Genomic DNA, 56,990 nt, shown 5'->3' on the forward strand with positions numbered 1-56,990 from the left:
CTTGCACCCGTTGCAAGTCATAGGAGAAGTCATAAACTTTCATTTATTTATTCTATCTTGCAAAACTTATCATATTCTCCCTCTCCATGTATTGTAAGGGATATAGCTCTTTTTTCCTATACTATAATATACTATTTATTTCACTTCTTTTCATATGCGATGTCAAATCTCTTTTCATCTCCCTATAAAATTTTTTATAGGGAGATGAAAAGAAAAATGGGACGTAATGTCCCATTTTTCATCCTTTCGTACCTCCAGCTGTTAAACCAGAAATAAAGTATTTTTGTAGTGATAGGAATAAAATTGAAATTGGGATTGCAATTAAAACTGAACCGGCTGCAAACGTTGTAAATTCATTACCAAATTTCTTCGCTACCATTTCATATAACCCAACTGCTAACGTATAATTTTCTGGTGTTCGCAAAATAATACTCGCTAAAATGAAATCTGTAAATGGACCGATGAAAGTGAATAACGCTACAACTGCTACAATCGGCTTTGCAAGTGGCATAATGATTTGCCAAAAAATACGGAAATGTCCTGCTCCATCCATACGAGCTGACTCATCCAATTCTTTCGGAATCGTATCAAAATACCCTTTCATAAGCCATGTATTCATTGGGATTGCCCCGCCTACATAAATTAAAATTAATGCAAGGTGCGTATCAATTAATCCTGTTAACTGCGCTAATACGTATAGAGCAATTAACGCTGCAAAGTTTGGAATCATTTGCAGAATTAAAAATGTTAATAAACCATTTTTTCTTCCAACAAAACGGTATCTCGAAAATGCATACGCAGTAAAACTAATTGCTAACACTGAGAAAATCATCGTTAAAACACTTACTTTTAATGTGTTTTTATACCATAGTAAATAATTACTATTCTCTAAATCTAATAACTTACGATAATGATCTAACGTTGCATTTTGCGGAATAATACTTGATCCAGATAAACTATCACCCGGATTAAACGATGAGCCAATAATCCATAATAATGGATAGAAAATGATGGCACACATTACGAAAATAACGAGATAACTTAATGAGAGACGTAACATCTTTTGTCTTTTAATATTCATTTACATCATATCCTCTTCTTGGAATGATTTTGTTCTCTTAAATTGCCATAACGCAACTGTAATAACGATTAACGATAAGATCATTGTAAGAGCTGCTGCTTTCCCGTACTGCGCCGAAGTCATCGTTAACTTATAGATCCATGAAATTAAAATATCTGTTCCACCTGCGTCTTGTCCAGCTACAGCAGGACCTCCGCCGTTAAATAGATAGATAATACTAAAGTTATTAAAGTTAAACGTATATTGCGTAATTAATATTGGTGCTGTTGCATATAAGACAAGTGGCAATGTAATTTTACGAAACTGTTGCCAAGCTGTAGCTCCATCTACTGTAGCAGCTTCATATAATTCTCCTGGAATCGATTGCAATATACCTGTAGTCATTGCAAAGACGAACGGGAATCCAAGCCACGTTTGAATCATAATTAAAGCAATCTTCGCCCAAAATGGATCTGTCATCCAAGCAATCTTTTCAATTCCGAATAAAGCTAATACTTGATTGTTAATCGCTCCAAATGTTTCATTAAACATACCAGAGAAAACAAGAATAGATACGAATGCTGGGACCGCCCACGGTAAAATGAAGATTGTTCGAATAATTGCCTTCCCTTTAATACCAGGCTGATTTACGATAATCGCTAAGAAAATACCAAGCGCAACCTGTAATGTCGTTGCAACGAATGTCCAAATAACAGTCCAAGAAAATACACTTAAAAACGTCTCTCTCCACATCGGTAATGTAAAGATATCAATAAAGTTTTTAAACCCTACCCAATCTACTAATTTAGCTGGAGGAGAATGATATAAATCATAGTTCGTAAATCCAATTAAAATTACGAAGATGATTGGAAATACAACTACAAAGATAAGTAATAGAAAACCTGGTGAAACCATTAAATATGGAAACCCTTGATCTAGTAAATTACGGTATTGTTCTTTTACAGAGTTTAACGGTGTTCCTATATCACGTTTTTTCCCGTTTTGATATGCATCATATAAATTAAATCCATATATTCCGAGTCCAAACCCGATGACGATGAGTGCCAAAATTCCTTCTACTAATAGAAAGACAGAATGGTCACGTGGAACTTCTGTACCAAGCGTTACAATTCCCCATAATCCCATATTTAATAAATCAGCAAAGGCTACAATAAATGAACCTGTTAATACTAGAAAAATAAGACCTTTTACAAATTGTTTATTATACATTTGGCCCACGCCTGGAATGATTGATAACATGGTTGCCATTTTCCTATGTTTTGAACCGTTTAAATCTTTCGCTGGCTCCATAGATGTTTGCATGTTCCTTCCCCCTTTTTTCTTCCTACTTGGAAGGGAGAGAATTCGTGCCTCTTATATTCGAGGCACGAATTTCACCTTATTTTTTATTGCTGTGGTTTGCCTCTATATTCCCTTTAATTTGCTTCACTGCATTATCAAGTGCTGCTTTTGGTGCTTCTTTATCTGTAACAACTAACTGAAGAGCGTCTCCAGCTGGTTTCCACACTTCTTGCATTTCCGGAATATTCGGCATTGGAACTCCATTTTCTGATTGAGTTGCAACTGCTTTTGCAGCTTCATTATCTTTAATAATTGGATCTTCCATTACTGATTTTACTGGAGGAATTTCTTTTGTTTTCTCAAATCGAATTTTCGCATTTTCTTCATTAGTTACCCACTCAGTGAATTTTGTAGCTAAATCATTTTGTTTAGAGAAGCTTGTTACATGCCATCCTTTTACCCCAACAAATGTTTTCATCGGTTGACCATTTGGTAATTTCGGCATTGGAGCAACACCATAATCAATTCCGTTCTTTTCCATCGCTTGGAACGCCCACGGTCCGTTCATAATAGACGCTGCTTTTCCTTCATTGAATAATCCGTCCGCAGCAGGGCCACCAGATTCACCAATAATACCTTTTGGGAATAACTTTTCTTTGTACCATTTTTGAAGATATTCAGCACCTTGTACTGCTCCACTATTATTTAATCCAACATCGCCTGCATTTGGCTTTCCGTCTTTCTCACCAAATACATATCCGCCCATACCTGCCATAAACGCGTTAGCAAAGTAGAAGTTATCTCCTAATGTTAAAAATCCGTACTTGCCATCCTTCGTAAAGTCTTTTGAGAAGTTAAACAGCTCATCCATCGTTTCTGGTGCTTTTTGCATTAATTTTTTATTGTAAATAAAAACTGGTGTTTCAATTGCTTTTGGTAAACCATATAATTTTCCGTTATATGTCTGTGCTTCTATTGATAAGTCAGTAAATTTACTCTTCACAGCATCATCTGCTTTTACTTCAGAAAGTAAGCCTTCTGTTACTGCATTTCCAATTTGATCGTGTGGCAATGTTACAACATCCGGCCCCGTCCCCGCAGGTCCATCAAGACGTAACTTCTTCACTTGATCCGTCATTTGCATTTCAACAACTTTAACTTTTACTTTATATTTTTCTTCAAAGCTTTTCACGGCTGGTTCTAAACCAACACCTTTTTTATCATCTTCCCAAACGAGAAGATCATAATCTTTCTTCTCTTTACTTGCTTCCTTTTTCCCTGAATCTTTCGGTCCACATGCAGATAACATACCGATGGACAATGCTGAAATTGTTAATAGTGATAATGCTTTCTTCATCCCAAAAAACCTCCCTAAATTCTCTATGTACCTCAGAAATTGAAAACGTTTGCATTGAATAGTTTAATAGAAGCGCAAACAATATCTCAATCTATGAAAACGTTTGCGCTATTTGTCTATCATTATACATTCTTTTATTCATTTTGCAAATATTAATTTTCAAAATAATCTCATCATACTCTTTATCCATTGACTTTACATAAAATGAATACTACTCTTATAAGCAATATTAAAGTTATGTGAAAGGAAATCGTTTGCAACATAATCTTTATTATTTCGTTTTAGGTAACAATATGTATAGAGATATTAAAGGGGGATTTTCTATATGCTTAAAGAAGCAATCTATCATAGGCCAAAAGATAATTATGCATACGCTTACGACGAAAAAACAATTCACATCCGAATACACACAAAAAGAGATGATGTTCACAGCGCCGCCCTCATCTACGGTGATCCATACGAATGGCAAGATGGGAAATGGATTACAGCGAGTACACCGATGAAAAAAACCGGATCTACTGAGTTATTTGATTATTGGTCGGTTTCAATCGAACCAAAATTTAAACGCTTACGATATGGATTCGAATTAAAAAACGACGTAGACACTCTTATTTATACAGAAAGAGGATTTTTTTCTAACATTCCAAATGACGATGTCGGTAACTTTTTCTGCTTTCCATTCATTCATGCAAAAGACGTTTTCAGGGCACCATCTTGGATTAAAGACACAGTATGGTATCAAATCTTCCCGGAACGATTCGCTAACGGGGATAGCGCATTAAATCCGGCAAACACCCTTCCTTGGGGAAGTGCAGAGCCAACTGCTACTAATTTTTTCGGGGGTGATTTCGCTGGCATTCTTCAAAATCTTGATTACCTTGTGAAGCTTGGAATCTCTGGGATTTATTTCACTCCTATTTTTAAAGCTCACTCGAATCATAAATACGACACAATTGATTACATGGAAATCGATCCACAATTTGGGACGAAAGAAACTTTTAAAGAACTCGTTGAAGCATGTCATAAACGTGGTATAAAAATAATGCTCGACGCTGTTTTTAATCATAGCGGATACTTCTTCGATAAATTTCAAGACGTGCTGAACCATGGTGAGAATTCCGCCTATAAGGATTGGTTCCATATTCATGAATTTCCAATTATAACTGAGCCGCTTCCTAATTATGATACTTTCGCATTTACACCATATATGCCTAAATTAAATACTGCTCATCCAGATGTAAAAGAGTATTTACTTGAAGTAGGTCGTTATTGGGTAAGAGAGTTCCATATAGACGGTTGGCGCCTTGATGTCGCAAATGAAGTCGATCACAGCTTTTGGAGAGCATTCCGTAGTGAAATAAAAGCATTAAATCCTGAAGTATATATTCTAGGAGAAATCTGGCATGATGCACTCCCGTGGCTACAAGGGGATCAATTTGATGCTGTAATGAGCTATCCTGTGACAAACGCCCTACTTTCTTACTTTGCTAACGAGTCCATTCATGCGAATGAATTCATGAAACAAATTACGGATTCTTTACATTCCTACTCTATGAATGTAAATGAAGCGGCATTTCATTTATTAGACAGTCATGACACACCTAGAATTTTAGCAACATGTAATGGGGATACAAATAAGTTAAAGTTACTCTATGTATTTCATCTTTCTTTCATCGGCTCTCCTTGTATTTATTACGGAGATGAAATTGGTATAGACGGCGGTATGGATCCAGCTTGTCGCAAATGTATGATTTGGGATACGAAAGAACAAGATCATCTATTATTTACACATGTACAAACATTAATTTCATTACGAAAGCAATATAAAGCATTTGGAGGACATGGTACTTTCCAATTCATCGAAGCAAATGATGAACATAATTATATTTCTTATACGAAAACATTTGAAGATGAAACTATCTTTTTCGTTTTAAATCCGACTGATAGTGAAGTTACTGCTTCACTCCCTCTCCATGTTACTGGAAAGAAAATCATTAACATTTATACAAACGAAGAATTTTCAGCGGAAGCAAGTGTATTACAAGTTACACTTCCACCGTACGGATTCTCTATTTTAAAATGGTAATAGAAAAAATCCTTATGCCAGGGTGGCATAAGGATTTTTCTTATTTCAATTTAAATACCATTGCTTCATATGGTCGTAATATAATATTTTCTATCGATACATTTTCTACGTCATAATTGTGTATTAATAACTCTAATTCGTTATAAATAATGTCCTCAGGTAATTCGAATACACATTCATCCGCAGTGAAGTTTGCAATCACCAGAAGCTTTTCTTCTCCATATGTTCTTACATAAGCAAAAATAGAAGGATTATTTTCTAGTATTAAATCGTATGATCCATACACAATAATCTCATTATTTTTACGTAACTCAATTAATTTTTTATAGTAATAAAAAATTGAGTTTTCATCTTGGATTGCATGCTCCACATTAATCTCTTTGTAATTAGGGTTTACCGCAATCCATGGCTCACCTGTTGTAAATCCAGCGTGATTCTTATCGTCCCACTGCATTGGCGTTCTAGCGTTATCTCGGCCTTTTATATAAATAGATTCCATTACTTTTTCTTTCTCTTCGCCACGGTCTACCACTTTTTCTTTATACATATTTAACGTTTCAATATCTCGATATTCATCAATTGATTGGAATCGAACGTTCGTCATTCCGATTTCTTCTCCTTGATAAATATACGGTGTTCCTTTCATCATATGAAGCACCGTCGCTAACATTTTCGCAGATTCAGTACGGTATATTCCATCATCACCAAAACGAGATACAACGCGAGGCTGATCATGGTTATTCCAATAAAGGCTATTCCATCCTGTATGCTCTAATGCTTTTTGCCACTTTGTTAAATTCTCTTTTAAAGTAAGAAGTGAACATGGTTTTACATCCCATTTCCCGCCTTCTCCTGAATCTAAATCCATATGTTCAAATTGGAATACCATTTGTAGTTCTTTTCTAGCTTCACCTGTATATAATTTAGCCTCTTCAGTCGTTACACCTGGCATTTCCCCAACCGTCATAATGTCATAATGAGACAATACTTCTTCATTCATTTCATGCAAATATTTGTGAATGTTCGGACCGTTCATAAAATGTTTATGCCCTGAAACATATCCTTCTTCATCCGTTTCAACAGCTGGTAAGCCTTCTTCTTTAGAAATAAAATTAATAACATCCATACGGAATCCATCAATTCCTTTTTCTAACCAAAACTTCATCATGCCATAAACATCTTGTCTTACCTTTGCATTATCCCAGTTTAAATCTGGTTGTTTTTTAGAAAACAGATGTAGATAATATTCGTCTGTCATTTCATCATATTGCCATGCAGAGCCACTAAACGCTGCTCCCCAGTTATTCGGCTCTTTCCCTTCATTTCCAGGACGCCACATATAATAGTCTCTATATTTATTATCTTTCGATTTACGTGATTCAATAAACCAATTATGTTCATCTGAAGTATGATTAACAACTAAGTCCATCATAAGTTTCATATTACGTTTATGCATTTCATGTAATAGTTCATCCCAGTCTTCCATTGTTCCGAACTCATTCATAATTTTACAATAATCACTTATATCATAACCATTATCATCATTTGGAGATTCATAGACTGGTGATAACCAAATTACATCAATACCCAATTCTTTTAAGTAATCTAGCTTTGAAAGAATGCCACGAAGATCCCCTATGCCATCACCGTTACTATCCATAAAACTACGAGGATAAATTTGATATACTACACTTTCTTTCCACCATTGTTTTTCCATTATGCTACCCCATTTCATCTATACTATAATTTTTTCTTTTTTAAGGCGCAAACGTTTTCATTAATGAATGATAACAGATTCTATCTTAATTTAAAATAGCGCTTACAATATTTATTCTTCTTTTTCTAAGAAAACTAGCGAAACTTACTATATTTTCTTGCGGAAATGAAAACGTTTTATTTTTTTCTAGTGTTTTTATTTCTTTTTTGAACCTATTCGTTTATAATGAACTCAAAGAAAACGTTTGCATAAATTTCTAGGGGGAAATATCATGGCAGAACTTAAATTAGAAAATATTTATAAAATATATGATAATAACGTAACAGCCGTAACAGATTTTAACTTACACATTCAAGATAAAGAATTTATCGTATTCGTCGGTCCTTCTGGATGTGGAAAATCTACCACATTACGAATGGTAGCTGGCCTTGAAGATATTTCAAAAGGAGAATTTTCAATTGATGGTAAGCTAATGAACGATGTTCCTCCAAAAGATCGAGATATCGCAATGGTCTTCCAAAACTATGCTCTTTATCCGCATATGAGTGTGTATGATAATATGGCATTCGGATTAAAACTTCGAAAAATACCGAAAGATGAAATCGATCGTCGCGTGAACGACGCAGCGAAAATTTTAGGGCTTGAACAATACTTAACTAGAAAACCAAAAGCGTTATCAGGTGGACAACGACAACGTGTTGCATTAGGAAGAGCAATTGTTCGAGACGCAAAAGTTTTCTTAATGGATGAACCATTGTCAAACTTAGATGCAAAACTACGTGTTGCAATGAGATCCGAAATTTCTAAATTACACCACCGCCTTGGCACAACGACAATTTATGTAACGCATGATCAAACCGAAGCAATGACAATGGCTTCACGTCTTGTTGTTATGAAAGATGGAAAAATCCAACAAATCGGAACTCCAAAAGAAGTATATGAAACACCTGAAAATATTTTCGTTGGTGGTTTTATCGGTTCACCCGCAATGAATTTCTTCCGCGGAAAATTAACTGAAACCGATTTCGTAATAGACAGTTCACTAAAGTTTAAAGTATCTGAAGGGAAAATGAAGTTATTACGCGAACAAGGCTATGTAAATAAAGAAATTGTTTTAGGTATTCGTCCAGAAGATATTCATGATGAACTATTATTTTTAGAAGCTTCACAATCTACTACTTTCACAACAAAAATTGAAGTTGCAGAGTTGTTAGGGGCTGAATCTATTTTATATATGAAACTTGGAAATCAAGATTTTGCGGCACGTGTTGATGCAAGACATACTTTTTCACCTGGAGATCAAATTAAACTTGCATTCGATTTAAATAAAGCGCATTTCTTTGACAGTCAAACAGAACAACGTATTCGTTAAAAAATAAAGTTCTATTATAGAACATACAAAAAAACCGTCCACATACATTGAGGGCGGTTTTCATTATTATACTAGGGCGTCTACTGTATGAAATGATTGTCCTTTCGTGCTAATAATACCGAAAATCGGTAAGTCACTAAGCACCACTTCTTCTTGCTGTTTCATAAAAGATGACGTTAATTGTTTTATCTCTATCCAAACGTCATTAATACAAAGTACATTGGAATCGTTCTCTTGTTGGCGAGAAAAAATAGAATCTATTTTATATAAACCAGCATTTTGAAAAAGCATATCAATGCGACTGAATGCATTCAAAGTAATACTGATAACGCGTTGCCAATCTCCTTGTTTTCCCATATCATAGGATACAAAAAGTGCCTCTCCGCCTAGATTCGTAATTTCTTCCACTGTTGCTTGTCCACTTTCTTGATCAATGTCCGTCACAATTACTTTTGCGCCTTGCTTAGCCAACAAAAGAGCTGTACTACGTCCAATACCGATGCCACCACCAGTTACAATGGCAACCTTTCCTGCAAGCTTCATTTTCATTACCCCTTCTATATGTCTTACCGTCATTCAGTATACTCCTTTATTAGATTAGTCCGCAAGCAGGAAAAGTTAACCTTACAAATTGTAAACGTTTACTTTTTTGTTTCTTTTTTCTTATTATTATATTGATCAAAGGTTAAACCGATAAAAATAAGAATCCCCCAAAATATTAAGCTACCTCCGGTCATTCCAAATCCCCCTTTGTTATATAACAATGTTATTTATATTCATTATACCATTAACTTAATTTTCAATCTATTAAAACGGAAAATAGGATGTTTGAATTAGCTATCGCTTCTTTAAACATCCTTCAATAACATGGCGAGTACTATATAGGAGATATCCAGCCCATATAAATTCCATTATATCAATTACATTTATCAAATTTCTAAAAAAAATAAGACTTTTTATATGCAAACAATAAAAAGTCTTATTTCACTATTATAACGTATAAATCTAAATGTTCCTTATACCAGACTCATCACTTTCGTCTTTGCAATTAAATCATGGAAACCACAATTATCTTTGCGGAATAACATCATATATACGTTACATATTAATGGAATTCCAAGTAACAATATGTTTGGTAATAACAATACAAAAAATCGTATTATTAATGTTTGTAACGTTAGTTTTTCACTTGTTAATGAAATTACTTTTGTTCTTGTTACCTTTTTACCTACTGTAGAACCGTTCCAAATAAATGGTAACAAAATAAAATATATAGCCATTAGCATGAAAGCTACCGTAAGGTCATATCTATAGTCACCAAAACTTATATTAAAACGATTGAAAATAGCACTATAGTTTCCAGTGATAACAGCTACTATCGCACCGTACATAACCGATATTAAAAACATGTCAATAAGGGAAGCACCTATGCGATTCATTACAAGCGCTGGACGATGCATCTTTAACTTCATTCTATGTCGACTCCTTCATATCCTTCTTTACCCGTTTCATCGTACCACTTCTAAAAAACATTGTAAACTAGCGTTTCTCTTACTTTTCTTGTACAATGTGTTACAACAGCACTATAAAGGAGGTTCCCATATTGAAAAGATGGATAATCCTATTTGCCGCACTCTTATTAACAGGTTGTACAGGCAATACAAACCATTTAACCTATACCATTAACGACGAATATGAACTCATACATACTTCTGGAGATGCATTTGAACTTTTCCCCTCGCAAGATGCTGTATATGCTACACAATACATCCCTGCAAAAATCACAGAAATTGCTTGGGACGATAAATACATTATCACAAAACAAATTGTGGAAAAATCAGATCCAAATAATCCCGATGCAGCAATTACAAATAAAAAAAATGAACATTATTGGATTATCGATGTAAAGCATAATAAACGATTCGGTCCTTATAATGAAAAACAATTTAACGAACAAAAAGATGCATTTAAAATTACAGTACCTTTTCAAAGTGTAGATTCATATGTGAAAGAGCTAAAAAAACAGTCAGCATAAATTTTTATGCTGACTGTTTTCGTTTACATACACACCTTACTTGGAAAGTGAGATATTGAAAGTTTGTGGCTCTTGAACAGCTTCATGAGTATCTCCTGCCGCTAAATCATCTGTTGTAAACTTAATATCCTTTACCTTCTCTTTTCCATCATCAAGTATTAAACCGATAATTCCGGCTCGTGTCTCACCAGGCTTATAATCTTCCCTTGATACACTCTTTGTCCCCACCAGTGTGTCTTCTTCATATAAAAAGTTTTGAGTCCCTACATTAAAGTGTTGTTTATCATTAATAATAACATCATTCATAGAGAAGAATTGCATGTTCTTATTTCCACTATTTTCTACCTTATATGTAATTTCGACATACCGAATCGTTTCGCTAATCTCTGTTCCACTTAACGATGCATATAATTCAGCATCTTCTTGACTCACTTTATCTCCCAATCTACGCTTTACTTCTTCAGGAGTTAATGCCGTATACACTTTCAATGTATTTTTTGCATCTTTGCTCATTTGTGATAATGAGATAACTTTAACGTCTTGTACATGAATTTTCATTGGGGCTACTTCAAATGTTTGATTCACAGAATGAATCTGTTCTAATTCAAATGTCCCCCATCCTTTTTCTTTCACTTTTTGCCCTACTTTTTTAAGCTCATGCCCACCATACTCTTTTGTTTCTGGAATAGATTCTTTCTTTTTAGGTTCTGCCTTCTTTTCTTCTTGATGGAAGCAACCACTTAACATAAGAAGAAAACTACATAAAACAAAAATACTTTTCCATGCTTTCATCATTTAATTTCTCCTAACACTATCATTCATTAATATAAAGTGAAACTTTAATCAGTGGGGGTTTTGTCCATCCCCACTGATTATCAGCCTTCACCAATCGGGCTTTTACGGGCAGTTGATCTCCCACCTAACTTCTTCGCTCCAACCGAATTTTGAGGTGGGAGTCTTACTTGCCCGGAAATAGCGGGGTAAATTAGTCCCTTGCTTTGTAAACTATAGAAACAATGAGAAGTCCACAAAACGAACTTGTCAGTCCAGATACTATTATACCCCCTATTTGGAAAATATGAAAATAGGGATCTATGAACGTATGAACGATAAATATAAGAGCTGTCACAATTATTGCCGAAACCCAATACTTCCTTTTTTCTGAAGCTATAATAATATCTTTCCCTGTTTCATCTTTATACTTCCATAGTACATATAATAGTAATAATAAACCGACACATGTACTCCCGTGTTGCATATATTTATACACTGGGATATTATATAATTCTTTTTGTAAAAATGGTATTTCCATAACGAAATAGCCTGTATTATGAGTAAAGGCATCCCAAACGACATGCGTGAGCATACCAAATAAAGCAGAATAGCAAAATACAAAGAAATTCTTCCATGTATGAAGCCCCCACCTCTCATCTACCGCATATGTATAGTAACCAGCAAATGGTTTAGGTAAATGTGTTATAAACGGCTTTTTTAAAATGTGATGATATATGTATGCGAGTAGAAATACAAGCGGTAAATTTAAATATAAGAACCCAAGCCATGTATGGCCAATGACACCATACGGTCTAAAGTGTAAAAAATATTCAAAATCAGGCGCCATACTCCCTAATATAAGAGCCGTTACTGAAATATATTGAGAACGCTTTTTCACAAAAGGAAGAACTGCTGCTGGATGCGCAAATGTAAACGGCATGTTTTGACTCCTTTTCATATTTTCAATAGAATACCATCTATCATAACGAGTGAATTGATCTTGATGCAATATTTATTTTCACATTGGAATATGATAGTTTACGTGTTATAATCCACATGAAATATTCAGAAAATAAGGAAGTATTCGCCTGTCATTAACACTTGTCTTTTTTCTTGTTCTGTTTATCTTTTGCTAAGTACATACATTAGCTTCTTTCTATGGAAGCACGACAAAATTATAAAATATATACCTGCTCTCGTTGGCTTTATGAGCGTTCTTTTCATTTTTATATGGAAAAGAATGTCTTTTGGCTGGGAAGGTCTCGGTTTTGGCGCACTTCAATATACAATTTTATTCGCAAGTTGTCTTACACTTGTATTTGCTGCTTTGTTAGAATTAAAATCCGTTATGAATTGAGGTTTATATATTGATTGACGTACCCTTTTTAAAAAATGTCACATTAAAAAAAGAAAATATCCCTAGTTTTTCCGCATACCCTTACTGTCTACCCGCTATTCGAACTTTACAATCACTAGCTTTCCACCCAAATGTAACATTCATTATTGGAGAAAACGGAACGGGTAAATCAACATTACTCGAAGCAATTGCAATTGCTTTAGGATTTAATGCAGAAGGTGGAACGAAAAATTTCCGCTTTAGCACAAACGATTCACATTCATCTTTACATGAATACCTTCGAATTTCCAAAAGTTTCAATACACCAAACGACGGTTTCTTTCTTCGCGCTGAATCATTTTATAACGTTGCTTCTTATATCGATGAAATGGATGCTGATCTAGAAGCACGCGGAAATCCAGTTATTGACTCATATGGTGGTATCTCACTACACAAACAATCCCATGGTGAATCATTCTTTTCATTATTTATGAATCGTTTTTCAGGACAAGGTTTATACATTTTAGATGAGCCTGAGGCCGCTCTATCACCAATGAGACAACTTTCCATGCTCATTCGAATGCACGAACTAGCGGAACAAGGTTCACAATTTGTTATTGCGACACACTCTCCTATTTTAATGGCTTACCCTGAATCCACTATATACTCTTTAACACAAGAAGGGATTCACGAATCTACATTAGAAGAAACCGAGCATTACCAAACGACGAAACTTTTCTTTGAAAATCGTGATCGATTATTTCATCATTTATTTGATTCTTAAAAAAAAGAAGCAGCGATTGCTGCTTCTTTTTTATAGTGCTTCTATAAATAATGCGACCCCAATACCGCCGCCGACGCATAGAGAGGCAATTCCTTTTTCTAATCCGCGTCTCTTCAATTCATGAATTAAACTTACTGTGATACGAGCTCCTGTACAACCGATTGGATGTCCAAGTCCTACACCACTACCGTTTACATTCACTTTCTCACGGTCTAATCCTAACTCTTTCTCTACAGCTAGGTATTGTGCAGCGAAAGCTTCATTAATTTCAAGTAAATCAGCATCTTCTAATGACCAATCTACTTTTTCTAATCCTTTACGAATTGCTGGTGCTGGTCCAATTCCCATAATTTTAGGATCTACTCCAGCTACTGAATATCCAACAATTCGAGCTAACGGCTGTAAGCCTTTTTCTTTCGCTTTTTCTTCACTCATTAATACTAGAACTGCACTTCCGTCATTAAGACCAGATGCATTCCCTGCAGTTACTGATCCATCTTTACGGAAAGCTGGTTTTAATCCAGCTAATTTTTCCGCTGTAATATCTGCACGTGGATGTTCATCCTTCGAAAATACAATTTCTTTTCTGCGTTCTTTTATCGTAATAGGAACAATTTGATCGTCAAAATATCCAGACTCGATTGCATTTAGCGCCAATGAATGACTACGAAGTGCAACTTCATCTTGTTCCTCTCTTGTAATTTCATATTGGTCAACTAAGTTTTCCGCTGTTTCCCCCATCATAATATGATGGATTGGATCTTCTAACACTTCCCACACCGTATCACGAATTTCTCCGTGCTGTAGACGTTGTCCCCAGCGGTGCTGTTTTAATGCATAAGGGCTTGAACTCATTGCTTCTACTCCACCTGCAATAACAACATCACTCACACCTAATTGAATTTGCATTGCAGCTGACATAATTGCTTGCATACCTGAAGAACATTGGCGTTGGATTGTATACCCCGTAACTGTGTCAGGAAATCCTGCCGCTAATGCAGCTGTTCTCGCCGTATTTGCTTCATCAGTTCTTTGAATACAATGACCTAAAATTACTTCATCAACTTCATGTGGTTCTACCCCGCCTCGTTTTACAGCTTCCTGAAGTACAGGAACAGCTAATTCTACTGGCGTTACATTTTTTAGCGCTCCCCCAAAAGTTCCAATTGGTGAACGAACTGCAGCTGTAATAACAACATTATGCATTTTGTACTTGCCCCTCTCTTATGTATCCTAGTCAGTTTTTAGGTGAAATTCCATAAGATGTATATCTATAACTATCATACTATAAACATACTAAAAAATCAAAATATTTAATATAATAAAATTAGAAGGAATTAACCTTCTATTCTGTTAATGCGTATAAGAATTTTTGCAATATCTTCTCTGTCGTTTCATTCAATTTCGGTAACTTATCTACCGGAAAATATTGAAGTTGTAACCCTTCATGATCGAGCTTTAATTCTCCACTCACATGATGTGCCTGATACAGATGAATTACATTAAAAACTTCATCTCCATTTGGATAACGAAAATAAACTTCTTTTCCTGAAAGAACACCAAGAAATTGCATTATTTTTGCACTTAGCCCCGTCTCCTCGAATAATTCTCTACGAGCAGTTTCTTCTGTCGTTTCTCCCAATTCCATTGCCCCGCCAGGCACACCCCAATCATATGTATCTGAACGATATTGAAGCAATACTTCTTGATTATCATTTAATATAATAATTGCTGACCCTACTAAAATAAGTGGTCTCGTACCAACTACTTCGCGTAACTCTTCAATATACCCCAATATGTAAACTCTCCTTTCCTCACCCTTCCTTATCATAACAAAATTCTCTTCCTTTTGTTGATGTAATTTTCAACAAAAAAGGAAGCTTTCGCTTCCTTTTTTTACCGTTATCCCGCTATTTGCGGGCGGTAAGAACCCTACCTCAAAATTCAGCGAAAGTAAAGAAGTTAGGTGGGGATCTGGCTGCCCATAAAAGCCCGATTGGTGAGGGCTGATAATCAGTGGGGGATGAAAAACCACCCCACTGATTAAAGTTTCACTTTATTTCTTAAAGCTTTCGTATTTTACAGCTTCAAAAGCTTCTTCAATTTCCTCATTGCTATAATGGACGTATGTAAAACGCCCTAATTCTACTAATCTAGCTATTTCTTGTAACGCTTTATGTTGATCATATGTTTCTTCAATTGTAATATGTACATAAAATTTCATTAATGGATGTTCATATAAAGGTTCTCCCACCTCTACATATACATCTTCAACCCCTTGCACAACTCTTACGTAACTCGCAAATTGATAAAGTGCTTCTCTGTCTGAAACGATTTTTAATGTATACATATATTCTCCCCCTTTCCTTTACTATATCAAAAAGATGACCACACTACGTTATAGAACTATGAAATTTTTTCGAATTGTAGTCTATATTTTCATGTAATAAACAAGGCGTTTATCCATACATAGCATCTTTTCCTCACATATATTATAGGAAGAATTTTTTCATTTGAGGTGTTCCTTATGGATCCATACGTTAATATATGTATTTGCATTACGCCAGGCGCTAATATTTCTGACGACCGCATCGCAAAAGATTTAGCAGTTGCAGAATCAATTTGGCATCCCATTACATTTCAAATTCAAGAAGTAATTGTGTTAAATGAGCTTTTCCGTTTTTCTGACCGTGAGATTAGTTATAAAAGTTCCATTCAGAGTCAGGAAAAATTAGCATCCTTTTTCCAAACGTGTGTAAATGAAGCTCCAGAATGTGATCTTTATATTTGTTATATTGGCAGTGATTATTTCAAAGAAACAGCAGTAATTGCCTGCGCTTATTCTTTAGCAAAACAACAGCAACTTACTGGTTACATCGTTTTAACAAACTCAGCTGCTCCAATGAAAAATATATACACCCTCGCTCACGAAATTGGTCATATTTTATTTACAAGACGGATTCACGGAAAACTTACTCATGCAGATCCTCATTCCCCAACTGGATCGGAGCACCATCCTTCTCCATCAAATCTTATGTACCCTATAGTTCCCCGCCCAGAAAACGTCCATATTCATTCCTTATTAACGAACGAACAAAAGGAACTCTCTTTACAAAGTTCTTTATTACAAAGAAAAAAACAGTAACGCCTTGTTACTGTTTAAAACAATCTATTCAAATCAATAAACCAGATTCCGGCTGCTAGAAATAAAAATAGGCAACTAAACATAAGCGTAATTCCTCTAAAAATCCTTATATAATATTTCTTTGGAAATAAATTTTTGCATATCCAAAGCAGCCCTTTTCCTATTAAACCGAAGAACAAAATATAACCCGATGTATCATCTAATAAAGTATCGAAATAGTCATCGTGTACCTTTTTCGAAAAGGTAGTATATAGCCCCAAAATCGTTAAACCTAAAAATATAATAGACAATATACCTAGAAATATACTTTGCATATTTGTTCCCCCCTTAATAAAAAATTCAGTTCGTTCACTATTAATATAAATCTAGCTTACAGTTTTTTTCTCCTCATTTTTTAAAGACCATCGCATTAATACATATAAACTTCCGTACAGAAGTAAAGGCTCTAGCATTCCCCAATATGAGTTTTGCTTCCCTAACTCTTTAAATACAAACATAATTAATAGCGGTACGATAACAGCTAATATTCCAATCCATCCAAGTATGTACGCTTCTCCAATTAATAGCACTAATAAGACAATTCCAGCTAGCATATAACTTTGCATTGTAGTTAATTGCAAGACAGGTGTCCCGTACCATTCATTCATAAACATTAATAGTACTAGTAATAAAATCGGTAGCAAAGCTGCTACATAAATAATGCTAAATTCTTTTATTTTGCTCTTAAATGATGACATCTTAAAAGCAAAAATAGTCCCCACAATAGTAATCATTAAAACAATTGGATACCCAATCAGCTGTACATTTGTTAATGTAAATTCATGATTCGGACTTCCAAATAAAATATTTGTCAGTAACCAATATCCACCAATACCAATAATCATCCCTAAAATGCTTTTTATACTCCCGCCTTTATCCTTCTCCATCTCTTTCGCTAACTCTTCCGCATACTCTTCCGCATACTCTTTTGGTGAATCACCAAATATATCATTTACTGTCTTTCCCTCTTGCTCTCCTTCTATTAAATGAAGTTCTGCATCTTCTAGAAAAGCATCCACATCCGCTTCTTTAATTCCTTTTGTTATTAAATACACTTTCGTATCAATTAAAAACTTTTCACCTTCTTTAGAAACCTTCATTATAACCCCTCCCTTATTTAAACGTTTCTTTTCTATTCGTCTTCATCATAATTTCAAGGAAAATTAAAATAAACAAACTTCCGTATAAACATATAATTTGAAATAACATTGGCACGAGATCTTCTGATGTAAATGTTTTAAACACTAACATAATAGAAAGCGGAATGATTAAATATAAGTTTTTAAACCATCCTTTAAAATACATATTTATCGCTACTGTAATAATAAAAATCCCACCACCTAATATATAACTTTGCACTTGAGTGAATGTAACCATCTTTGTAGGATATAACACATCTAATATCGTAACCGCTCCTAATAAAAACATTGGCGCTATCATGACTAAAAACCACATTAAAAACCATGTTTTTGTAAAGCTTGTTACAAAGGTCATTTTACGAAGTAAAAAATCAGGACCCATTACAGCTAAAATCAATGTAAAACTATAGCCAATGCACTGAATAAGTGAAATCTGTAAAACTCCATTATTCACTATTAAAATAGAAGCAATAACCCAAAATGCTACGATATTCATTACCGTAAAACCGATTTGCTTCCACGTTTCCTGTCTATCTCTTTCCATTACTTTTACAAGTTCATTGGCATATTCTTTCGGTGAGCTTCCGAAAATATCTTCTACACTTTTCCCATCACTCTCACCTTCTATTAAATGAAGTTCTGCATCTTCTATAAAGCTTTCAACGTCGCTTTCTTTCACACCCTTTGCTGTCAAAAACAACCTCATATCTAATAAAAAATTTCGCGCTTCACTTGATAACATTATTTTCTTCTTCCCTTCCCTTCAAGTAGACGTTCTACACTACTTTGCATCGCTTCCCAACGATCCATAAATTCATCCAGTGCTTCCTCGCCTTTTTCTGTTAATGTATAATATTTTCGCTTTGGACCAGATGGAGATTCCTTCATTACACTTGTTATTAATCCTTCCTTTTGCATTCGTATTAATAACGGATAAATACTTCCCTCACTCGCCATTGTGAAACCATACTTCGCTAGCTTTTCACTCATTTCATAACCGTATATTTCACCTTCAGAAATAATAGCAAGTAAGCAACCTTCTAAAATCCCTTTTAGCATTTGACTTGTCGACATAACTCAAATCCTCCCACTATCTTGTTTTACAAGATAGATAAGCGTAAGTATCTTGCTTTACAAAATAGTATAGCAGAGACTATTTTGCAAAACAAGATAGCTAAAGATTTTTTTCCAAATGTTTGCAGGAATTTCATTATCGCCTCTCTAAATAGAGCAATAAGAGAACTTTTATTATGAAGGAGTGTTTTTCATCATGGTTACAAATCGAGTTGTCTTTTTAACAGGTGCTGCGAGTGGTATTGGATATGAGATGGGGAATGCTTTTGCAAAAGAAGGCGCAAAAGTTGTTATTACTGATCGTCTTGAAGAGCGTGCGAAAGAAGCTGCTGAACAATTACAAAAGGAAGGATTTCAAGCTATCGGTTTAAAATGTGACGTTACATCTGAAGTAGAAATTACAGCAGCAATTTCTCAAACAGTTAATCATTTCGGTTCATTAGATATATTAATTAACAATGCAGGAATGCAACACGTTTCACCGATTGAAGATTTTCCAACTGAAAAGTTCGAGCTGCTAATCAAAATTATGCAAATCGCTCCTTTCATCGCAATTAAGCATGCCTTTCCGATTATGAAAAAACAAAAGTATGGTCGGATTATTAATGTCGCTTCCATTAATGGCCTTGTCGGATTTGCTGGAAAAGCTGCTTATAATAGTGCGAAACATGGCGTAATTGGATTAACGAAAGTGGCTGCTTTAGAGGGAGCAACTCATGGAATTACTGTAAATGCTCTTTGTCCTGGATATGTTGATACCCCTCTTGTACGAAACCAACTACAAGACTTAGCAACTACGCGAAATGTACCACTTGAAAATGTTTTAGAAGATGTTATTTATCCTCTCGTACCACAAAAGCGCTTGTTACAAGTACAAGAAATTGCGGATTATGCTATGTTTCTAGCAAGTGAAAAAGCAAAAGGCATAACTGGTCAAGCTGTTGTTATCGATGGTGGATATACTGCTCAATAAAGTGAAACTTTAATCAGTGGGGGTTTTGTTCATCCCCACTGATTATTAGCCTTCACCAATCGGGCTTTTACGGGCAGCTAATCTCCGACCTAACTTCTTTGCTCCAAGCAAATTTTGAGGTGGGAGTTTTACTGCCCGTTAATGCGGGATAGAAAATAAAGTTTGCTCTTCGCGAGCAAACTTTATTTTCTTTCTATCGCGAGGATCTTACTACTTTAGTAATTGTTTAGGGAGTTTCTCAATTGCAACAATCACTCCGTCTAATTTACTTTCAATGCGATGTAGTAAATATAGCGTTACAACAATTGGAAACCCCACATTACCTATCATCCTGATCCACTCTTCCATCTTTCTCTCCTCCCTTCATTACATAAATAAGAGGAAAAGAGATTCTTAGGCATAAAAAAACAAGCTATTTGTGATTAGCTTGTTTTTCAAATAATAATGCAATTCCCTGTTTATAATCTCCTCGTATAATACCTTTCTCGGTAATAATACCTGTAATTAATTCGTTTGGTGTTACATCAAATGCTGGATTATAAACAGTAGTTCCAACTGGTGCCACTTGTTTCCCGAAAATTTTCGTAACTTCTGTTTCGTCTCTTTCTTCAATAACAATTTCAGCGCCTGTTTGTTTCGTAGTATCAAATGTCGATAGCTGAGCTGCAACGTAAAATGGAATATCGAAATACTTTGCTAATATAGCTAAATTCATTGTTCCAATTTTATTTGCTGTATCTCCATTTGCGACAATTCGGTCCGCTCCTACAATAATCGCGTTTATTTCTTTCGTTTGAATAGCATGCGCTGCCGTATTATCTGTAATAAGCGTTACATCAATTTCCGCTTGTTTCAACTCCCAAGTCGTTAAACGTCCCCCTTGTAAAACTGGTCTTGTTTCACACGCATACGCATGTAAATGTACACCCTTTTCTTTCCCAATATAAAACGGTGCTAATGCAGTACCATATCTAGCAGTTGCGATACTTCCTGCATTACAAATTGTTAAAATTTTATCACCGTCTTTAAAACACGTTAAACCATGTTCTCCAATATTTCGGCACACCATTTCATCCTCTTGCTGAATATGAAGCGCTTCTTCTTCTAATATTTTTTGAGCTTCTTTTATTGTAGTAATCTCTCGAATAGATTCTCTCATACGATCGATTGCCCAAAATAAATTGACTGCTGTCGGGCGTGATGTTCCTAAATAGTTACAATCTCTATTAAACTTCTTTTGAAACTCATCGATATTTATAGCATCGTATTTCTTTGCCGCAAGCGCCAAACCAAACGCAGCTACAATTCCAATTGCAGGTGCCCCGCGTACTTCTAACATAATAATGCTTTTCCATACCTCTTCAATAGTCGTTAATGTTTTAAACTCAGTAATATGCGGTAGTTTTGTTTGGTTTAATACTGCAAGGGCATCACCTTTCCAACTGACAGACCTCGGAATAGTAACAATTGTACTCATGCTTTTACGCCTCCAGAAACTGTCTGTTGAAATAACGTTCGGAACAATTGAATATCAGCACTCTTAGATTCATATTTTATTAGTTCTTTTCCTAAGGATAACGCTTGCTTCTTAGCTTGAATTCTTTTTTCTTTATTTGCTATTTCATCTAAATCAGCTACATGAGCTAAGCCAATTGTTCTACGAATAAGTTCACATCCAGCAAATCCGACAGCATCAGTAAAGATATTTTGCAAAATAATTGGTAACCATTGTTTCTCTTTCGTATATGCTTCTACACCTTCTCCAATCCATAACCTCGTAAAAGCTTCTACAAAATAACTCCATGTTTTCTCTATATGGAAAAATAGTACATTTCTCTGCTCTTCTTCTCTTGATAAAGCATTTAATAATAAATTTGCAACAAATTGACCGATGTCAAATCCAAATGGACCGTACGTTGCAAACTCTGGATCAATTACTTTCGTTTCAGAAGGTGATGAAAATATACTACCAGTATGTAAATCTCCGTGTATGAGAGCCTCTTTTCTCGTCAAAAACTTATACTTATACTGTGCTACTTTTAATTTTAAAGTTTTATCACTCCACAGTTCATCAACCGCTAGTTGTAACTCTGGTTCATAATCATTTGTATCATAATGACTAAACGGATCTGTAAACACTAAATCTTCTGTAATTTTACTAAGGTCTGGGTTTACAAATGTGCCCTCTAGTACCCTCTTCTCTTCTGACTGTAAACCGAAATCTGAAGTATAAAATAAAACATGTGCTAGAAAGCGACCAATGTGCTGGGATAAAAGAGGATACTCTTCTCCGTCTATTAATCCTTTTCTTGTAATCGTTAGTCTTGATAAATCTTCTATTACTGTCACTGCCAACTCCTCATCATGACTGTATACTACCGGCACGTATTCCGGTACATACTTTGCGAAAATTTGTAATGCTTTACTTTCAATCGTCGCTCTTTTTATAGACAATGGCCAACTCTCACCAACTACTTTCGCATATGGCAGTGCTTGTTTTATTATAATAGACTTCTCTCCATCATCTAATTTGAACACGTAATTTAAATTTCCATCTCCAATTTCATGACAAACTACATTTGCTTTCTTTTCAAAATAACCGTGTTCTTTCGCATATTGTATAGCTGTTGTTTCAGTTAATGAATAATATCCCATCGTCTTCTCCCCCTTTTTTAAATTCAGAGGTTTTTCTGACGTAGAAAAACCTCTTTCCACAAAGAAAGAGGTTTGAAGTTTATCTTCTCCCCTCTTATCTGCCAGAAAGTAAACTTTCTGCTGGAATTAGCACCGTGCCTTTTGGCGTAAATAAACGCCCCATTTCACAATGGTATTACGGTCGGTTGCTGGGCTTCATCGGGCCAAATCCCTCCACCTGCTCTTGATAAGAGTTATATAATTTTTTAGAATTTTTAACTTTATGTTGAAGACTATACCAAGAATAAAAATCACTTGTCAATATTTTATTTGTATAATTCTGGACGGCGATCTGCAAAAACTGGAATTCCTTTACGTACCTCTTTAATCTTCTCGAATTTAAGTTCTCCAAATAAAATTGATTCCTCTTCATTTGCCTCTACTACAACTTCACCCCAAGGATCCACAATTAAAGAATGACCTGCAAACTCATTATTCGGATCCTTTCCTGCCCTATTACATGCAACAACATAACACTGATTTTCAACTGCTCTTGCTTGCAATAACAAACGCCAATGCGCTAAACGAACTAATGGCCATTCTGCTACAACAAATAAAACTTTTGCACCTTTAGCAGTATGAACGCGCATCCACTCTGGAAAACGAATATCATAACAAATTGTGCCGGCGCACTCTACATCATCTAGCTTAAATTCACCTGTACTATTTCCAGCGATTAAATATTTATGTTCATCCATAAGCTGAAATAAGTGCACTTTACTATATTCATTGACTAGTTCTCCTTCCTTGTTTACAACATACATTGTATTGGTAACACCTTGTTCTGTTTGCTTCGCTATGGAACCACCAACAATATGTACACCATATTGTTTCGACCATTCTTTCAACTTTTCTTTCGTTTCTACTCCCTCTCTATCTGCAATTTCAGAAAGTCTCGTTAAATCATATCCTGTCGTCCATAGTTCTGGTAAGACAATAACATCTGGTCTTTCCTTCATCGCTTCACTTATTTTATTTTTGGCGTTCTCAATATTTTTTTCTACATCTCCAAAGACAATATCCATTTGAATACATGCGACTTTCATTTTTTCAGCCCCATTCTCATTTTTCTCTTTACAAAATACTGGAAAGATTATATCATTTGTCACTAGAATTGTAACAACTTTCAAAAGAGGTGGAAAGTATGAAATTATTTCAACATTCTGAGATAGTAACATCATTGCCAACACAATTTTTCGCTTCACTTGTTGCAAAGGTTAACAAAGTCGTTGCAGCTGGTCACGATGTTATTAATCTAGGTCAAGGTAATCCAGATCAACCAACACCGCAGCATATCGTTAAAGCTTTACAAGATGCTGCTGAAAAGACCATTCATCATAAATATCCGCCATTTCGCGGACACGAAAGCTTAAAAGAAGCCGTGGCAACATTCTATCAACGTGAATATGATGTAGTAGTAAATCCAAAAACTGAAGTTGCTATTTTGTTTGGCGGAAAAGCTGGATTAGTAGAATTACCAATTTGTTTTACAAACCCTGGTGATACTATTCTCGTTCCAGATCCAGGCTATCCAGATTATTTATCAGGAGTTGCTTTAGCAAAAGCACAATTTGAAACAATGCCGCTTATTGCAGAGAATAATTTTTTACCGGATTATACAAAAATTGATAACTCTATTGCCGAGCGTGCAAAGTTAATGTTTTTAAACTATCCAAATAACCCTACCGGTGCTACTGCATCAAAAGACTTTTTTGATGAAACCATTCATTTTGCTAATGAACATAATATATTAGTCGTTCATGATTTTGCATACGGTGCTATTGGATTCGATGGTCAAAAGCCCATTAGTTTCTTGCAAGCAGACGGTGCCAAAGATACAGGTATTGAAATTTACACTCTATCGAAGACTTTCAATATGGCCGGATGGCGCATCGCTTTTGCTGTGGGGAATGAAAGTGTGATTGAGACAATTAACCTATTGCAAGATCATATGTATGTTAGTATTTTTGGTGCAATTCAAGATGCTGCCCGCGAAGCACTATTAAGTTCACAGTCTTGCGTAGTAGACCTTGTAAATAGTTACGAATCTCGAAGAAACGCTCTTATTTCAGCTTGTCACTCAATTGGTTGGAATGTAGACATTCCAACAGGATCATTCTTTGCATGGCTTCCTGTACCAGAAGGATATACATCTGAGCAATTTTCTGATATTTTACTAGAAAAAGCACACGTTGCAGTTGCTCCTGGTGTTGGATTTGGTGAGCATGGCGAAGGATATGTCCGCGTTGGTCTCTTGCATACAGAAGATAGATTACGAGAAGCCATTAATCGAATTGATAAATTAAATTTTTTCAAAAAGTAATTGACAACATGAAAAATATCTGACAAAATTCAGTTATCTTAAAAATTTAAACATTTCTAAATACTTCTTATCAAGAGCAGGTGGAGGGACGAGCCCGACGAAACCCGGCAACCGATCTACAATTGTAGACACGGTGCTAATTCTCGCAGCATTATGCTGACAGATAAGGAGCTGGTTGTAAAAAAACCTCTCCTTAGCTGAGAGGTTTTTTTATTTAACTAGGAGGTTATAACAATGAGCGGAATTATAGCGACATATTTAATCCATGATGATTCACATAACTTAGAAAAAAAAGCTGAGCAAATTGCACTCGGTTTAACAATTGGCTCTTGGACTCATTTGCCACACTTATTGCAAGAACAATTAAAACAACATAAAGGCAATGTCATTCATATTGAAGCGTTAGACGAACAAGAACACACTAACTCTTACCTTGGCAAAAAAGTATCACGTGGACTCATTAAAATTCATTATCCATCGCTGAACTTTAGCCCCGACTTACCTGCCATTTTGACAACAACATTTGAAAAACTTTCGTTAGATGGAGAAATTAAACTCATTGATTTAACATTCTCAGACGAATTAAAGAAACAGTTTCCTGGACCAAAATTTGGAATTGAAGGCATCCGAAACCTTTTACAAGTTCAAGATCGCCCTCTTCTAATGAGTATTTTCAAAGGGATGATAGGACGGAATATTGGATATTTAAAAGCTCAACTACGCGATCAGGCAATTGGAGGCGTAGATATTGTAAAAGATGATGAAATTTTATTCGAAAACTCATTAACACCACTTACAAAAAGAATTGAATCTGGGAAAGAAGTTTTACAATCTGTATACGAAACTTACGGACATAAAACGTTATATGCAGTAAATTTAACAGGACGAACTTTTGATTTAAAAGAAAATGCGAAACGTGCAGTGCAAGCTGGGGCTGATATTCTATTATTTAACGTATTTGCTTACGGACTAGATGTACTGCAAGCACTTGTAGAAGACGATGAAATTCCAATTCCTATTATGGCACACCCTGCTGTAAGTGGTGCTTACTCAGCATCCAAGTTATATGGAGTTTCATCTCCATTATTACTCGGAAAACTACTACGTTATGCTGGGGCTGACTTTTCATTATTCCCATCTCCATATGGAAGTGTTGCGTTAGAAAAAGAGGAGGCTCTTGCCATCTCAAAACATTTAACTGAAGACGATGCACTTTTCAAGAAGAGTTTTTCTGTTCCGTCTGCTGGTATTCACCCTGGTTTCGTTCCCTTTATTCTACGCGATTTCGGTAAAGATGTTGTTATTAATGCTGGCGGTGGGATACATGGACATCCGAATGGAGCGCAGGGTGGCGGTAAAGCTTTCCGTACTGCAATTGATGCTACTTTGCAAAATAAACCACTCCATGAAGTAGAGGACATAAATTTGCATAGTGCACTACAAATATGGGGAAATCCTTCTCTTGGGGTGAAATTATGAGTATTCAAGTATTTTGTGATTTCGATGGCACGATTACAAATAATGATAACATTATGTCCATTATGGAAAAATTCGCACCACCAGAAGCTGAAGATGTAAAGAATAGAATTTTATCACAAGAGCTATCTATTCAAGAAGGTGTTTCTCAATTATTTCAATTAATACCTACTAATTTGCACGATGATATGATTCAATTTTTAATAGAAACTGCTGAAATCCGTAGTGGTTTTCATGAATTTATACAATTTGTAAATAAAAATAACATTTCTTTTTACGTTATATCAGGTGGAATGGATTTCTTCGTCTATCCACTCTTACAAGGAATCATTCCAAAAGAGCAAATTTACTGTAATGAAACAGACTTTTCAAGTGAATACATTACCGTTAAGTGGCCTCATCCTTGTGATCATCATTGTCAAAATCATTGCGGATTATGTAAATCATCTTTAATCCGTAAATTAAGTGGTACAAATGATTTTCATATTGTGATTGGAGATTCAATTACTGATTTACAAGCTGCGAAACAGGCGGATAAAGTATTTGCCCGCGACTTTCTTATTACAAAATGTGAAGAGAATCATATTGATTATACACCGTTTGAAACATTTCAAGATGTTCAAACCCAATTAAAACATTTGTTGGAGGTGAAATCATGAAACAACTTTTTCGTCAATGGTATGACTTAAGCGAGATTAAAAAAGAATTAACAACACGAAATTGGTTTCCAGCAACGAGTGGTAATATTTCTATAAAGGTTAGTCATGAGCCACTTACTTTTCTTATTACAGCAAGCGGTAAAGATAAAACAAAAACTACTCCAGATGATTTTCTCTTAGTAGATCATCTAGGGGTTCCCGTATTAGAGACTGAATTAAGACCTTCAGCAGAAACAATATTGCATACACATATTTATAACAATACGAATGCCGGGTGCGTACTTCATGTTCATACAACTGATAATAATGTCATCACAAATTTATATAGTGATGCAGTCACCCTTCAAAATCAAGAAATTATTAAAGCTCTCGATATTTGGGAAGAAGGTGCAACAATTCACATTCCTATTATCGAAAACCATGCCCATATCCCAACGCTTGGAGAAAACTTCCGAAAGCATATACAGGGAGATTCAGGAGCAGTATTAATCCGTAACCATGGTATTACCGTATGGGGCCGAGATAGCTTTGATGCAAAGAAAAGATTAGAAGCTTATGAGTTTTTATTCCAATTTCATATAAAACTATTATCAATTCAAGGAGGCGTTTCTAATGGCGCAAATTCGTATTCATGAGGAAAATACTCGTATTGAAAGTGAAGTAGAGGTATCAAACTTTCTACAAGGAGAAGATGTTTTATATGAGAAATGGAATATTTCTAAACTTCCTACTCATTTAAAAGAAAATTACTCCTTAACAGATGAAAACAAAGCTGAAATATTAACGGTGTTTTCAAAAGAAATTGTTGATGTTTCAGAACGCCGAGGTTATAAAGCATATGATGTGATTTCACTTTCTAGTAGCACACCTAACCTTGACGAGTTATTAATTAATTTCCAAAAAGAACACCATCATACTGACGATGAAGTTCGCTTTATTGTCAGCGGTCATGGCATCTTCGCTATTGAAGGAAAAGATGGTCGATTCTTTGACGTTGAACTTGAGCCTGGTGATCTTATATCTGTACCTGAAAATGCAAGACATTATTTTACCTTACAAGATGATCGCCAAGTTGTAGCTATTCGTATTTTTGTTACAACAGAAGGTTGGGTTCCAATTTATTAAGGTAGCTAGTTGAATAAAAGATTGGAACCCCTTTTCCAATCTTTTATTCACTCTACATATATATATACATCCTCCTATGGAACAGGCTTATTTCATAACATTGAAGTAAGCCTGATTTTTTATTCACTAAAATAATTTGTCCCTTTCGTTTGTTCAAATCAAATATCTCAAATCACACTTCCACTTTTTCAAGTACATTTCGGAACACTTTTTGAACATTCATTGAACTTTTTTTGAATTTTTTCTGAAAATTCTGTTTTACGTATGATATACTACAAGTAATAAGAAGGAAAAGAATATTGCAAGCAGAGGGGGATAATCATGAGTTTACTTATCGCACTTATACTAGGAGTTTCATGTGGAGCTATTCCTGTCATTTTAGGAGCTATTATGGAAGAATTAGAAGTTGGTGTTTTAGGTTTTGTCGCATCCTGTGTAAGCGCTTTATTTTTCGGTTTGTACGGTGCTATTCCTGTTGCTATTCTGTGCGCATTTTATATAGTACGCCATGCTCGCGCGAAACAGTTTGGTCCTAATCACACTGCACAAGTTATTCCATTCCCAATTGAACGATGCCGCCGCGCTTCCAGCCTATAAATTATCCAACTTAAATATTATGCCTGCCTAAATAAATAAAAAGTCCTCAAATGAGGACTTTTTATTTATTTTCTTCTAGAAATTGAAACAATTCTTGCAAATGAAGTGCATCTTCACTATAGCTAACGGATACGTGACATGTCCCTTCAATCTCAGCATGCATATAAAGGGCAATTCCATCTCGATCATATTTCAATGCCAAATAAAATTCCATTTCCTCTAACATCTTTTTCGAAGTTCGTATAACATAATGCCCTTTCTCATCTCGTCCATATTCGAAACTTGGCTCAAAATCGTATTTTTGTTTAAATGCTTCTTTTTGCTTATCATTAATCTGTACACAAGTTGATTGCTGCACAGCATCAATCATCTCATCAAACTTTTGGAGATCCATCTCATTTACCCCCTTATATAATTTTTGTATAATACTTGTGTTCCGCTATTCTCTTCTCCATCTGCGATTAGTTCTTCATACAATTCCTTCGCTAAGGTTAAACCCGGTACTGGTAATTGTAGTTTTTCAGCTTCATCTAAAGCAATCTTCATATCTTTCATAAAATGCTTTACATAAAACCCTGGTTCAAAATCTCCCTTTAACATTCGAGGTGCTAAATTACTCAATGACCAGCTACCTGCTGCCCCCGTTGAAATACTCTCTAATACTTTATCTGCATTAAGTCCAGCTTTTTTCGCATAAGCAACAGCCTCACATACTCCAATCATATTAGAAGCAATCGCAATTTGATTGCACATTTTTGTATGTTGTCCACTTCCAGCTGGTCCTTGCAACTGAATATTTGTTCCTAGCTTTTCAAATAACGGTAAACATTTTTCATATATTTCTTTCTCGCCACCGACCATAATTGCGAGTCTTGCTTCTTTCGCACCAACGTCTCCTCCAGATACAGGCGCATCTAGCGTATATACACTCTTACTTTTTCCAGCTTCATTAATACGTTTTGCCAATGTTGGTGTAGATGTCGTAAAATCAATTGCTATCGTGTCTTCATTTGCATTCTCCAAAATTCCATCTATCCCAAAGTACACTTCTTCTACATCATGTGGATATCCAACCATAGTCATTACAACATCAACTTGCTTCACTAACTCTTTCGGTGTATGACACCAAGTTGCACCATCTTGCACTAAAGAATCTGCTTTTTCTTTCGTTCTATTATACACATATACTTTATAACCACTTTGCATTAAATGGTTAACCATACTTTTTCCCATCACACCAATACCAATGAAACCTATTGATAAATTTTTATTTTCCATCTTCTCATCCCCTTTGTTCTAATAAATCATTTACCATCTTTCGAAATTCCTTATTAAAATCATCATCCAAACTATTCTTCACATTTGAGAATAAAATAACAAACGTGCCTTTTTCTTTATTGAAATTATTAAACGTATTCCAACCAGATAGTACACCATGGTTATGGAAATAATCTGGATATATGTAAAAGCTAAATGCATATTTTCTTTCTTGTGAAGGTGTAAACATCGCTTGTATACTTTGTTCAGAAAGAAGCTTTCCATTTATAATCGCTTCATCTAATTTTTTCATATCCCCTACTGTCGTATACATCTCACCCGTTCCATATAACCAGTCCATCCCTAATTTTTGTGCTGGCACAAGCTCTTGATCTTTCTTCACATAACCCTTCGTGAAGGTTTTATCTCCAGGCACCATATTTCCCATACCTGATTCATGCATCTCGGCCTTTGTAAATATATTTTCTTTTATATAGTCTCCTAAAGGCTTTTTCGTTATATTTTCTATAATATAAGCGAGCACCATATAATTATAATCCGTATACTTCCAACCTGTTCCTGGTGGAAACTCTAATTTTTGACTTCCAATCCAAGTTACTAAATTTATACGTGAAGCTACATTGACCTTTCCTTTCCCATTTTCCGGTAAACCAGAGGTATGTGTTAATAAATGATATAACGTGATATTTTTATCTGCTGGAAATGAAGGAATGTATTTATTTACATTATCTTGGATATTTAACTTCCCTTGTTCTTGTAACTGTAAAATGGACGTAGCAACAACTGTTTTCGTAATAGAACCGATACGATATTTTGTTTGAGGTGTATTTTCTACTTTATTTTGAACATCAGCATATCCATATCCTTTATTCAATATAACATGTTCTTTATCTGTCACCAAAACTGTCCCATTAAATTGCTTTCCTACTAAATATTGATCTAACTTTTGAGATATACTAGCATAATCAATTTTTTGTACTTCTTCTATATTATCCTGTACCTCTGACTCAATAGCGGGAGTTACCTTTGTTGTTAATACTGCTTGTTCCTTTAGATCGGGACTATAGAGAAAATAGTATACTCCGCCGCAAACTACAGCAGACAGTGAAGCCATAATTATTATTTTTTTTTTCATATTGTTCCTCCATAATTACTTCGTGAAGAATGGTCCCCCATATTCTATTATCAGGCAATAAAAAAAAATCGCAACAATTTGTTGCGAAAAATCACATTTTTTCCTTTCTATATATACATACTTGATTTTTCCCATTTTTTTTTGCTTCATATAATGCAATATCCGCTCTTTGCATTAATTCCTCTTTAGTAATTCCTTGCTCATATAACGCAACTCCAAAACTCGCTGTTAATTTCGAAATTCCAGAGAACTGCTTTGTTTCAATGAAAAATCGTAACGATTCCGCAACTTGAAACGCTTCTTTCTCTACCGTATCCGTCACTAATATTATAAATTCTTCTCCCCCCCACCTTGCAAATATATGTTGATGTTCAACTTTAGATTTCATAAGATCTGCAAGTTGTACTAATGCTAAATCGCCAAAATCATGACCATATGTGTCATTTACTGATTTAAAATTATCTATATCAAACAAAATAAGTGCTATTTTTTCATCATTACGTATTACATTCTCCCACTCTGTCTCCAATATTTGTTGGAATTTCAAACGATTATATATTTCTGTCAATGAATCTATCATAGCCAGTCTTTCTTGCTCTTGATAGATTTCATCTAATTCTGTAATCTCTGTGCATTTTACTATAAATCGTGATAAGTCTTCTGGTAATGGTGTCGCACGTAATAAAAAGGTAGAGGCTTCCCCTTCATAATTGTGCATCTTAATTCTTCTTCCATTTGATAAAGTATCATCCAGCCATGTTACATCGTGAGTCGTCGAATAATATCCGGTCTCTCTTATAAGATGTTCTGCAAATACTAAATGTTGTTCACGATAGGTAAATAAATTATCATATCCGAAAAACTCTAAAAAATTTGTATTACAATCAACAATCTCATCATCTTCTACTATAAATAATAAATCATTTTGAAAATCAAACATCGTTTGAAGCAATTCCTGTTGTAAACTTACTTGTCGCACTAAAGAAAGCTGATATAAACTCTTATTCACTTCCTCTAGTACTACTTGTGGGGTTACTGGTGCTATAACAATATTGCGTATTCCTAACAATAGTAAATCTGCAAACTCATTGTTTATCTGTTGATCCCAAATGATAATGAATGTGCTCTGTGAATTATATATATTCTTTATATATTTTATTTGAGCAAAATCTGTTACATACATAATTACAATATGCGGTTTAGTTCTATGAAACAACATTTCTCCTTCTTCAAAACTATTCGCTATAAACATACATTTTGGATGGACGTTTTCTATCGTTTGTTGATGTGTACATCCATCTTCTATATAAAGGACATTCAACTGAAGATCTTGTAATACATTTTGGAAAACAGTATTCTCTAATAAAAAATGTAGTATGTTCATCACTAGTCTTCACTCACTTCATATATCTTGTTCTACTGAATTCCTCACAATCATTTTATAAAAAATAGTTCTCAAAAAAATCCGATTAGTGAGGAATACATATTAACAAGCTAATTGAGAATGTTATCTTCGCTTATCTACTCTAGAAATTCCTTTTTTAGTGTATGATTATAAGAGTTGTATCGTTTGTATGAATGCCCCATCTCGTTACTTAAAACTTGACAATTAAAATAATTTTATTATATTCTTAAATTCAATAACTTACAAAATGTAAGTAGAATATATTACATTTATTTTATATTAAGTTGATATGTAATTTGGAGGATATATAATGACAAACAATGACTTTTTTAACGTTTTATATGAACGCACATCTACACGTGCATTCAACCCCGAAAAAGAAATTTCATCTACAGAATTACATGAAATTTTAAAAGCCGCTGCACAAGCACCTTCTGCTTGGAACTTGCAACACTGGAAATTCCTTGTTTTCCAAGGCGAAGACGTACAAAAACGATTACATCCAATTGCTTATAACCAACAACAAATTCTTGATGCTTCTGCCGTAGTCGCTATTTTAGGTGATTTAGAAGCATATAAAAATGTTGAACCTGTTTACGGTCCAATTGTAGAACAAGGATTTATGAAAGAAGAGGCAAAAGAGCGCTTAGCTAAAAACATTGAATCTGCATATACTCGTGAGCAATACCCACGAGATGCTGCCTTTTCAAATGCTGCTTTAGCAGCAATGCAACTTATGCTTGCAGCTAAAGCAACTGGTTGGGATACTTGCGCTATTGGTGGCTTCAACCCACAAGCATTAATGGAAGAATTCAATGTTTCATCTCGTTACATACCAATTATGCTTATTACAATTGGTGAATCCACTTTAAAAGGTCACCCTGCACCGCGCATGAGCGTAGAACAAGTGAGTGAATGGGCGAAATAATAAAAAACGAAGGTAATTTCATTACCTTCGTTTTTTTATATTCTGTCACACATCCGTAATATTACAATGTATTATTCGACATCTACACATAGAGAAATCGTAATTTTCATGCTATCTCCATAAATAAATATGGCGTTTCGTGTCGAAATTTGTTAAACCATCGAAAGATAACCGTGTATTTTTATTACAATTGTGATACAATGATAACAAATAGATAACAAGAGAGGGATTTTCATTGAGTTCATACGGAAGCTTTATCGCACTTTTAAGTTACATAGTAACTGTACTACTGCTATATTTTATTGGCGATGCTGCAAACATATCAGTGTTACAATTCCCAAAAGAAGAAGTATTCCAATCAGAAGCAGAAAAACATACTGCACGATCCATTGCACCACTACTCCTAGCTCTTCCTGTATATATCATCGTTTTATATAAAAGTAAAAAAGTGTAAAGGCTGCCTAATTTATTTCATTTCGGTGGTCTTTACATTTTTTTGTGATATTTCCCCTATTTTAAACATCACTCCATACTAAATACCCATCTAGTCATTTAAAATGAGAAAATCCCCTAGAAAAATTTCCATTATCTGTCCAGTCACCGACTGCCGAACTTACATAGATTATAAGTGTGAAGGGGGTGATGAGGATTATGTTTGGATCATTTGGATGCTGTGATAACTTTAGAGACTGTCATCATCGTGAAAGAGAGTGTGACCATCGCGACCATCGCGAGAAAGAGAGAGAGAGAGAAGTAAAACCACAACAAACAGCTGTATGTAACGTGCTTGCTAGCATTTCAGTTGGAACAGAGCTTTCTCTTTTAAGCATTAGAGGTAACGGAACATTCAACAATGTAATTTTTGAAGGTTTCGCTAACGGCGTTGCTCTTTTCTCTGCTTTAGCTCGTAATAATAACGACAAAGATAACAATAACAATAAAGACGATAAGAACAATCAAAATCGCAATACTTTTACTGGTATTTTACGTGTATGCCCAACTGACATCGTTGCAATCGCTATCTAATTCTGTTCCTTATCCTCTATAGTAAGAAAATAAGATTTACTTTTCTCATAAAAAAAACCTGAGACCGATTTCAAATCGACTCAGGTTTTTTTACTATTATATGCTTTTAACTAATTCAACAACTTCTTCAGCAGTTGACATTGTTAATGCTTTTTCTGCTAATGTTTCCATTTCTGCTTTTGACAACTTGCTTAGTTGTGTTCTTGCAGGAAGGATAGATGTTGCACTCATACTGAACTCATCTAAGCCTAATCCTAATAATAATGGGATAGCAAGCGAATCTCCCGCCATCTCACCACACATACCAGCCCATTTGCCCTCTTTGTGAGCAGCATCGATAACCATTTTTACAAGACGTAAAATAGATGGGTTATACGGTTGGTATAAGTAAGCTACTTGTTCGTTCATACGGTCTGCAGCCATTGTGTATTGGATTAAGTCATTTGTTCCGATAGAGAAGAAGTCAACTTCTTTTGCGAATTGATCTGCTAATACTGCTGAAGCTGGGATTTCAACCATCATACCCACTTCAATAGAATCAGAAACAGTTGTACCCGCTTCTACAAGTTTCGCTTTCTCTTCTAATAAGATTGCTTTCGCTTGACGGAACTCATCAAGAGTTGCAATCATTGGGAACATAATTTTTAAGTTACCGTATACGCTAGCACGAAGTAATGCACGAAGTTGTGTACGGAACACATCTTGCTCATCAAGACATAAGCGAATTGCACGGTATCCTAAGAATGGGTTCATTTCTTTTGGTAAATGTAAGTATGGAAGCTCTTTATCTCCACCGATGTCAAGTGTACGAACAACGACAGGTTGACCTTCTTTTACACCTTCAAGAACTGCTTTATACGCTTCGAACTGCTCTTCTTCTGTTGGAAGATTGTCACGGCCCATGTATAAGAATTCTGTACGGTATAAACCAACGCCTTCTCCGCCATTATCGATAATACCTTGTACATCATTTGGTGTTCCGATATTTGCAACAAGCTCAACGTGATGTCCATCGCTTGTTACAGTAGCTTGGTCTTTTAATTTTGCCCATACAGCTTTTTGCTCTTCAAATTTCGCTTTCTTTTCTTCAAACGAACGAAGAGTTTCTTCTGATGGATTTACAATTACTTCTCCATCTAAACCGTCAATGATTACGATATCGCCGTTTTGGATTTTCTCCATAACAACTTTCGTACCAACAACAGCTGGAATTTCCATAGAACGAGCCATAATTGCAGAGTGAGATGTACGTCCACCGATATCAGTTGTGAAACCTTTTGCATACTTACGGTTTAACTGAGCTGTATCAGATGGTGTTAAATCTTCAGCAATAATGATTACTTCTTCAGAAATTGTACCAGGATTTGAGAAGTTAATTCCTAGTAAATGTGCAAGAACGCGTTTTGTTACGTCGCGAATATCCGCAGCACGTTCTTTCATGTATTCGTTATCCATGTTTTCAAACATAGAAATAAACATTGATGCAACTTCATCCATTGCAAATTCAGCATTTACTTTTTCGCTATTTACTTTATCTTTTACTGGATTTACTAATTCCGGATCATTTAATACTAATAAATGTGCTTCAAAGATAGCAGCTTTATCAGCACCTAGCTCAGCAAAAGCGTGGTCCTTAATAGCTTCTAGTTCAGATTTTGCTTTCTCAAGCGCAGCGTCTAAGCGTGCAATTTCTGCAGCTTCGTTCGTAATTGATTTCTTTTCAATGTTAAATTCAGGATTCTCAAGTCTGAAAGCCTTTGCAATAGCAATCCCACTTGATGCAGCGATCCCTTGAATATTAAGAGTCATTATTCTCCTAATCCTTCGTTTTTCATAGTTTCTTCGATAGCTGCTAGTGCTTGAGCTGCATCATCACCATTTGCAGTGATCTTAATTTCCGCGCCTTGTTGAATTCCTAAAGACATAACACCCATGATTGATTTTAAGTTAACGTTTTTTCCGTTATACTCTAAGTTAATGTCAGAACCAAATTTGCTTGCAGTGTTTACAAGTAGAGTTGCTGGACGAGCATGAATTCCTGAATCGCTAGTTACTTTAAAGATTTTTTCCATGATAATTTATCTCCTTTAAATTACGTTTTTTTTAGTTGTATAGACGTGAGTACTACATCATCTATTGTATATAATAGGCGATGTTCGGTCAACCACATCGCCTATTATAATTATAAACATTTTGCGTCAAATTCCTATTGAATGTCAATAATAGCGTTTTCGCCCTTTTTAACATTTCCATCTTTTTTCAATTCGACTTGTTGCCCTTGTTGTAAATTCGTAAAGACGATTGGTGTAATAATAGATGGTGCATTTTCTTTTACAAATGCAAGATCTACTTTTAATAATGGTTGTCCTTGCTTCACTTTATCACCTTGTGCTACAAGCGCTTCAAAGCCTTCACCATTTAATTTTACAGTATCAATACCAAAGTGGATTAAAATTTCTTTTCCACCTTCAGACTGAATACCAATCGCATGTTTTGTAGGGAATACATTTACAATCTCACCATTAACTGGAGAAACTACTGTTCCTTCTGTTGGCTCAATCGCAAATCCATCTCCCATCATTTTCCCTGAAAATACTTGGTCAGGTACTTCTGTAATCGGTAAGATTTTCCCTTCAATTGGTGAAACGATTGTTTCATTTTCATCAACTTGTTGAGGAGTTTCTTCCACTTTTACAGGCTCTTCTTTTTCAACATGAGGTGTACGACCTGACATAATATCATGAATTTGTGATTTTAATGTGTCAGATTTCGGTCCGAAAATAGCTTGAATGTTATTTCCAACTTCAAGTACACCAGCTGCTCCAAGCTCTTTTAAGCGGTCTTTATTTACATTCTTTTGTTCGTTAACTTGTACACGTAAACGAGTAATACAAGCATCTAAAGAAGCGATGTTTTCTTTACCACCAAGTGCTACTAATACTTCACGTGGAAGTTCACCTGCTTCTGTTTTTCCTGCGCCGTCATTAGCATTTGCTACTTCACGACCAGGTGTTTTTAAGTTCCATTTACGGATTGCGAAACGGAATCCGAAGTAGTAAATCACTGCTAGTACAAGACCAACAATAATTACCCACCACCATGCCGTACGACCTGGTAGTACACCGAATAATATGAAGTCAATTAAACCACCAGAGAATGTCATACCAATTTTAACACCTAAAATTTGCATTGTCATAAATGATAGACCAGCGAATACTGCATGAATTCCGAATAATACTGGTGCTACGAATAAGAATGAAAATTCAAGCGGTTCTGTAATACCTGTTAAGAAAGATGTTAATGCAGCAGACCCTAAAATACCAGCTGCTAATTTTTTATTTTCTGGACGTGCTTCATGGTACATTGCTAAAGCTGCTGCTGGAAGACCGAACATCATGAACGGATACTTACCAGTTGTAAATGTACCAGCTGTTAATTCTACGCCGTCTTTTAACTGTGCCATAAAGATTTTTTGGTCACCACGGATTAATTCGCCAGCTGCATTTGTATACTGACCGAATTCGAACCAGAACGGTGAATAGAAAATATGATGTAATCCAAATGGAATTAATGAACGTTCGATTAAACCGAATATAAATGCTGCTAACGTTCTATTTGCATCAATCATTTGATGTGAGAACGTATTTAAGCCACCTTGAATGTATGGCCAAACGAAGCACATGATAATACCTACTACTAAAGAGAATGTTGCAGTTGCGATCGGTACGAAACGCTTACCTGCAAAGAAACCTAAGTATGATGGTAATTCAATATTGAAGTATTTATTGTAGCAATATGCAGCTACTATCCCGACGATAATACCACCAAATACTCCTGTTTGTAGCGTTGGAATTCCTAATACGTTTGCATATGCTGGATCTGCAAATCCAATTTTCACTGGATCTGTTCCAGAACTTGTTACTTTCACTAGCTTATCTACTTCTAAGAACACACTCATCGTTTTGTTCATAATTAAGTAGCCGACGAATGCTGCTAAACCAGCTACTCCGTCTCCACCAGCTAAACCGATTGCTACCCCAACTGCGAATAATAATGCAAGGTTAGCGAAAATAATATCACCCGATTGTTCCATAATTTTTGCAACCATTACGAACCAATCTGCTTTTAAAGCAGGAATAACATTTGTTAGCTGTGGATTTTGAAATGCATTACCAAATCCAAGTAAAATACCTGCTGCCGGTAAAATCGCTACTGGAAGCATAAGCGCTTTTCCGACTTTTTGAAGAACACCAAAGATCTTCTTAAACATGGAAACCCTTCCTCTCTTATCTATATTGATACTTTTCGACAAACGCCAAAAAGGCATGAGGAAAAAAAAGATAGAACGATAGCTATACAAAGGGTAGTATGTCCCTTTATTTAGCTTACATTCCCAACTTTTCTCCACTCATGCCTGATCGAATCAGTAACACGTGTCAAAAATAGGATTACGTATAAGTTCACTATAATTAAGGCAAACGTTTTCGTTATTCACCTTAATGTGTTTGTCGAATTTTGTATAACTTTGCAATAGTTATTATACATAACTATTGTAAGCGATTCAATCATTTTTTTTAACGTTTTCATTTTAGACAAAAATATATGTCTTTTTACACATGTTCTGCTTTCACTAATCGTTGTAAATGCATCGTTAAATAAATACTCTCCGCTTCATAAACAGGAAGTTGTAATTCTTTCTGCATTACTTTGACTAGTTTCCACGCCAAATTATAACAAACTGGATATTCCAACTTTAATAAATCAGCAAAACTCTGTGCTTCTTCTACTTTTTCTCCTTTTTTCACCCGCTCAATAGCATATTGTAAATGGCGAATAAGGCGTAAATAATGAATGCTTTCTTGGTCTAATGTAATTTGTAGGCTTGTCTCAATTAAAGACACAAGTTGTGCAATAAGACGAGAATTTTGATTAACAGAAGATAAATCAGAGTTTGTAAGCGAGCTGTAAATGTGAAGTGCGATAAAGCCAACTTCCCCTTCTGGCAATGTAATTTGCAAACGAGAATTTAAAAGTTGCACAACGCCTTCAGCAATTTTATATTCCTCTGGATATAGCATTTTCGTTTCAACTAAAAAAGGATTATCTATTGTAAGTCCTTGTTTCAGCCTTTTAATTGCAAAAGAAATATGATCTGTTAAAGCGATATGAATATGTTCATTTAATGGAGACTCCGCTTTTTCTTGAATATATAACATAATATCATTCATCAATTCAATTAGCTTTTCACTCACATGTGGTACTAAAAGTTTGTATTGTTCTCGATCACGTTCATTTTTTAAAACAAACATTTTCTCAATTTGTTCTTGCTCCAACACATCTTCAGCCTTTTTTCCAAATCCAATTCCTTTACCGATCACTACTACTTCCTCGTGTTCAGGATGGCTAGCAATGATGACATTATTATTTAAAACTTTTTTAATTTCTAGATAATTACTCATATAACACCACCCTCGTACTTAAATAGCCTGCTTTTATGTTACAGAACATTCTTCTTTTTCGTCAATATAAAACATCTACCATTTAATAAAAATTCATTTTTTAGACATGTTTGTATATGATGCGTATAATGTAAGGGCAACTGTACATAGAAAGGAGATTGCAACATGATTAAAATGTTTGTAAGTGATATTGATGGAACGATGATGCAACACGGAGGTTTTATCGACGAAAAAGATGTTATCGCTTTACGCAGCTTAGCTGAACAAAATGTAATTCTTTGTTTTGCTTCTGGAAGACTTGATAATGAAATTGCAGACTTAATGAGAGCAGTTAATACAAATTTCCATCGCATTAGTGTAAATGGTGTTTTTGTATATACACATGAAAATAAGCAGCTATTATCTGCAACTTTCGATTCCAGCATTCTTCCAGATTTGTTAGCTATGACAAATGAAGACCCTTATTTCCGTTATGTAAGTGATGAACATAACTACTACATTGAAGAAAAAACACCGTTTATTCATGAACTTGAACAACAAGTAACGATGACTTCTGTTGAAGAACCTAATCTATTACAGAAAATTGATGATACAATTTTTCCAAATAAAATTTCTGTCGGTGGAACGAAGGAAAGCTTACAACTCCTTCAGAACAAAATTGATGAAAAATTTCACGGTAAAGTTAGCACCTTCATTTCAGCAGAACAATGTTTAGATGTAATGCCACCTAATATTAGTAAAGGTTCTGCTATTTCTATTTTATTAAAAGAATTTCAAATACAACCAGAGGAAATTGCTTGCATAGGGGATTCTTATAATGATATTCCAATGTTCTCTTTAACTCCTCACAGTTTTGCTATGTCTCAAGCAGATGACGCAGTAAAAGAGCACGCTCACTATGTAGTAAATACGGTTAAAGATGCTGTTAACCACGTAATTGCTCATAATAAAAATACGACTCACTCCTTATAAGGATGAGTCGTATTTTTATTTCTTTACATGTTGAAAACATCAAAGCTCACTGTACTTCACAAACTGAAATATATTACTTGTTACGTGCGATGTTCGTAATAAACTTATAACGGTCACCACGATAAATACATTTCACATACTCTAACGGTAACTCACCTTCTGAATATGACCATTGACGCATTACAAGTACAGGCGCCTTTTTAGGAATATGCAGATGTTCAGCTTCATTATCCGTTGCAATTGAAGCTTCAATTGATTGAGTAGCGCGAACAAGCTTAAAGCCCAGTTTTTTCTCTAAATGTTCATATAAAGATTGTTGCAATATTTCTTCGTTAATATCTTTCACAAGAGTTGGCGACAAATATGTCGTCTCAAATGCAATCGGTTCGTCATCAGCTAAGCGAGTACGCCTCACTTCATAAACCGACTCCCCCTCTTGTATTTTCAGCCGGTCTGCTATTTTAGCAGTAGCTGGAACTAGGCGGAAACTTAATAACTGGCTGCTCGGTTTCATACCACGAGAAATCATATCTTCTGTAAATCCCGTCATTCCTTGCAACTTTTGCTCCACTTTCGGAAGTTGGACGAACGTTCCAATCCCACGTTTCCGGTATAAATAACCTTGTTCCACTAAGTTATTAATCGCCTGTCTGATTGTCATACGACTTACTTCGAACTTATCACAAAGTTCATTCTCAGATGGAATTTTATCTCCCGGCTTCCATTCGCCGTCCTCAATTAGCTGTTTCACCCACTCTTGAATCTGATAATAGATCGGAAATGGTGAATACTTGTCGATGTTCATCAGCAATCGCCTCACTGCATAAAGATAGAGCTTCTGGATCTGCGATTACGGTTACATTCGGATGACGTTGTAAAACTGTAGCAGGACACGCCTCACTATATTCTCCTTGCAATAATTCCTTAACAGCTTCTGCCTTTTTAGATCCCATAGCAACAAGTAGAATTTGTTTTGCTTTCATAATACTTCCAATTCCCATTGTAATCGCATGAGTCGGTACATCTTCTTCTCTTTCAAAGAAGCGAAGGTTTGCTTGGCGCGTAGATTCTGTTAATTCTACAATGTTAGTTGGAGAATTAAATGGTGTTCCTGGCTCATTAAATCCGATGTGACCGTTTTCACCGATTCCAAGAATCTGTAGGTCAACTGGGTTAGTAGCTAGAATGCTCTCGTAACGCTTGCACTCTTCCTCTAAATCACTTGCCATCCCGTTTGGTACATAAGTTTGTTTAAATGGAAGATGATCAAACAACTGTTCTTGCATGAAATAGTGATAGCTGTTTTTATCTTCGTGTGGTAAATTTACGTACTCATCTAAGTTTACAGTGGTTGTATGACTTGTATCAAGTTTATTTTTTCGCATTTCTGCATAAATACCTAATGGAGAGCTTCCTGTAGCCATTCCTAATGTTGGATTTTCTTTTGATTTTACAACCTCTTCAATTAACTTGAAACCTGCTTCTGCTAATTCTTCTGGAGTTTTTACAACAAGAATATTCATCTAATTACTTCCCTTCCTTCATATGAATTCCTAAACGAACCGTATCATATACATGTAATTCTTCAGTCATAACAACAAAGTCTGCATCTTTACCTGCCGCTAACGCACCTTTATTATCTAATCCAAACTCTTCTGCTTGGTTAACCGATGTCATGAGTACTGCATCCTCGATTGAACATCCTGTAAATTCAATTACATTTCGGAAAGCTTGATCCATTTTCAAAATACTACCAGCTAACGTTCCATCTTCTAATCGGGCACTGCCATCTTTTACATGTACTGGCTGTCCGCCAAGCTCATATAATCCATCTTCAAGACCTTTTGCACGCATTGCATCTGTAATGACACTTACTTTTTTCGGTCCTTTTAATTTATATGCTAATTTCACCATATCAGGGTGAATGTGAATACCATCTGTAATTACTTCAACCATTACATCTGGATTTAATAACACATGACCAACAACTCCTGGTTCACGGTGATGTAATCCACGCATTTGATTGTATAAATGTGTTGCATGTGTAATTTTTCTATTTTTCAGTTGTGCATCAATCGCATCTGTATGCCCCATTGTGCCAACAACACCTGTTTCAGCAAGATACTGCTCAAACTCTAACGCACCTTCTTCTTCTGGTGCATATGTTACTAATTTAATTAGATTTCCGCTTGCTGCTTGCCATTGTTTAAATTGCTCGATACTCGCAGGAACAATATGTTCAAGTGGTTGTGCACCCGCACGTTTTTTTGAAACATATGGTCCTTCTAAGTGAATATATTCGAAATGTGCTCCCTTATCTTTCGCTTCCTTCGCAGCACTTAGCGCCGCTTCAATCGCTTCTGGAGCTTGTGTCATTGTTGTTGGGAAGTAAGTTGTAACTCCTTCTTTTAACATTTCTTTACCAAGAGTTACTAATCCATCGCTATTTGCATCCATCGCATCAATATCGTATCCACCATGAATATGAACATCAATCATACCTGGAATCACAATCTTTCCTGCCGCATCTAACACAGTTTCATTTTCTTGTGATACATATTGAGCCATCAAACCAATTTCTTTAATTGTTTCTGCGTAACGAACAAATCCGTTTTCCACTACTTCTGTACCTGTATAAATTTTGGCATTGATGACAACTTGCGTTTTCATTTTCATCGATCCTTTCCCATGAAATACCTACTTGTTATTATTACCTTATTCGCCTAATTCCATCTTAATATACACACGAGTAGTTGTCTATACATTCTAATGAAATTTCCTCTTCATTCAGCAGAAAAAAGGAAATTTATTTCTTTTTCATTATAATATATGTTATTCATTTTTTCCAAAATGGAAAATACCCTCTTATATAATTAATTACTTAAGTAGTGGCATAAGACCACTCGACCCCATAGTAATATGTTCACCGTCTGTTTCTATTTCTACTGTACGCTTGTTTGTTCCGTATATCATTATACCACGCTGTTTTAATCGTCTTACAACACTTTGATGAGGATGTCCATATGGATTTCTACTCCCGTACGAAAGAATAGCGAATTGTGGGTCTACTTTTTTTAAGAATGTTTCACTCGTTGAAGTATACGAGCCATGATGCCCTACTTTTAATATATCTGCATGTACATCAAATTGCTTTAATATTTCATTTTCTGTCCGTATATCAGCATCACCCATTAATAAAAAGTCCGCTTTACCATATCGAATCTTTAATACAATTGAAGACTCGTTATTCTCGTCTTTCGATTTCCCATTGTTCAATACTTGTATAGAAACATGTGGATCTAGCGGTATGTATTGTCCCTCCTTCACTGAAATGAAAGGAATGCCCCTTTTTTTAATGTTATTTCGATACGTATGATAAGTAAATGAACTATATGTTTTCCCGCTATCTAATACGAGGGAAACTGGCATTTGCTCTACAATTGGAATAAGTCCTCCTATATGGTCCATATCCGGATGAGTACTTACAATTACATCTAAATGATTAATTCTTTTTTCAATTAGTTTTTGAATAATGACCTCTCCCGCTTCATAGGGACCCCCGTCTATTAACATCGTTTGACCATTTGGCAATGTAATAAGTGTCGCATCACCTTGTCCAACTTTTAAAAAACTCACTTTCATTTTACCAAAATGTTGCCGCTGCATATGTATAGAAGACGCAGTATGAATAGACATCATATATCTTTTAGCCGATGCGCTGTTTAACGAAAAACATAATAAAACAGAAACCAACAATAGAATATTCCGTACACCTCTCATAACTCGTCTCCTTTTTTCATTTAGTATGGCACGCTCTGTAATTGATATACAAAAAAAGCTTAGCAAAATGCTAAGCTTTTATTTTGATAATTCCTGTAAAGAACCGAAGAATAAATCTGCTTCATTCATTTGTTCATTTTCTTCCGAAAGAGGTGGTAAATCATCTAACGTTTTCAATCCAAACGTATCTAAAAACTCTTTCGTCGTTCCGTATAAGATAGGACGCCCCGGTCCTTCTGCTCTTCCCATTTCTTTTATAAGTAAGTGTGAAACTAACGTTTGTAATGCCTTATCTGTTTTCACTCCTCGAATCTCTTCCATTTCTGTCCTTGTAATCGGTTGACGGTACGCAACGATTGCCAACGTTTCAAGAGCTGCTTGAGACAGTGAAGCCGTTGTTGGGGTATCTATTAACTTTTGATAGTATGCCGCATGTTCTTTCTTTGTTGCAAAACGATACACTTTTGCATATTGGACAATTTGCAGACCGCGATTCGATCCTTCACATTCTTTTTGCATTTCCTCTATACTGTTTATTACTTCTTCCACTTCAACTTCCAGAACTTTAGCTATCTGTTCCGGATAAATCCCTTCGTCACCTGCAACAAATAAAAGCCCTTCAATAATCGCTTTTTGTTCTTTTCTATCCATTTTACGAACTCCTTCCTCCTATTTTTCTATAAAAATACACATAAAAAAACCGAATCACAGTAAATGCGTTCGGTTCAATATTTCTTCTCTCGTTCCAAACGATACATTAAAACCTAACTTGAGATAAAATATTTCTATCCCATCTTCACATGCTGGCTCTATACGGATTTACTAGAGCTTGATACGAAAATTTCATCAAAATTATGTTCTTGTTCAATTATGATTTGTTGATTTTTCATCAGCTCAAGAACTGCTAAAAATGTTACAACCATTATTTCACGTTCTTCATCAGCAAACAAATCATAAAAGCTTTGACGACCGCCTTTTACTTCTAACTGTTGTAGAATATCAGTCATTCGCTGTTCAATTGGTATTTCTTGGCGAGTAATTCGCGTTGTTACGGGTTTCTTTGCTTTTTTACGGCGCATTAGCTTTTGAAATGCCGCTAACATATCATATAACGTAACATCAAGAGGTAAACTTGTCTCCTCTTCTTGTTGAAATGATGTAAAATCAATTGGCGGACGTGTATATAGCTGTGCTCTTTCTTGTTCTCTTTCTTTTAACTCAGTAGCAACTTGCTTATATTTCTTATATTCAATTAATCTCTCCATCAATTCTTGACGAGGATCATCTATAAAGTCTTCACCGTTATCAGGTACATCTTCTTCTTGTTTCGGTAACAACATTTTACTTTTAATTTGTAATAACGTTGCAGCCATTACTAAATACTCACTGGCAACATCTAATTGTAGTTCTTTCATCGTATGGACATAAGATAGATATTGCTCTGTAATTTCCGCTACAGGAATATTATATATATCAATTTCGTAACGATGTATTAAGTGTAACAATAGATCTAAAGGCCCTTCAAAAGCCTCTACTTTAAAATTATACTGCACAAAGCATCCCACCACATTTTTTCTATAACAACATAAGTATAGAGCATACTCATGTTCTATCCAACCTTTTTAAGAAATTTAATTAAAAATAGACCTATGCCCATGTCATAATGCCCACCGCTTCATATGATAACAATGTAGTAAGAACAATGTAGGAGGTCAAAAAACTATGGGTCACGTTGATTGCGGTTTTAGCGGTGGATTCGCATTAATTGTTGTACTGTTCATTTTACTAATCATTGTAGGAGCAGCTTGCTTCTGCTAATATGAAGCAATAAAGCGACTAGGGATATTTCCCTAGTCGCTTATTGTTAATATTTCTATGATACACTGTACATATAACCGTTAGACAGGAGCGAAAAAAATGTATCCTACCGAGTACATACAATTTTTAATTCATTTTCACGGAGACTATGATTATTTTGAATGTCATGAAATACTAGAAGAGTATTGGAAATTAAAGCCTAGAGGAGAACGTGACAATTACTTAGTCGGTCTCATTCAAATTGCTGTTTCCTCATACCATCATAGACGATCCAATTGGAATGGTGCAGAGAAGATGATAAAAAGCGCAATAACAATTTTAGAAAAGAACAGCGCGCAATTACATCAATTCGGAATAGATCATAAACAACTTATATTTTTATTAAATGAAAGATTACAATCTATCCACAAAAAGGAAACTTTCGCCCCGTTATTTTTACCATTATTAGACGTATCGTTAGAAAAACAATGCATACAGTTATGTAAGAAACAAAACCTCTCTTGGAAAGATGCGAACGTCGTTCCTGATGAATACATCATAAATAAGCACACATTGCGTGATCGAACAGAAGTCATTTCTGAACGACACGAACAACTACAAAAAAGAAAGCAGAGATAATAAACTACTTATCCCTGCTTTCATGAATGTATATTTTGTTCAAGCTCTTTACACTTTTTGCAAAAACTTGCTGTTTGCTCATTTCCGCAAATTGTAAACTCAAGAAATTTACTCTTAAGCTCTTGAACCATCTTCGTCCCAATACCCATATGACGGTGAGACGGATTCACGCTCAAATGCTGAATTTCCAATACCTGATCTTCTTTTTTTATAATCCCCATTATCCCAACAAAATCTTCATTTTGTTTCCACAAATACAATTGCCAATCTTCTTTCGCCTCATACTCTTTCATTGTCAATTGTAATGTTTTCACATCTTTTTCAGTTGGCATAAATGAAAGAAGCCCCATTGCAATTTTTTCATAACTTTTTTTAAAACGAATTAACATAACCCTTATCCCTTCTTACAAAAGTTACAAACTATTTATCCCCTCAGTCACTCTTTTCATATCACATTCATTCTACAATATTTTTACCAGAGTGAGAAGAGGCTGAAACAACTTGATAATCATACAAAGCGTTAAGAAGAAAGTCAAATATATGTTTCCAAGCTATTTTTTCTATTATACCGCTCAGAATAGAGACAATACTGTTTAGAAACTAAAAGGAGAATCCCCTTGCTCATCACATTTTAATTATTAATTACTTTTGAACGAAATAGTTCTATTAAAAACAATATGTTAAGAGAAATCCATTTATTGAAACATATAATTGGTACTCCATTCTATGTATTTTGTTAAAATTGTGTTCTCATGAACAATATATTTTAACGTTAGTAGCCGTCCTATTTGCACCATATATTTCGAAATATATACCAATTACTGTTTATACGAAATAAAAAAAGAGAGCAAAATCGCTCTCTTTTTCTCGTAACTTATTCTTCCCAAACTTTAACTTCTTTCATTACATCGCCTTGACGCATGTTTAATACTGTTTCAATACCGCTTGTTGCTTTACCGAATACAGTATGTACGCCATCTAAATGCGGTTGTGGCTCATGAACAACAAAGAATTGGCTACCACCTGTGTTACGGCCAGCATGTGCCATAGAAAGTGAGCCAACAAGATGTCTATGAGGATTTCCATCAGTTTCACATGGGATAGAGTAACCTGGGCCACCTGCTCCTGTGCCTGTTGGGTCTCCACCTTGGCTTACGAAGCCAGGAATAACGCGGTGGAATGTCACACCATCATAAAATCCTTGCTCTGCTAATTTTTTAAAGTTTTCTACTGTTTTCGGTGCCTCTTCTGGGAAAAATTCTAAATCGATTTTTTCACCATTTTCCATTAATATGTATCCTAAAGTTTTCATACGTATATGTCTCCTTTCAACTATCTCAGCACTATATTACCATATTCATGACGAGAAACAAAAAGAATCCGACAATCTACATACTTCTTTTTTGAAATGTGGAAGAAGCTAGGTGACAAATAAGAAAAATATACTATAATAACTGTGTTGCCCGAAAATTTTAGAAAGAGAAAGGGAGCGATTTTTCGTGAAAACGAAATTACTAGCTCTGCTATTAGCTGTAGCCGTATTTATTATGCCAACAGCTTCATTTGCAGACATCATTGAGGGAGAATCAATTGTTACACTAGGAGAAAACTTATCTGAACAACAGAAACAAGATCTTTTGAAAGAAATGAAAGCACCAAAAGATGCACAAATTATTACTGTATCTAATGCGGAAGAACATAAATTTCTAGAAGGAATTGTTCCAAAAGCACAAATTGGTACGAGAGCAATTTCCTCTTCTATGATTACATACACAAAGCCAGGATCTGGTCTCATTGTACGTTCAAAAAACATTAATTCGATAACAGATGCGATGTACACAAACGCACTTATTACAGCAGGCGTGAAAGATGCAGAGATTCAAATTACTGCACCATTTAAAGTCTCAGGAACTGCTGCTTTAACAGGTTTAATGAAGGCCTATGAAACAACATCGAACAAAGCAATTCCTGAGGAAGTAAAAAAAGTAGCCAATGAAGAAATGGTGCAAACGGCCCAGCTCGGCGATAAAATTGGTGAGGAAAAAGCAGTTCAACTTGTTGCAAAAATTAAAGAAGAGATTGCAAAAGAGCAGCCAAAAACGACGGAAGATTTACGTTCATTAATTAAAAAAATTGCTGATCAGCTCGGCATTACATTAACGGATGAACAGTTGGATAACTTAGTAGCGTTATTTGATAAAATGAAAAATCTTAATATCGATTGGAATCAAGTTGGCAGTCAGTTAAATAAAGCAAAAGAACACGTTTCTGCCTTTTTAGGGTCTGAAGAAGGGCAAAGTTTCCTAGATAAAGTTAAAGATTTCTTCTCTAGTATCATTGATTTTGTTAAATCTTTATTCAAGTAAAAAGAAGCTCGTCAATGACGAGCTTCTTTTTTATACAAGTAACGGTAATTTCATAACCGCTTCTTCAACCGAACGAACAACATGATTTGCTTTCTCCTTCACATATGGATGAGCATGATGAAGAGTAAATGAGTGCGGGGTTACTTCAAACATTGAAATGTCATTAAAAGAATCTCCAATGCAGGCAACCTCATTTGCTTCAATTTTTAAATGTTCCATTAGTCGCCTTAAAGCACTCCCCTTACTTACACCCCTTGGCATAATATCAACATAGCGTTTACCTGATATAAAAACTTCCGCTTCGCTGTGAAATGTATCTCGTAACTCTTGATCTAATGCTACAATTTTCTCTTCTTCTCCAAATACAAATAATTTCGCTGGATGTACAGTCTTACCAAATTCTTCTTCTAACGCTTCTATTTCAGCAATATGTACCCCCATATACTCTTCAAAAGTATGATGATTTTCATTCTTTCTTTTTGTATATCGCTGCTCATTTGCACAAACAATATCTGCTAGTCCCTTGTTATGTATATATCGATATATTTCCTGGGCAACACTATCTTCAAAACTTGATTCATAAAATATTTTACCGTCCGGCAGTAACATTGTCGCCCCATTTAAACCAGTTGTGTAATACGGGAATGAAAACCTTTTTACGACTTCATCAATTCGGTGAGTAAAGCGGCCAGAGGCAAAACAAATATTTGTCCCTTTTTCAGCTAGCCAACAAAGTGCACGTTCATCTTCTTTTTGCATATCATTCACATTGTAAACGAGCGTGTCATCTAAATCACTTACAAATAATTTAATCATGTCCTCTTCCCCTTTCATACACAATACCTACTCTAAGTGTACACAAAAAATGTTTGGTTTTTGTTAAAAAAAAATAAATTTTCAATAAAAAAATAAACGGGAGCATAATCCCGTTTATTTTTGTCTTCTTACATTTTGAGGTCGTACAATACTAGGACGCACTTTTAAACTAGACATAGTTGGACGGAGTAAAATTTTCGTTAACGCGCCCCAATCAAACGGTAAAAACGGCCATAAATACGGTGTTTGTAAGCTTTTTATAGACGCTAAAAATAAAATCAACATCGTCATCCCGATTACAAATCCCATCTCATGAAAGATGCCGGTTAAAATAATGACAAATAATTTGCCGATCTTATTTCCAAGTCCAAGCTCATAACTCGGAGTTGCAAATGATCCAATCATAGAAACCGCTACATACAAAATAACTTCTGGTACAAATAAACCTACATCAATTGCAATTTGACCAATTAATATAGCTGAAATTAATCCTGCTGCCGACGACAGTGATGTCGGCGTATGAATGGCAGCCATCCTTAAAAATTCGAGTCCGACTTCCGCCATCAAAATTTGTAATAAAATCGGTAAATGCGTCATCTTGTTCGGTCCAATAAAAGCAAGCTTTTCCGGTAAAAGAGTTGGATCAAATACAAAAACTAACCAAAACGGCAACAAGAACAGCGAAAATATAACACCTAAAAAACGTACCCAACGTAAAAATGTACCTACAGCTGGATTTTGTCTAAACTCTTCTGCATGCTGTAAATGGTGGAAATATGTTGTTGGAGTGATCATGGCACTTGGTGATGTATCAACAAGTACTAACACATGTCCTTCTAACAGATGATTTGCTGCTACATCTGGTCTTTCTGTGTATCGAATAAGCGGGAATGGATTATAACCTTGTTTGACTACAAATTCTTCTACCGTTTTATCCGCCATCGTAATCCCATCTACTTCAATATTTTTTAATTCTTGTTTTATAATTTTCACTAAATCTGGATTTGCAACATCTTGTACATATGTAATACAAATATCCGTTTGCGATCTATCCCCTACTCGAACCATTTCATTTCGAAGACGCGGGTCGCGTATCCTTCTACGAATTAACGCTGTATTTACAACGATATTTTCAACAAATCCATCCCTTGCACCACGTACTACCTTTTCTGTATCTGGTTCTGTCGGTGTCCGCCCCGGATAACTACGAACATCAATTGCGAACGCTTCTGTTTCACCTTCTACAAATATAACAATAAGTCCCGATAATACTTGGAGCATTACCTCATCCATCGTTTTTACTTTACTTACTTGTTGGTGAATTAAACGATTCTCTAAAAGCTTTACAGTATCTTCTTCTACATCCCTTATTTCATTTGTATCCACTGCTTCTTCTAAAATAGGGATAATATAATTCGTATCACAAAGCCCATTTACAAATAACACACCAATTTCTTTATTTAAAATTTGAAATTTACGAATACCAACATCGTATGTGACACCCAATCCAACTGTTTGCTTTAAGTAATTTTCATTATCACTTAAAAAAGATGAAATCGGGATATTCACTTTTTTAGGCTTCGTCATAAAACCCACTCCTTTCCAAAATTAATTGAATCGCTTTTCTAGTAATAGGTGATCCTCTCTCCCATTCATCATTTCCACACATTTTGCCAATATCACCGACCCCCACAATGACTGGAACATTCAGATCATCTAAACAATAAATCGTATCCCCACTAATCCTCCCAATTTCACCATCTGGAAGTCCAAATTTATCAACACCGTATTCTGTCAAATTCCCATTCCGATCTACACTTACATCTACACGCGCCCATTCCCAATGATGTGTATTCGACGCTACTGCTAAAATACCAAGTACATCAACTTGTTTATGTGTTGCGACATACTTTAACGCCTTTTCACCAGACCCTTCTCCTATAAATCCGCTGTCATCAAACATGACAAATACAGGGTCATATGGCGTTTGCATAATAAGCTCAACAACTTTCTTCCCTGTCAATTTGGTCGGATTACTTTGCGATGCTGAAATACACCTTCCCCCAAATTCCTTTGTCAACAGCTCAATTGTCCGCTTTGCATATTCATCTCCATCTGTGACCAAAACAACCCTTCGTCTCATTTGATTTATCCTTTCGGTTTACATATAAGTGCAACAAAAAATGAAAATAATATCGCCGCTGAAATCCCCGCAGACGTTAAGCTAAACATACCAATTCCAATTCCTAAATATCCATGTTTTTCTGCCGCATGCATTGCCCCGTGCAATAGTGAATGTCCAAAACTTGTAATAGGGACCGTTGCCCCAGCACCTGCAAATTTTATAAGCTTATCATACAATCCGAATCCGTCTAAAATAGCTCCGACGACTACAAAAGTTGCCATTAAATGTGCTGGTGTTAACTTTGCAAAATCTAGCAACACTTGTCCAATGACACAAATAGCTCCTCCTACAAGAAATGCATATATAAAATCCACAATTCACTCTCCTTTAACTCTTTCAAACACAACACCATGCGCAATCGTTGGAATCGTTTCCTTCTGCTGCATCATCATCGGGCTTAATAAAGCTCCCGTTGCAACGACAAAAATCCGTTGTAAATTCCCTTTTTGCATTTCACGCAATAAATGACCGTATGTTACAACAGCTGAACAAGCACAACCACTGCCACCTGCAAACACTTCTTCTTGATTTGAATTGTAAATCATTAACCCACAATCGTTGTATATATGTCCAAGATCATACCCTTCCTCAAGTAAAAGTTGTTTCGCAATTGGTGTCCCCACAGCTGATAAATCACCAGTAACAATAAGGTCATAATCAGCGGCACTTCTTCTTAAATCTTCAAAATGCTGTTGAATTGTATGAGCAGCAGCTGGCGCCATTGCCGATCCCATATCTAAAGGATTAGCAATCCCTAAATCTTGTACTGTTCCGATTGTTGCTGCTGTTATCTTAATTGCACTTTCTTCATTGCTAATTAATATGGATCCTGCTCCGGTAACAGTCGAGTTTGCTGTCCCAGGCTTTTGTCCTCCGTACTCTGTTGGATTACGAAATTGTCTTTCAGCCGTCGCATTATGACTACTTACTGTCGCTAAGACACGATTCGCAAATCCACCATCTATAAATGCTGATCCAACCGCCAAAGTTTCCATTGACGTCGCACAAGCACTAAACATCCCTAAAAAAGGAATACCACAATCTCGAGCAACATAATTTGCTGTCACTGTTTGGTTTAATAAATCACCTGCTAAAAAGAAATCAATTTGTGATGGTTTGATATTTCCTTTTTGCAATACTTGTTGAATCGAGTCTGACATTAACCTTCGTTCAGCAAGTTCCCAGTTTTCCTCTCCACAATGTAAGTCTGAATATGAAATATCAAAATCCTTTCCAAGAGGGCCTTCAGCTTCTTTCGGACCGACAGCGGTACCAGTTGCATTCACGAAGATATCATTTTGAAATACCCACGTTTGTTTTCCTGTCAATCTCATACCTACCCCTCCTTTAAGACATTAAAATTTGAAATGTATATCTTATTAATCCAATAATGTATGCACCGACGACGCCAAACACAATGACGCTTCCTGCAAGCTTAAACATGTTTGTAGCAATTCCTAGAACAATCCCTTCGCTCCTATGTTCTAGCGCAGCACTTGCCATAGAATTCGCAAATCCAGTAACTGGTACTGCTGATCCCGCTCCAGAAAACTGCCCGATTTTATCATAAACACCACAACCTGTTAAAATCGCTGATAGTAAAACGAGAGTTGCAACTGTAGGGTTTCCTGCCTCTTGCTCACTAAAGTGAAAGTAATGTATATAAAATTTCATCAATACTTCTCCGACGGTACAAATGAATCCCCCAACAAGAAATGCCTTCACACAATTTATTAAATAGTTCGGTTTTGGATGGTACTCTTTCACTTTATTTATGTAATCATCTTTCAGTTTTCGCCCTGCCATATATATTATTGCCTCCTACTTTACGAAATAAATCCAGTGAAACAATGAGCCTATTACTTTTCCAAGTACAAGAGCAACAAGTAAAATAATAATTTTCCCCTCTACCCCTACCCGTTTCGCTAAAATAGGTAAAACGTTTAACACTTCCGTTAACGCCGCAGCTAGCATTCCAATGAATGTGCCACAAAATAACCCTAATATTACGAGCCAATATTGCGACGTTTGAAATGTAATGTTCTTTAAACTACACCAAGCCCCTGTTAAAGTACCTGCAATAACTGCCCACTCAAAATATTGAATATGCTTTCCACTTCTCGTTAATTGAGCTAAACGAGGGATTATACCAAGCACAGCTAAAAACGCAACATATCCGCTACCTACAGCAATCCCTCCAGCTAAACCAATTAAAATCACGAATCCAGACTCAATCATCGGTAAGCTGTTTCATATTATCCTTGTTTTCATGAACAATTACATATTGATCAAGCGACTGTTGATATTGAAACATCTCAACTTCCAACGGGCTCGGCTCTTCATTAATTCGCTTTTGAAATACATGATTAAAAAATAAAACCATACCTACTCCAAGACCCAATGAATAAGGAATTTGAAATAAAAGTGGTTGCGCCTTAAATTCTCCAGTAATCATGTAATATAACCGTTGGTGTACTTGTTGCATACTTACATCTTCATGAAAATAAATAATTGCAAGTGCTGCTCCAATGAAGAGTAACAACCATACAAGTCCGAAGAAAACCGGATGCACTTTCTTTTTTTCATATATAATTTCAACAAGAGTTTGTCCAGAACCAAGTAAATTAATTTGTAAGTGAGCCGCTTTTTGTTGAACAATCTCAATCACTTTCATAACATCAATTACAACATGTGTTTTATCATGCGCTGTTATTTTGTAAATTATCTCATTTTGTAACGACTCAACTACCAAAGAATCTCCAGCAAGTTGAGCAACATCGCTCAGTTTTACTTCATACGTAGGAGACACTTTTAATCGATTGCGCATTTTAATATAAATCGTTTGTTCCAATTTTCATTCACCCCTTCACTCTTCCTCGTAGTTGTAGTATGGTTATTGGATTTTTTTCTAATACAATTTTTTCATAAAAAAAACATCTGTACCGTTTTGGTACAGATGTTTTTCTGTTAAGCCTTTTTCTTAAATAAATTTGCAATGCTTAATGCGAGCCCTCCCCAAATGACTACCATACCTATAACCATCATCATAATCGCTGATCCGCTCATCATGAAACACCTCGATCCTTCCATTCTTTTTCAAGCTGGGCAGAGTCTGAATGTATTTGTGCATTCCATTTTTTCAGACCAATAACTAACGCAACTAGAAGGAATGCTGCCGCTATCGACCAACCATACGTTACAACAAACTCTGTCGGATAATCTCCGTAGTTCTTTTTAATGTTTTGGATTGTACCATCAATTAACATATACCCTAACATAAGTGGAGTAATAACGAGTAAACTCACTCTCCAAAACGTTCCTAGCTTTATATCAGATACAAAGTTTGCATGGTTTTGATAAACTGGTAAACGGCGTAAGATTAGTCCTATTGTAACTACTTCAACGAGTGCAATTGTAATCAATCCAAAATTGTTAGCGAAGTAATCAACAACATCTAGGAACATAAGTCCACCACGCGTTGCAAAAACAAGAGAAACTAACACGAGAAGTGTTCCCATAATTCCAATCGTCTTTGGACGACTCAAGCTGAATTTTTCAGATACAGCAGCAAAGCATACTTCCGCAAGTGAAATGAGTGATGTAATTCCAGCAACGGTTAAAGATAAGAAAAATAATACTCCAAATAACGGTGACATCGGTAGTTCATTAATAATTTGCGGGAATACTACGAACGCAAGCCCCACACCAGCACTAGCTACTTTATCAACCGGTACCCCCATGTTATTCGCCATAAATCCAAGAGCTGCAAATACACCAATACCTGCCAATAATTCAAATCCTGAATTTGCAAATCCTGTAATAAAAGCATTGTTTGTTGTATCTGAGTTTTTCGGTAAATAACTAGAATACGTAATCATAATTCCGAATGCTAAAGATAAACTAAAGAAAATTTGACCGTAAGCAGCAAGCCATACTTTCCCATCAAAAATACGACTCCAATCTGGTTTGAAAAATGCATCTAACCCCTGCATCGCACCTTCCATCGTCACTGCACGAACAACGATAATAAGGAACATAACAACTAGTAAAGGAATAAAAATACGGTTAACAACTTCGATTCCTTTTTTAACTCCTTTAAACGCAACACCCAGCACAATAATCCAAACGAGAGCTAAC

65 protein-coding genes, 1 pseudogene and 2 riboswitches (1 of these 68 running past the window's edge) are annotated in these 56,990 nt (G+C 35.5%); of the genes and pseudogenes, 20 read left to right on the plus strand and 46 right to left on the minus strand.

The window, feature by feature from the left end; genetic code table 11:
• Positions 1-238: 238 nt before the first annotated feature.
• From malD to BAU23_RS03025, 3 genes are all read right to left on the minus strand, one after another.
• Positions 239-1,081 carry a maltosaccharide ABC transporter permease MalD gene (gene malD / locus BAU23_RS03015; protein WP_001022608.1) on the minus strand — a complete coding sequence of 281 codons (843 nt, stop codon included), beginning with the start codon at positions 1,079-1,081 and terminating at the stop codon, positions 239-241.
• Positions 1,082-2,383, minus strand: a complete 1,302-nt coding sequence (gene malC / locus BAU23_RS03020) for a maltosaccharide ABC transporter permease MalC (RefSeq protein WP_001194979.1) — start codon at positions 2,381-2,383, stop codon at positions 1,082-1,084. It abuts the gene before it with no gap.
• A gap of 76 nt (positions 2,384-2,459) precedes the next feature.
• The gene (locus BAU23_RS03025) at positions 2,460-3,719 is read right to left on the minus strand and encodes an extracellular solute-binding protein (RefSeq protein ID WP_000709907.1); all 1,260 of its coding nucleotides are present in this window, start codon (positions 3,717-3,719) and stop codon (positions 2,460-2,462) included.
• 325 nt (positions 3,720-4,044) lie between these two features.
• Here BAU23_RS03025 and BAU23_RS03030 point away from each other — a divergent pair, with 325 nt between their 5' ends.
• Positions 4,045-5,805 (plus strand): alpha-glycosidase, encoded by a 1,761-nt coding sequence (locus BAU23_RS03030; protein WP_000910442.1) that lies wholly within the window; start codon positions 4,045-4,047, stop codon positions 5,803-5,805.
• A 40-nt stretch (positions 5,806-5,845) separates the two neighbouring features.
• Here the strand turns inward: BAU23_RS03030 and BAU23_RS03035 are convergent, their stop codons facing one another.
• Positions 5,846-7,522 (minus strand): glycoside hydrolase family 13 protein, encoded by a 1,677-nt coding sequence (locus BAU23_RS03035; RefSeq protein WP_000415217.1) that lies wholly within the window; start codon positions 7,520-7,522, stop codon positions 5,846-5,848.
• A 271-nt stretch (positions 7,523-7,793) separates the two neighbouring features.
• Here BAU23_RS03035 and BAU23_RS03040 point away from each other — a divergent pair, with 271 nt between their 5' ends.
• A complete protein-coding gene (locus tag BAU23_RS03040) occupies positions 7,794-8,894 on the plus strand; it encodes an ABC transporter ATP-binding protein (protein ID WP_000818943.1) in 1,101 nt (366 codons plus the stop codon).
• 66 nt (positions 8,895-8,960) lie between these two features.
• Here BAU23_RS03040 and BAU23_RS03045 read toward each other — a convergent pair whose 3' ends face one another.
• From BAU23_RS03045 to BAU23_RS03055, 3 genes are all read right to left on the minus strand, one after another.
• The gene (locus tag BAU23_RS03045; protein ID WP_000218315.1) at positions 8,961-9,470 is read right to left on the minus strand and encodes an SDR family NAD(P)-dependent oxidoreductase; all 510 of its coding nucleotides are present in this window, start codon (positions 9,468-9,470) and stop codon (positions 8,961-8,963) included.
• A gap of 65 nt (positions 9,471-9,535) precedes the next feature.
• Positions 9,536-9,631 carry a flagellar motor protein gene (locus tag BAU23_RS03050; RefSeq protein ID WP_071733478.1) on the minus strand — a complete coding sequence of 32 codons (96 nt, stop codon included), beginning with the start codon at positions 9,629-9,631 and terminating at the stop codon, positions 9,536-9,538.
• A 279-nt stretch (positions 9,632-9,910) separates the two neighbouring features.
• The gene (locus BAU23_RS03055; RefSeq protein WP_000769075.1) at positions 9,911-10,366 is read right to left on the minus strand and encodes an RDD family protein; all 456 of its coding nucleotides are present in this window, start codon (positions 10,364-10,366) and stop codon (positions 9,911-9,913) included.
• Between the two features lie 131 nt (positions 10,367-10,497).
• Between BAU23_RS03055 and BAU23_RS03060 the strand changes: the two genes are divergently transcribed.
• Entirely contained in the window at positions 10,498-10,929 is a 432-nt protein-coding gene (locus tag BAU23_RS03060; protein ID WP_000832854.1) for a DUF3997 domain-containing protein, read from the plus strand.
• 36 nt (positions 10,930-10,965) lie between these two features.
• Here the strand turns inward: BAU23_RS03060 and BAU23_RS03065 are convergent, their stop codons facing one another.
• Both BAU23_RS03065 and BAU23_RS03070 read right to left on the minus strand, forming a co-directional pair.
• Entirely contained in the window at positions 10,966-11,724 is a 759-nt protein-coding gene (locus tag BAU23_RS03065) for a hypothetical protein (RefSeq protein ID WP_000973886.1), read from the minus strand.
• Between the two features lie 190 nt (positions 11,725-11,914).
• A complete protein-coding gene (locus BAU23_RS03070; RefSeq protein ID WP_071733480.1) occupies positions 11,915-12,643 on the minus strand; it encodes a DUF4184 family protein in 729 nt (242 codons plus the stop codon).
• Positions 12,644-12,791: 148 nt separating this feature from the next.
• Here BAU23_RS03070 and BAU23_RS30875 point away from each other — a divergent pair.
• Positions 12,792-13,060, plus strand: a pseudogene (locus BAU23_RS30875) (hypothetical protein).
• Between the two features lie 10 nt (positions 13,061-13,070).
• Complete coding sequence (locus BAU23_RS03080) at positions 13,071-13,823, plus strand: AAA family ATPase (protein ID WP_000567977.1); 753 nt, start codon at positions 13,071-13,073, stop codon at positions 13,821-13,823.
• 30 nt (positions 13,824-13,853) lie between these two features.
• Here the strand turns inward: BAU23_RS03080 and BAU23_RS03085 are convergent, their stop codons facing one another.
• From BAU23_RS03085 to BAU23_RS03095, 3 genes are all read right to left on the minus strand, one after another.
• A complete protein-coding gene (locus BAU23_RS03085; RefSeq protein ID WP_000552067.1) occupies positions 13,854-15,029 on the minus strand; it encodes an acetyl-CoA C-acetyltransferase in 1,176 nt (391 codons plus the stop codon).
• 139 nt (positions 15,030-15,168) lie between these two features.
• Positions 15,169-15,618 (minus strand): NUDIX hydrolase, encoded by a 450-nt coding sequence (locus BAU23_RS03090; RefSeq protein ID WP_000540508.1) that lies wholly within the window; start codon positions 15,616-15,618, stop codon positions 15,169-15,171.
• Between the two features lie 261 nt (positions 15,619-15,879).
• Entirely contained in the window at positions 15,880-16,173 is a 294-nt protein-coding gene (locus tag BAU23_RS03095) for a DUF3928 family protein (protein WP_000288333.1), read from the minus strand.
• A 177-nt stretch (positions 16,174-16,350) separates the two neighbouring features.
• Between BAU23_RS03095 and BAU23_RS03100 the strand changes: the two genes are divergently transcribed.
• The gene (locus BAU23_RS03100; protein WP_000371627.1) at positions 16,351-16,968 is read left to right on the plus strand and encodes an ImmA/IrrE family metallo-endopeptidase; all 618 of its coding nucleotides are present in this window, start codon (positions 16,351-16,353) and stop codon (positions 16,966-16,968) included.
• Between the two features lie 14 nt (positions 16,969-16,982).
• Here the strand turns inward: BAU23_RS03100 and BAU23_RS03105 are convergent, their stop codons facing one another.
• From BAU23_RS03105 to BAU23_RS03120, 4 genes are read right to left on the minus strand one after another with little or no spacing between them, the layout of a single operon-like run.
• Entirely contained in the window at positions 16,983-17,282 is a 300-nt protein-coding gene (locus BAU23_RS03105; protein WP_001190631.1) for a hypothetical protein, read from the minus strand.
• A gap of 51 nt (positions 17,283-17,333) precedes the next feature.
• Positions 17,334-18,107 carry a DUF1129 domain-containing protein gene (locus BAU23_RS03110; protein WP_071733483.1) on the minus strand — a complete coding sequence of 258 codons (774 nt, stop codon included), beginning with the start codon at positions 18,105-18,107 and terminating at the stop codon, positions 17,334-17,336.
• A gap of 13 nt (positions 18,108-18,120) precedes the next feature.
• Complete coding sequence (locus tag BAU23_RS03115; protein ID WP_071733485.1) at positions 18,121-18,888, minus strand: DUF1129 domain-containing protein; 768 nt, start codon at positions 18,886-18,888, stop codon at positions 18,121-18,123.
• Entirely contained in the window at positions 18,888-19,220 is a 333-nt protein-coding gene (locus BAU23_RS03120) for a PadR family transcriptional regulator (RefSeq protein WP_000107977.1), read from the minus strand. Before BAU23_RS03120 ends, BAU23_RS03115 begins: the two co-directional genes overlap by 1 nt.
• A 196-nt stretch (positions 19,221-19,416) precedes the next feature.
• Here BAU23_RS03120 and BAU23_RS03125 point away from each other — a divergent pair, with 196 nt between their 5' ends.
• Positions 19,417-20,193: a 3-hydroxybutyrate dehydrogenase gene (locus BAU23_RS03125; protein ID WP_000258440.1), complete on the plus strand. Its 777-nt coding sequence runs from the start codon at positions 19,417-19,419 to the stop codon at positions 20,191-20,193.
• A 210-nt stretch (positions 20,194-20,403) separates the two neighbouring features.
• Here BAU23_RS03125 and BAU23_RS03130 read toward each other — a convergent pair whose 3' ends face one another.
• From BAU23_RS03130 to BAU23_RS03145, 4 genes are all read right to left on the minus strand, one after another.
• Positions 20,404-20,541 carry a YvrJ family protein gene (locus tag BAU23_RS03130; protein WP_000393342.1) on the minus strand — a complete coding sequence of 46 codons (138 nt, stop codon included), beginning with the start codon at positions 20,539-20,541 and terminating at the stop codon, positions 20,404-20,406.
• A 64-nt stretch (positions 20,542-20,605) separates the two neighbouring features.
• Positions 20,606-21,670 (minus strand): S-methyl-5-thioribose-1-phosphate isomerase, encoded by a 1,065-nt coding sequence (gene mtnA / locus BAU23_RS03135; protein ID WP_071733487.1) that lies wholly within the window; start codon positions 21,668-21,670, stop codon positions 20,606-20,608.
• Complete coding sequence (gene mtnK, locus BAU23_RS03140; protein WP_000542695.1) at positions 21,667-22,848, minus strand: S-methyl-5-thioribose kinase; 1,182 nt, start codon at positions 22,846-22,848, stop codon at positions 21,667-21,669. Before mtnK ends, mtnA begins: the two co-directional genes overlap by 4 nt.
• A gap of 91 nt (positions 22,849-22,939) precedes the next feature.
• Positions 22,940-23,081: riboswitch (SAM riboswitch) on the minus strand.
• A gap of 72 nt (positions 23,082-23,153) precedes the next feature.
• Positions 23,154-24,017, minus strand: coding sequence for a carbon-nitrogen family hydrolase (locus BAU23_RS03145; protein ID WP_002094426.1), 864 nt, complete (start codon positions 24,015-24,017; stop codon positions 23,154-23,156).
• 14 nt (positions 24,018-24,031) lie between these two features.
• Between BAU23_RS03145 and BAU23_RS03150 the strand changes: the two genes are divergently transcribed.
• The 6 genes from BAU23_RS03150 to BAU23_RS03175 all read left to right on the plus strand — a co-directional run bounded on the left by BAU23_RS03150 (position 24,032) and on the right by BAU23_RS03175 (position 29,067).
• Complete coding sequence (locus BAU23_RS03150; RefSeq protein ID WP_071733489.1) at positions 24,032-25,210, plus strand: pyridoxal phosphate-dependent aminotransferase; 1,179 nt, start codon at positions 24,032-24,034, stop codon at positions 25,208-25,210.
• Between the two features lie 64 nt (positions 25,211-25,274).
• Positions 25,275-25,380: riboswitch (SAM riboswitch) on the plus strand.
• Between the two features lie 64 nt (positions 25,381-25,444).
• Positions 25,445-26,689, plus strand: coding sequence for a 2,3-diketo-5-methylthiopentyl-1-phosphate enolase (mtnW, locus tag BAU23_RS03155; protein ID WP_071733491.1), 1,245 nt, complete (start codon positions 25,445-25,447; stop codon positions 26,687-26,689).
• Positions 26,686-27,345 carry a 2-hydroxy-3-keto-5-methylthiopentenyl-1-phosphate phosphatase gene (locus BAU23_RS03160; protein WP_000027449.1) on the plus strand — a complete coding sequence of 220 codons (660 nt, stop codon included), beginning with the start codon at positions 26,686-26,688 and terminating at the stop codon, positions 27,343-27,345. Before mtnW ends, BAU23_RS03160 begins: the two co-directional genes overlap by 4 nt.
• On the plus strand, positions 27,342-27,980 hold the full coding sequence (locus BAU23_RS03165) for a methylthioribulose 1-phosphate dehydratase (RefSeq protein WP_000811328.1): 639 nt from the start codon (positions 27,342-27,344) through the stop codon (positions 27,978-27,980). The genes BAU23_RS03160 and BAU23_RS03165 overlap by 4 nt, the downstream gene beginning before the upstream one ends.
• Positions 27,958-28,470: a 1,2-dihydroxy-3-keto-5-methylthiopentene dioxygenase gene (locus BAU23_RS03170; RefSeq protein ID WP_071733493.1), complete on the plus strand. Its 513-nt coding sequence runs from the start codon at positions 27,958-27,960 to the stop codon at positions 28,468-28,470. The genes BAU23_RS03165 and BAU23_RS03170 overlap by 23 nt, the downstream gene beginning before the upstream one ends.
• Positions 28,471-28,791: 321 nt before the next feature.
• Complete coding sequence (locus BAU23_RS03175; protein ID WP_000054656.1) at positions 28,792-29,067, plus strand: hypothetical protein; 276 nt, start codon at positions 28,792-28,794, stop codon at positions 29,065-29,067.
• Between the two features lie 61 nt (positions 29,068-29,128).
• Here BAU23_RS03175 and BAU23_RS03180 read toward each other — a convergent pair whose 3' ends face one another.
• The 4 genes from BAU23_RS03180 to BAU23_RS03195 form a co-directional block, all read right to left on the minus strand.
• Complete coding sequence (locus tag BAU23_RS03180; RefSeq protein WP_000365603.1) at positions 29,129-29,461, minus strand: DUF3909 family protein; 333 nt, start codon at positions 29,459-29,461, stop codon at positions 29,129-29,131.
• Positions 29,462-29,466: 5 nt separating this feature from the next.
• Positions 29,467-30,345, minus strand: a complete 879-nt coding sequence (locus BAU23_RS03185; protein WP_000428551.1) for an NAD(P)-dependent oxidoreductase — start codon at positions 30,343-30,345, stop codon at positions 29,467-29,469.
• A 4-nt stretch (positions 30,346-30,349) separates the two neighbouring features.
• Positions 30,350-31,480: a serine hydrolase domain-containing protein gene (locus BAU23_RS03190; protein ID WP_016130213.1), complete on the minus strand. Its 1,131-nt coding sequence runs from the start codon at positions 31,478-31,480 to the stop codon at positions 30,350-30,352.
• Between the two features lie 91 nt (positions 31,481-31,571).
• A complete protein-coding gene (locus BAU23_RS03195; RefSeq protein WP_001023179.1) occupies positions 31,572-32,864 on the minus strand; it encodes a GGDEF domain-containing protein in 1,293 nt (430 codons plus the stop codon).
• A gap of 331 nt (positions 32,865-33,195) precedes the next feature.
• Here BAU23_RS03195 and BAU23_RS03200 point away from each other — a divergent pair, with 331 nt between their 5' ends.
• From BAU23_RS03200 to BAU23_RS03210, 3 genes are all read left to right on the plus strand, one after another.
• On the plus strand, positions 33,196-33,813 hold the full coding sequence (locus BAU23_RS03200) for a nitroreductase family protein (RefSeq protein WP_000183653.1): 618 nt from the start codon (positions 33,196-33,198) through the stop codon (positions 33,811-33,813).
• A 235-nt stretch (positions 33,814-34,048) separates the two neighbouring features.
• Positions 34,049-34,267, plus strand: a complete 219-nt coding sequence (locus tag BAU23_RS03205) for a hypothetical protein (RefSeq protein WP_000100491.1) — start codon at positions 34,049-34,051, stop codon at positions 34,265-34,267.
• A 197-nt stretch (positions 34,268-34,464) separates the two neighbouring features.
• Entirely contained in the window at positions 34,465-34,839 is a 375-nt protein-coding gene (locus BAU23_RS03210; RefSeq protein WP_016130214.1) for a DUF3915 domain-containing protein, read from the plus strand.
• A gap of 96 nt (positions 34,840-34,935) precedes the next feature.
• Here the strand turns inward: BAU23_RS03210 and ptsP are convergent, their stop codons facing one another.
• From ptsP to glcT, 4 genes are all read right to left on the minus strand, one after another.
• Positions 34,936-36,648, minus strand: a complete 1,713-nt coding sequence (gene ptsP, locus BAU23_RS03215) for a phosphoenolpyruvate--protein phosphotransferase (RefSeq protein ID WP_000174203.1) — start codon at positions 36,646-36,648, stop codon at positions 34,936-34,938.
• Positions 36,648-36,911, minus strand: a complete 264-nt coding sequence (ptsH, locus tag BAU23_RS03220; RefSeq protein ID WP_000411079.1) for a phosphocarrier protein HPr — start codon at positions 36,909-36,911, stop codon at positions 36,648-36,650. Before ptsH ends, ptsP begins: the two co-directional genes overlap by 1 nt.
• Positions 36,912-37,045: 134 nt before the next feature.
• A complete protein-coding gene (gene ptsG / locus BAU23_RS03225) occupies positions 37,046-39,109 on the minus strand; it encodes a PTS glucose transporter subunit IIABC (RefSeq protein ID WP_000473209.1) in 2,064 nt (687 codons plus the stop codon).
• A gap of 340 nt (positions 39,110-39,449) precedes the next feature.
• Positions 39,450-40,298, minus strand: coding sequence for a glucose PTS transporter transcription antiterminator GlcT (gene glcT, locus BAU23_RS03230; RefSeq protein WP_000073853.1), 849 nt, complete (start codon positions 40,296-40,298; stop codon positions 39,450-39,452).
• A 165-nt stretch (positions 40,299-40,463) separates the two neighbouring features.
• On the opposite strand from glcT, the gene BAU23_RS03235 reads away from it, so the two are divergent.
• On the plus strand, positions 40,464-41,270 hold the full coding sequence (locus BAU23_RS03235) for a Cof-type HAD-IIB family hydrolase (protein WP_000594218.1): 807 nt from the start codon (positions 40,464-40,466) through the stop codon (positions 41,268-41,270).
• Between the two features lie 73 nt (positions 41,271-41,343).
• On the opposite strand, the gene phnF is transcribed toward BAU23_RS03235, so the two are convergent.
• The 6 genes from phnF to scpA all read right to left on the minus strand — a co-directional run bounded on the left by phnF (position 41,344) and on the right by scpA (position 46,603).
• Positions 41,344-42,075 (minus strand): phosphonate metabolism transcriptional regulator PhnF, encoded by a 732-nt coding sequence (gene phnF, locus BAU23_RS03240; protein ID WP_071733495.1) that lies wholly within the window; start codon positions 42,073-42,075, stop codon positions 41,344-41,346.
• On the minus strand, positions 42,005-42,793 hold the full coding sequence (gene nagB, locus BAU23_RS03245; protein ID WP_001024198.1) for a glucosamine-6-phosphate deaminase: 789 nt from the start codon (positions 42,791-42,793) through the stop codon (positions 42,005-42,007). Before nagB ends, phnF begins: the two co-directional genes overlap by 71 nt.
• Before the next feature lie 4 nt (positions 42,794-42,797).
• The gene (gene nagA, locus BAU23_RS03250) at positions 42,798-43,940 is read right to left on the minus strand and encodes an N-acetylglucosamine-6-phosphate deacetylase (RefSeq protein ID WP_071733540.1); all 1,143 of its coding nucleotides are present in this window, start codon (positions 43,938-43,940) and stop codon (positions 42,798-42,800) included.
• Between the two features lie 207 nt (positions 43,941-44,147).
• Positions 44,148-45,050, minus strand: coding sequence for a ComEC/Rec2 family competence protein (locus BAU23_RS03255; protein ID WP_001215093.1), 903 nt, complete (start codon positions 45,048-45,050; stop codon positions 44,148-44,150).
• A gap of 78 nt (positions 45,051-45,128) precedes the next feature.
• Positions 45,129-45,701 (minus strand): SMC-Scp complex subunit ScpB, encoded by a 573-nt coding sequence (gene scpB, locus BAU23_RS03260; protein ID WP_000375161.1) that lies wholly within the window; start codon positions 45,699-45,701, stop codon positions 45,129-45,131.
• 158 nt (positions 45,702-45,859) lie between these two features.
• Positions 45,860-46,603 (minus strand): segregation/condensation protein A, encoded by a 744-nt coding sequence (scpA, locus tag BAU23_RS03270; RefSeq protein ID WP_001199766.1) that lies wholly within the window; start codon positions 46,601-46,603, stop codon positions 45,860-45,862.
• A 169-nt stretch (positions 46,604-46,772) separates the two neighbouring features.
• Here scpA and BAU23_RS03275 point away from each other — a divergent pair, with 169 nt between their 5' ends.
• Together BAU23_RS03275 and BAU23_RS03280 are read left to right on the plus strand one after the other, a co-directional pair.
• On the plus strand, positions 46,773-46,868 hold the full coding sequence (locus tag BAU23_RS03275; RefSeq protein WP_000510193.1) for a YjcZ family sporulation protein: 96 nt from the start codon (positions 46,773-46,775) through the stop codon (positions 46,866-46,868).
• Between the two features lie 99 nt (positions 46,869-46,967).
• Positions 46,968-47,486 carry a DUF309 domain-containing protein gene (locus BAU23_RS03280; protein ID WP_000283579.1) on the plus strand — a complete coding sequence of 173 codons (519 nt, stop codon included), beginning with the start codon at positions 46,968-46,970 and terminating at the stop codon, positions 47,484-47,486.
• Between the two features lie 20 nt (positions 47,487-47,506).
• On the opposite strand, the gene ribT is transcribed toward BAU23_RS03280, so the two are convergent.
• On the minus strand, positions 47,507-47,875 hold the full coding sequence (gene ribT / locus BAU23_RS03285; RefSeq protein WP_000908403.1) for a GNAT family N-acetyltransferase RibT: 369 nt from the start codon (positions 47,873-47,875) through the stop codon (positions 47,507-47,509).
• A gap of 485 nt (positions 47,876-48,360) precedes the next feature.
• The gene (locus BAU23_RS03290; RefSeq protein WP_000853785.1) at positions 48,361-48,798 is read right to left on the minus strand and encodes a peptidylprolyl isomerase; all 438 of its coding nucleotides are present in this window, start codon (positions 48,796-48,798) and stop codon (positions 48,361-48,363) included.
• Between the two features lie 187 nt (positions 48,799-48,985).
• On the opposite strand from BAU23_RS03290, the gene BAU23_RS03295 reads away from it, so the two are divergent.
• Positions 48,986-49,852: a DUF1002 domain-containing protein gene (locus BAU23_RS03295; RefSeq protein WP_000850501.1), complete on the plus strand. Its 867-nt coding sequence runs from the start codon at positions 48,986-48,988 to the stop codon at positions 49,850-49,852.
• A gap of 30 nt (positions 49,853-49,882) precedes the next feature.
• On the opposite strand, the gene BAU23_RS03300 is transcribed toward BAU23_RS03295, so the two are convergent.
• From BAU23_RS03300 to BAU23_RS03345, 10 genes are all read right to left on the minus strand, one after another.
• Complete coding sequence (locus tag BAU23_RS03300) at positions 49,883-50,686, minus strand: Cof-type HAD-IIB family hydrolase (protein ID WP_002077110.1); 804 nt, start codon at positions 50,684-50,686, stop codon at positions 49,883-49,885.
• A 96-nt stretch (positions 50,687-50,782) separates the two neighbouring features.
• Positions 50,783-52,255, minus strand: a complete 1,473-nt coding sequence (spoVAF, locus tag BAU23_RS03305) for a spore germination protein SpoVAF (protein ID WP_016130216.1) — start codon at positions 52,253-52,255, stop codon at positions 50,783-50,785.
• Positions 52,242-52,811, minus strand: coding sequence for a stage V sporulation protein SpoVABEA (spoVAEA, locus tag BAU23_RS03310; protein WP_001254419.1), 570 nt, complete (start codon positions 52,809-52,811; stop codon positions 52,242-52,244). Before spoVAEA ends, spoVAF begins: the two co-directional genes overlap by 14 nt.
• Before the next feature lie 5 nt (positions 52,812-52,816).
• Positions 52,817-53,167, minus strand: coding sequence for a stage V sporulation protein AE (gene spoVAE, locus BAU23_RS03315; RefSeq protein WP_000345912.1), 351 nt, complete (start codon positions 53,165-53,167; stop codon positions 52,817-52,819).
• 3 nt (positions 53,168-53,170) lie between these two features.
• Entirely contained in the window at positions 53,171-54,187 is a 1,017-nt protein-coding gene (spoVAD, locus tag BAU23_RS03320; protein ID WP_001241134.1) for a stage V sporulation protein AD, read from the minus strand.
• 13 nt (positions 54,188-54,200) lie between these two features.
• Positions 54,201-54,659: a stage V sporulation protein AC gene (spoVAC, locus tag BAU23_RS03325; protein WP_000918878.1), complete on the minus strand. Its 459-nt coding sequence runs from the start codon at positions 54,657-54,659 to the stop codon at positions 54,201-54,203.
• A 15-nt stretch (positions 54,660-54,674) separates the two neighbouring features.
• A complete protein-coding gene (spoVAB, locus tag BAU23_RS03330) occupies positions 54,675-55,091 on the minus strand; it encodes a stage V sporulation protein SpoVAB (RefSeq protein WP_000572940.1) in 417 nt (138 codons plus the stop codon).
• A complete protein-coding gene (locus BAU23_RS03335; RefSeq protein ID WP_000438373.1) occupies positions 55,084-55,704 on the minus strand; it encodes a stage V sporulation protein AA in 621 nt (206 codons plus the stop codon). Before BAU23_RS03335 ends, spoVAB begins: the two co-directional genes overlap by 8 nt.
• Before the next feature lie 116 nt (positions 55,705-55,820).
• Positions 55,821-55,919 (minus strand): methionine/alanine import family NSS transporter small subunit, encoded by a 99-nt coding sequence (locus BAU23_RS03340; RefSeq protein ID WP_000016829.1) that lies wholly within the window; start codon positions 55,917-55,919, stop codon positions 55,821-55,823.
• A protein-coding gene (locus BAU23_RS03345; protein ID WP_000450059.1) for a sodium-dependent transporter crosses the window boundary here: on the minus strand, positions 55,919-56,990 show its 3' portion. Its footprint extends 455 nt past the window's final position; 1,072 of the gene's 1,527 nt are visible here — the last part of the coding sequence; its start codon lies beyond the right edge, outside the window; it ends in the stop codon at positions 55,919-55,921. The genes BAU23_RS03340 and BAU23_RS03345 overlap by 1 nt, the downstream gene beginning before the upstream one ends.

Origin of the sequence: Bacillus nitratireducens, assembly GCF_001884135.1 — a bacterium.
In the GTDB taxonomy this organism is placed as follows: Bacteria; Bacillota; Bacilli; order Bacillales; family Bacillaceae_G; genus Bacillus_A; species Bacillus_A nitratireducens.

Coding starts and splice junctions, on each gene's coding strand:
- BAU23_RS03095 (WP_000288333.1), bottom strand. CDS start 16,173: ATGTATACATTAAAAATCGTTTCAGACAGAGAAGCACTTTATCAATTT.
- BAU23_RS03130 (WP_000393342.1), bottom strand. CDS start 20,541: ATGGAAGAGTGGATCAGGATGATAGGTAATGTGGGGTTTCCAATTGTT.
- mtnW (WP_071733491.1), top strand. CDS start 25,445: ATGAGCGGAATTATAGCGACATATTTAATCCATGATGATTCACATAAC.
- BAU23_RS03290 (WP_000853785.1), bottom strand. CDS start 48,798: ATGAAAACTTTAGGATACATATTAATGGAAAATGGTGAAAAAATCGAT.
- BAU23_RS03045 (WP_000218315.1), bottom strand. CDS start 9,470: ATGACGGTAAGACATATAGAAGGGGTAATGAAAATGAAGCTTGCAGGA.
- BAU23_RS03120 (WP_000107977.1), bottom strand. CDS start 19,220: ATGTCGACAAGTCAAATGCTAAAAGGGATTTTAGAAGGTTGCTTACTT.
- glcT (WP_000073853.1), bottom strand. CDS start 40,298: ATGAGTAATTATCTAGAAATTAAAAAAGTTTTAAATAATAATGTCATC.
- BAU23_RS03100 (WP_000371627.1), top strand. CDS start 16,351: ATGGATCCATACGTTAATATATGTATTTGCATTACGCCAGGCGCTAAT.
- spoVAC (WP_000918878.1), bottom strand. CDS start 54,659: ATGGCAGGGCGAAAACTGAAAGATGATTACATAAATAAAGTGAAAGAG.
- scpB (WP_000375161.1), bottom strand. CDS start 45,701: ATGGATAGAAAAGAACAAAAAGCGATTATTGAAGGGCTTTTATTTGTT.
- BAU23_RS03040 (WP_000818943.1), top strand. CDS start 7,794: ATGGCAGAACTTAAATTAGAAAATATTTATAAAATATATGATAATAAC.
- BAU23_RS03125 (WP_000258440.1), top strand. CDS start 19,417: ATGGTTACAAATCGAGTTGTCTTTTTAACAGGTGCTGCGAGTGGTATT.
- BAU23_RS03150 (WP_071733489.1), top strand. CDS start 24,032: ATGAAATTATTTCAACATTCTGAGATAGTAACATCATTGCCAACACAA.
- BAU23_RS03195 (WP_001023179.1), bottom strand. CDS start 32,864: ATGAACATACTACATTTTTTATTAGAGAATACTGTTTTCCAAAATGTA.
- nagA (WP_071733540.1), bottom strand. CDS start 43,940: ATGAAAACGCAAGTTGTCATCAATGCCAAAATTTATACAGGTACAGAA.
- BAU23_RS03300 (WP_002077110.1), bottom strand. CDS start 50,686: ATGAAAGGGGAAGAGGACATGATTAAATTATTTGTAAGTGATTTAGAT.
- BAU23_RS03200 (WP_000183653.1), top strand. CDS start 33,196: ATGACAAACAATGACTTTTTTAACGTTTTATATGAACGCACATCTACA.
- phnF (WP_071733495.1), bottom strand. CDS start 42,075: ATGAACATCGACAAGTATTCACCATTTCCGATCTATTATCAGATTCAA.
- BAU23_RS03055 (WP_000769075.1), bottom strand. CDS start 10,366: ATGAAGTTAAAGATGCATCGTCCAGCGCTTGTAATGAATCGCATAGGT.
- BAU23_RS03160 (WP_000027449.1), top strand. CDS start 26,686: ATGAGTATTCAAGTATTTTGTGATTTCGATGGCACGATTACAAATAAT.
- BAU23_RS03085 (WP_000552067.1), bottom strand. CDS start 15,029: ATGCATAATGTTGTTATTACAGCTGCAGTTCGTTCACCAATTGGAACT.
- ribT (WP_000908403.1), bottom strand. CDS start 47,875: ATGTTAATTCGTTTTAAAAAAAGTTATGAAAAAATTGCAATGGGGCTT.
- BAU23_RS03170 (WP_071733493.1), top strand. CDS start 27,958: ATGGCGCAAATTCGTATTCATGAGGAAAATACTCGTATTGAAAGTGAA.
- BAU23_RS03035 (WP_000415217.1), bottom strand. CDS start 7,522: ATGGAAAAACAATGGTGGAAAGAAAGTGTAGTATATCAAATTTATCCT.
- BAU23_RS03280 (WP_000283579.1), top strand. CDS start 46,968: ATGTATCCTACCGAGTACATACAATTTTTAATTCATTTTCACGGAGAC.
- BAU23_RS03025 (WP_000709907.1), bottom strand. CDS start 3,719: ATGAAGAAAGCATTATCACTATTAACAATTTCAGCATTGTCCATCGGT.
- spoVAD (WP_001241134.1), bottom strand. CDS start 54,187: ATGAGATTGACAGGAAAACAAACGTGGGTATTTCAAAATGATATCTTC.
- BAU23_RS03070 (WP_071733480.1), bottom strand. CDS start 12,643: ATGCCGTTTACATTTGCGCATCCAGCAGCAGTTCTTCCTTTTGTGAAA.
- BAU23_RS03165 (WP_000811328.1), top strand. CDS start 27,342: ATGAAACAACTTTTTCGTCAATGGTATGACTTAAGCGAGATTAAAAAA.
- malC (WP_001194979.1), bottom strand. CDS start 2,383: ATGCAAACATCTATGGAGCCAGCGAAAGATTTAAACGGTTCAAAACAT.
- BAU23_RS03190 (WP_016130213.1), bottom strand. CDS start 31,480: ATGAAAAAAAAAATAATAATTATGGCTTCACTGTCTGCTGTAGTTTGC.
- ptsH (WP_000411079.1), bottom strand. CDS start 36,911: ATGGAAAAAATCTTTAAAGTAACTAGCGATTCAGGAATTCATGCTCGT.
- BAU23_RS03105 (WP_001190631.1), bottom strand. CDS start 17,282: ATGCAAAGTATATTTCTAGGTATATTGTCTATTATATTTTTAGGTTTA.
- BAU23_RS03235 (WP_000594218.1), top strand. CDS start 40,464: ATGATTAAAATGTTTGTAAGTGATATTGATGGAACGATGATGCAACAC.
- spoVAF (WP_016130216.1), bottom strand. CDS start 52,255: ATGACGAAGCCTAAAAAAGTGAATATCCCGATTTCATCTTTTTTAAGT.
- mtnA (WP_071733487.1), bottom strand. CDS start 21,670: ATGAGTACAATTGTTACTATTCCGAGGTCTGTCAGTTGGAAAGGTGAT.
- BAU23_RS03065 (WP_000973886.1), bottom strand. CDS start 11,724: ATGATGAAAGCATGGAAAAGTATTTTTGTTTTATGTAGTTTTCTTCTT.
- ptsG (WP_000473209.1), bottom strand. CDS start 39,109: ATGTTTAAGAAGATCTTTGGTGTTCTTCAAAAAGTCGGAAAAGCGCTT.
- BAU23_RS03110 (WP_071733483.1), bottom strand. CDS start 18,107: ATGAAGGTTTCTAAAGAAGGTGAAAAGTTTTTAATTGATACGAAAGTG.
- BAU23_RS03115 (WP_071733485.1), bottom strand. CDS start 18,888: ATGTTATCAAGTGAAGCGCGAAATTTTTTATTAGATATGAGGTTGTTT.
- BAU23_RS03030 (WP_000910442.1), top strand. CDS start 4,045: ATGCTTAAAGAAGCAATCTATCATAGGCCAAAAGATAATTATGCATAC.
- BAU23_RS03175 (WP_000054656.1), top strand. CDS start 28,792: ATGAGTTTACTTATCGCACTTATACTAGGAGTTTCATGTGGAGCTATT.
- nagB (WP_001024198.1), bottom strand. CDS start 42,793: ATGAATATTCTTGTTGTAAAAACTCCAGAAGAATTAGCAGAAGCAGGT.
- ptsP (WP_000174203.1), bottom strand. CDS start 36,648: ATGACTCTTAATATTCAAGGGATCGCTGCATCAAGTGGGATTGCTATT.
- BAU23_RS03050 (WP_071733478.1), bottom strand. CDS start 9,631: ATGACCGGAGGTAGCTTAATATTTTGGGGGATTCTTATTTTTATCGGT.
- BAU23_RS03185 (WP_000428551.1), bottom strand. CDS start 30,345: ATGGAAAATAAAAATTTATCAATAGGTTTCATTGGTATTGGTGTGATG.
- BAU23_RS03255 (WP_001215093.1), bottom strand. CDS start 45,050: ATGAGAGGTGTACGGAATATTCTATTGTTGGTTTCTGTTTTATTATGT.
- spoVAB (WP_000572940.1), bottom strand. CDS start 55,091: ATGATTGAGTCTGGATTCGTGATTTTAATTGGTTTAGCTGGAGGGATT.
- mtnK (WP_000542695.1), bottom strand. CDS start 22,848: ATGGGATATTATTCATTAACTGAAACAACAGCTATACAATATGCGAAA.
- BAU23_RS03340 (WP_000016829.1), bottom strand. CDS start 55,919: ATGAGCGGATCAGCGATTATGATGATGGTTATAGGTATGGTAGTCATT.
- spoVAEA (WP_001254419.1), bottom strand. CDS start 52,811: ATGAGACGAAGGGTTGTTTTGGTCACAGATGGAGATGAATATGCAAAG.
- BAU23_RS03275 (WP_000510193.1), top strand. CDS start 46,773: ATGGGTCACGTTGATTGCGGTTTTAGCGGTGGATTCGCATTAATTGTT.
- BAU23_RS03180 (WP_000365603.1), bottom strand. CDS start 29,461: ATGGATCTCCAAAAGTTTGATGAGATGATTGATGCTGTGCAGCAATCA.
- BAU23_RS03210 (WP_016130214.1), top strand. CDS start 34,465: ATGTTTGGATCATTTGGATGCTGTGATAACTTTAGAGACTGTCATCAT.
- malD (WP_001022608.1), bottom strand. CDS start 1,081: ATGAATATTAAAAGACAAAAGATGTTACGTCTCTCATTAAGTTATCTC.